The 56,456-nt window shown below is 62.8% G+C and carries 53 protein-coding genes (2 of these 53 running past the window's edge); 31 read left to right on the forward strand and 22 right to left on the reverse strand.

Annotated elements, in window-relative coordinates; translation table 11 throughout:
- The 10 genes from pepP to NOM55_RS10315 form a co-directional block, all read left to right on the forward strand.
- Positions 1-755, forward strand: partial view of a Xaa-Pro aminopeptidase gene (pepP, locus tag NOM55_RS10270; RefSeq protein WP_255908491.1) — the 3' portion only. The gene continues 541 nt to the left of window position 1, outside the view; the window shows 755 of its 1,296 coding nt (coding positions 542-1,296); the start codon falls outside the window, past its left edge; it ends in the stop codon at positions 753-755.
- 35 nt (positions 756-790) lie between these two features.
- Positions 791-1,957, forward strand: a complete 1,167-nt coding sequence (locus tag NOM55_RS10275; protein WP_255908492.1) for an FAD-dependent oxidoreductase — start codon at positions 791-793, stop codon at positions 1,955-1,957.
- A gap of 54 nt (positions 1,958-2,011) precedes the next feature.
- The gene (locus NOM55_RS10280; RefSeq protein WP_120811219.1) at positions 2,012-3,166 is read left to right on the forward strand and encodes a UbiH/UbiF family hydroxylase; all 1,155 of its coding nucleotides are present in this window, start codon (positions 2,012-2,014) and stop codon (positions 3,164-3,166) included.
- A gap of 18 nt (positions 3,167-3,184) precedes the next feature.
- Positions 3,185-3,937, forward strand: coding sequence for a DsbC family protein (locus NOM55_RS10285; protein WP_120811221.1), 753 nt, complete (start codon positions 3,185-3,187; stop codon positions 3,935-3,937).
- Positions 3,938-4,242: 305 nt separating this feature from the next.
- On the forward strand, positions 4,243-4,446 hold the full coding sequence (locus tag NOM55_RS10290; protein ID WP_255908493.1) for a hypothetical protein: 204 nt from the start codon (positions 4,243-4,245) through the stop codon (positions 4,444-4,446).
- Between the two features lie 17 nt (positions 4,447-4,463).
- Positions 4,464-4,862 carry a type IV pilin protein gene (locus NOM55_RS10295; protein ID WP_255908494.1) on the forward strand — a complete coding sequence of 133 codons (399 nt, stop codon included), beginning with the start codon at positions 4,464-4,466 and terminating at the stop codon, positions 4,860-4,862.
- Position 4,863: 1 nt separating this feature from the next.
- Entirely contained in the window at positions 4,864-5,424 is a 561-nt protein-coding gene (locus NOM55_RS10300) for a GspH/FimT family pseudopilin (protein WP_255908495.1), read from the forward strand.
- Positions 5,418-6,008, forward strand: coding sequence for a PilW family protein (locus NOM55_RS10305; protein ID WP_255908497.1), 591 nt, complete (start codon positions 5,418-5,420; stop codon positions 6,006-6,008). The genes NOM55_RS10300 and NOM55_RS10305 overlap by 7 nt, the downstream gene beginning before the upstream one ends.
- A gap of 10 nt (positions 6,009-6,018) precedes the next feature.
- Positions 6,019-7,119 (forward strand): hypothetical protein, encoded by a 1,101-nt coding sequence (locus NOM55_RS10310; RefSeq protein WP_255908498.1) that lies wholly within the window; start codon positions 6,019-6,021, stop codon positions 7,117-7,119.
- The gene (locus NOM55_RS10315) at positions 7,119-7,535 is read left to right on the forward strand and encodes a prepilin-type N-terminal cleavage/methylation domain-containing protein (protein WP_255908500.1); all 417 of its coding nucleotides are present in this window, start codon (positions 7,119-7,121) and stop codon (positions 7,533-7,535) included. The genes NOM55_RS10310 and NOM55_RS10315 overlap by 1 nt, the downstream gene beginning before the upstream one ends.
- A 173-nt stretch (positions 7,536-7,708) precedes the next feature.
- Here the strand turns inward: NOM55_RS10315 and NOM55_RS10320 are convergent, their stop codons facing one another.
- Positions 7,709-9,043: a nucleotide sugar dehydrogenase gene (locus NOM55_RS10320; protein ID WP_370687875.1), complete on the reverse strand. Its 1,335-nt coding sequence runs from the start codon at positions 9,041-9,043 to the stop codon at positions 7,709-7,711.
- A gap of 275 nt (positions 9,044-9,318) precedes the next feature.
- Entirely contained in the window at positions 9,319-9,576 is a 258-nt protein-coding gene (locus NOM55_RS10325) for an acyl-CoA-binding protein (RefSeq protein ID WP_047966011.1), read from the reverse strand.
- 394 nt (positions 9,577-9,970) lie between these two features.
- On the opposite strand from NOM55_RS10325, the gene NOM55_RS10330 reads away from it, so the two are divergent.
- On the forward strand, positions 9,971-10,909 hold the full coding sequence (locus tag NOM55_RS10330; RefSeq protein WP_255908502.1) for a diguanylate cyclase domain-containing protein: 939 nt from the start codon (positions 9,971-9,973) through the stop codon (positions 10,907-10,909).
- A 122-nt stretch (positions 10,910-11,031) separates the two neighbouring features.
- Here NOM55_RS10330 and NOM55_RS10335 read toward each other — a convergent pair whose 3' ends face one another.
- The 12 genes from NOM55_RS10335 to NOM55_RS10390 form a co-directional block, all read right to left on the reverse strand.
- Entirely contained in the window at positions 11,032-11,769 is a 738-nt protein-coding gene (locus tag NOM55_RS10335; protein ID WP_255908503.1) for a peptidylprolyl isomerase, read from the reverse strand.
- 320 nt (positions 11,770-12,089) lie between these two features.
- Positions 12,090-12,983 carry a histone deacetylase gene (locus NOM55_RS10340; RefSeq protein ID WP_255908504.1) on the reverse strand — a complete coding sequence of 298 codons (894 nt, stop codon included), beginning with the start codon at positions 12,981-12,983 and terminating at the stop codon, positions 12,090-12,092.
- Positions 12,983-13,204 (reverse strand): DUF1653 domain-containing protein, encoded by a 222-nt coding sequence (locus NOM55_RS10345; RefSeq protein ID WP_120811237.1) that lies wholly within the window; start codon positions 13,202-13,204, stop codon positions 12,983-12,985. Before NOM55_RS10345 ends, NOM55_RS10340 begins: the two co-directional genes overlap by 1 nt.
- Positions 13,205-13,274: 70 nt before the next feature.
- Positions 13,275-13,595, reverse strand: coding sequence for a hypothetical protein (locus NOM55_RS10350; RefSeq protein ID WP_255908506.1), 321 nt, complete (start codon positions 13,593-13,595; stop codon positions 13,275-13,277).
- 51 nt (positions 13,596-13,646) lie between these two features.
- A complete protein-coding gene (gene dnaE, locus NOM55_RS10355) occupies positions 13,647-17,096 on the reverse strand; it encodes a DNA polymerase III subunit alpha (protein ID WP_255908507.1) in 3,450 nt (1,149 codons plus the stop codon).
- Between the two features lie 98 nt (positions 17,097-17,194).
- Positions 17,195-17,485, reverse strand: coding sequence for a hypothetical protein (locus NOM55_RS10360; RefSeq protein WP_255908508.1), 291 nt, complete (start codon positions 17,483-17,485; stop codon positions 17,195-17,197).
- Between the two features lie 101 nt (positions 17,486-17,586).
- Complete coding sequence (locus NOM55_RS10365) at positions 17,587-18,675, reverse strand: TRAP transporter substrate-binding protein (protein WP_255908509.1); 1,089 nt, start codon at positions 18,673-18,675, stop codon at positions 17,587-17,589.
- Positions 18,676-18,805: 130 nt separating this feature from the next.
- On the reverse strand, positions 18,806-20,296 hold the full coding sequence (locus NOM55_RS10370) for a TRAP transporter large permease subunit (protein ID WP_047966019.1): 1,491 nt from the start codon (positions 20,294-20,296) through the stop codon (positions 18,806-18,808).
- Positions 20,293-20,844: a TRAP transporter small permease subunit gene (locus NOM55_RS10375; RefSeq protein ID WP_047966020.1), complete on the reverse strand. Its 552-nt coding sequence runs from the start codon at positions 20,842-20,844 to the stop codon at positions 20,293-20,295. The genes NOM55_RS10370 and NOM55_RS10375 overlap by 4 nt, the downstream gene beginning before the upstream one ends.
- A 136-nt stretch (positions 20,845-20,980) precedes the next feature.
- Complete coding sequence (locus NOM55_RS10380; RefSeq protein ID WP_255908510.1) at positions 20,981-21,553, reverse strand: hypothetical protein; 573 nt, start codon at positions 21,551-21,553, stop codon at positions 20,981-20,983.
- 5 nt (positions 21,554-21,558) lie between these two features.
- Positions 21,559-22,068: a C40 family peptidase gene (locus NOM55_RS10385; protein WP_120811247.1), complete on the reverse strand. Its 510-nt coding sequence runs from the start codon at positions 22,066-22,068 to the stop codon at positions 21,559-21,561.
- The gene (locus NOM55_RS10390) at positions 22,065-23,981 is read right to left on the reverse strand and encodes an ATP-binding cassette domain-containing protein (RefSeq protein ID WP_255908511.1); all 1,917 of its coding nucleotides are present in this window, start codon (positions 23,979-23,981) and stop codon (positions 22,065-22,067) included. Before NOM55_RS10390 ends, NOM55_RS10385 begins: the two co-directional genes overlap by 4 nt.
- A 144-nt stretch (positions 23,982-24,125) precedes the next feature.
- Between NOM55_RS10390 and NOM55_RS10395 the strand changes: the two genes are divergently transcribed.
- The 16 genes from NOM55_RS10395 (at position 24,126) to NOM55_RS10470 (ending at position 43,980) form a co-directional block, all read left to right on the forward strand.
- Positions 24,126-24,488, forward strand: a complete 363-nt coding sequence (locus NOM55_RS10395) for a hypothetical protein (protein WP_047966024.1) — start codon at positions 24,126-24,128, stop codon at positions 24,486-24,488.
- A gap of 11 nt (positions 24,489-24,499) precedes the next feature.
- A complete protein-coding gene (locus NOM55_RS10400; protein WP_255908512.1) occupies positions 24,500-24,949 on the forward strand; it encodes a protein YgfX in 450 nt (149 codons plus the stop codon).
- Positions 24,950-24,955: 6 nt separating this feature from the next.
- Positions 24,956-26,224, forward strand: a complete 1,269-nt coding sequence (gene folC, locus NOM55_RS10405; protein WP_255908513.1) for a bifunctional tetrahydrofolate synthase/dihydrofolate synthase — start codon at positions 24,956-24,958, stop codon at positions 26,222-26,224.
- A gap of 9 nt (positions 26,225-26,233) precedes the next feature.
- Complete coding sequence (locus tag NOM55_RS10410) at positions 26,234-26,989, forward strand: SPOR domain-containing protein (RefSeq protein WP_255908514.1); 756 nt, start codon at positions 26,234-26,236, stop codon at positions 26,987-26,989.
- Positions 26,986-27,477 carry a CvpA family protein gene (locus NOM55_RS10415; RefSeq protein ID WP_255908515.1) on the forward strand — a complete coding sequence of 164 codons (492 nt, stop codon included), beginning with the start codon at positions 26,986-26,988 and terminating at the stop codon, positions 27,475-27,477. The genes NOM55_RS10410 and NOM55_RS10415 overlap by 4 nt, the downstream gene beginning before the upstream one ends.
- Before the next feature lie 72 nt (positions 27,478-27,549).
- Positions 27,550-29,094: an amidophosphoribosyltransferase gene (purF, locus tag NOM55_RS10420; protein ID WP_255908516.1), complete on the forward strand. Its 1,545-nt coding sequence runs from the start codon at positions 27,550-27,552 to the stop codon at positions 29,092-29,094.
- Between the two features lie 89 nt (positions 29,095-29,183).
- Positions 29,184-30,365 carry an O-succinylhomoserine sulfhydrylase gene (locus NOM55_RS10425; RefSeq protein ID WP_255908517.1) on the forward strand — a complete coding sequence of 394 codons (1,182 nt, stop codon included), beginning with the start codon at positions 29,184-29,186 and terminating at the stop codon, positions 30,363-30,365.
- A 192-nt stretch (positions 30,366-30,557) separates the two neighbouring features.
- On the forward strand, positions 30,558-31,193 hold the full coding sequence (locus NOM55_RS10430; protein ID WP_047966096.1) for a TetR/AcrR family transcriptional regulator: 636 nt from the start codon (positions 30,558-30,560) through the stop codon (positions 31,191-31,193).
- A 34-nt stretch (positions 31,194-31,227) separates the two neighbouring features.
- Positions 31,228-33,681 carry an acyl-CoA dehydrogenase gene (locus NOM55_RS10435; RefSeq protein WP_255908518.1) on the forward strand — a complete coding sequence of 818 codons (2,454 nt, stop codon included), beginning with the start codon at positions 31,228-31,230 and terminating at the stop codon, positions 33,679-33,681.
- Positions 33,682-33,765: 84 nt separating this feature from the next.
- Positions 33,766-34,155 carry an acyl-CoA thioesterase gene (locus NOM55_RS10440; RefSeq protein WP_047966031.1) on the forward strand — a complete coding sequence of 130 codons (390 nt, stop codon included), beginning with the start codon at positions 33,766-33,768 and terminating at the stop codon, positions 34,153-34,155.
- A 155-nt stretch (positions 34,156-34,310) separates the two neighbouring features.
- Positions 34,311-35,726, forward strand: coding sequence for an OmpP1/FadL family transporter (locus NOM55_RS10445; protein ID WP_255908519.1), 1,416 nt, complete (start codon positions 34,311-34,313; stop codon positions 35,724-35,726).
- 198 nt (positions 35,727-35,924) lie between these two features.
- Entirely contained in the window at positions 35,925-38,300 is a 2,376-nt protein-coding gene (locus NOM55_RS10450; protein WP_255908520.1) for a 3-hydroxyacyl-CoA dehydrogenase/enoyl-CoA hydratase family protein, read from the forward strand.
- 67 nt (positions 38,301-38,367) lie between these two features.
- Positions 38,368-39,570 carry an acetyl-CoA C-acyltransferase gene (locus tag NOM55_RS10455; protein WP_255908521.1) on the forward strand — a complete coding sequence of 401 codons (1,203 nt, stop codon included), beginning with the start codon at positions 38,368-38,370 and terminating at the stop codon, positions 39,568-39,570.
- Positions 39,571-39,752: 182 nt separating this feature from the next.
- Positions 39,753-42,575 carry a valine--tRNA ligase gene (locus NOM55_RS10460; protein ID WP_255908522.1) on the forward strand — a complete coding sequence of 941 codons (2,823 nt, stop codon included), beginning with the start codon at positions 39,753-39,755 and terminating at the stop codon, positions 42,573-42,575.
- 45 nt (positions 42,576-42,620) lie between these two features.
- Positions 42,621-43,472, forward strand: coding sequence for an HAD family hydrolase (locus NOM55_RS10465; RefSeq protein ID WP_255908523.1), 852 nt, complete (start codon positions 42,621-42,623; stop codon positions 43,470-43,472).
- A 10-nt stretch (positions 43,473-43,482) separates the two neighbouring features.
- Complete coding sequence (locus NOM55_RS10470; RefSeq protein ID WP_255908524.1) at positions 43,483-43,980, forward strand: hypothetical protein; 498 nt, start codon at positions 43,483-43,485, stop codon at positions 43,978-43,980.
- Between the two features lie 560 nt (positions 43,981-44,540).
- Here NOM55_RS10470 and NOM55_RS10475 read toward each other — a convergent pair.
- On the reverse strand, positions 44,541-44,768 hold the full coding sequence (locus NOM55_RS10475; protein WP_047966036.1) for a hypothetical protein: 228 nt from the start codon (positions 44,766-44,768) through the stop codon (positions 44,541-44,543).
- 194 nt (positions 44,769-44,962) lie between these two features.
- Here NOM55_RS10475 and NOM55_RS10480 point away from each other — a divergent pair, with 194 nt between their 5' ends.
- Positions 44,963-46,024, forward strand: a complete 1,062-nt coding sequence (locus NOM55_RS10480) for a nuclease-related domain-containing protein (RefSeq protein ID WP_255908525.1) — start codon at positions 44,963-44,965, stop codon at positions 46,022-46,024.
- A 152-nt stretch (positions 46,025-46,176) separates the two neighbouring features.
- Here NOM55_RS10480 and NOM55_RS10485 read toward each other — a convergent pair whose 3' ends face one another.
- From NOM55_RS10485 to NOM55_RS10500, 4 genes are all read right to left on the reverse strand, one after another.
- Complete coding sequence (locus tag NOM55_RS10485) at positions 46,177-46,944, reverse strand: slipin family protein (protein WP_255908527.1); 768 nt, start codon at positions 46,942-46,944, stop codon at positions 46,177-46,179.
- Positions 46,941-48,299, reverse strand: a complete 1,359-nt coding sequence (locus NOM55_RS10490; RefSeq protein ID WP_255908528.1) for a nodulation protein NfeD — start codon at positions 48,297-48,299, stop codon at positions 46,941-46,943. The genes NOM55_RS10485 and NOM55_RS10490 overlap by 4 nt, the downstream gene beginning before the upstream one ends.
- 466 nt (positions 48,300-48,765) lie before the next feature.
- Positions 48,766-48,894, reverse strand: coding sequence for a hypothetical protein (locus tag NOM55_RS10495; protein WP_255348020.1), 129 nt, complete (start codon positions 48,892-48,894; stop codon positions 48,766-48,768).
- Positions 48,895-49,185: 291 nt separating this feature from the next.
- Positions 49,186-49,395 (reverse strand): glycine zipper 2TM domain-containing protein, encoded by a 210-nt coding sequence (locus NOM55_RS10500; RefSeq protein WP_047966040.1) that lies wholly within the window; start codon positions 49,393-49,395, stop codon positions 49,186-49,188.
- 225 nt (positions 49,396-49,620) lie between these two features.
- On the opposite strand from NOM55_RS10500, the gene NOM55_RS10505 reads away from it, so the two are divergent.
- Both NOM55_RS10505 and NOM55_RS10510 read left to right on the forward strand, forming a co-directional pair.
- Positions 49,621-50,649: an META domain-containing protein gene (locus tag NOM55_RS10505; protein ID WP_255908529.1), complete on the forward strand. Its 1,029-nt coding sequence runs from the start codon at positions 49,621-49,623 to the stop codon at positions 50,647-50,649.
- A 111-nt stretch (positions 50,650-50,760) separates the two neighbouring features.
- Positions 50,761-51,255 (forward strand): hypothetical protein, encoded by a 495-nt coding sequence (locus NOM55_RS10510; protein WP_255908530.1) that lies wholly within the window; start codon positions 50,761-50,763, stop codon positions 51,253-51,255.
- A 122-nt stretch (positions 51,256-51,377) separates the two neighbouring features.
- Here NOM55_RS10510 and NOM55_RS10515 read toward each other — a convergent pair whose 3' ends face one another.
- From NOM55_RS10515 to corA, 3 genes are all read right to left on the reverse strand, one after another.
- A complete protein-coding gene (locus NOM55_RS10515) occupies positions 51,378-51,797 on the reverse strand; it encodes a helix-hairpin-helix domain-containing protein (protein WP_255908531.1) in 420 nt (139 codons plus the stop codon).
- Positions 51,798-51,933: 136 nt separating this feature from the next.
- On the reverse strand, positions 51,934-54,093 hold the full coding sequence (locus NOM55_RS10520; RefSeq protein ID WP_255908532.1) for a malate synthase G: 2,160 nt from the start codon (positions 54,091-54,093) through the stop codon (positions 51,934-51,936).
- A gap of 133 nt (positions 54,094-54,226) precedes the next feature.
- A complete protein-coding gene (gene corA / locus NOM55_RS10525) occupies positions 54,227-55,198 on the reverse strand; it encodes a magnesium/cobalt transporter CorA (RefSeq protein ID WP_255908533.1) in 972 nt (323 codons plus the stop codon).
- Between the two features lie 140 nt (positions 55,199-55,338).
- Between corA and NOM55_RS10530 the strand changes: the two genes are divergently transcribed.
- Positions 55,339-56,456: the 5' portion of an ABC transporter transmembrane domain-containing protein gene (locus NOM55_RS10530; protein ID WP_255908534.1), read on the forward strand. The gene runs 646 nt beyond the window's last position; only the first 1,118 of its 1,764 coding nucleotides appear in the window; its start codon is at positions 55,339-55,341; its stop codon lies beyond the right edge, outside the window.

Consider the following 56,456-nt stretch of genomic DNA (forward strand, 5'->3'; position numbering starts at 1 on the left):
GCCGCATTTCTGCCGAAGCGCATGTCCGCGCGATGCAGGCCTGCCGCCCCGGCATGATGGAGTACCAGATCGAGGCCGAGCTGCTGCATCACTTCGTGCGCCACGGCGCGCGGCAGCCGGCGTACGAGAGCATCGTTGCCGGCGGTGCCAACGCCTGCACGCTGCACTATGCGGCCAACAATGCCCGCCTCAACGACGGCGATCTGTTATTGATCGATGCCGGCTGCGAGTTCAACGGCTACGCTGGAGACATCACCCGCACTTTCCCGGTCAACGGGCGTTTCAGCGGCGCGCAGCGCGACGTGTACGAGGTGGTGCTGGCGGCGCAGCTGGCGGCGATTGCCGCGGTGCAGCCCGGCGCGCGGCTGGATGCGCCGGCCGACGCCGCGCTACAGGTGCTGGTGCAGGGCATGCTGGACTTGAAACTGCTGGCCGGCAGCGTGGCCGGGGTGATCGAATCCGGCGACTACCGCCGCTTCTACATGCACGGCATCGGCCATTTCATCGGCCTGGACGTGCACGATGTCGGCGCCCGCCGCCCGGGCGGGCAGTGGCGTAGCTTCCAGAGCGGCATGTGCACCACCATCGAGCCAGGGCTGTACATCCGCCCGGACGATCGCGTGCCGGTGGCGTTCCACAACATCGGCATCCGCATTGAAGATAACGTACTGGTGACCGACGACGGCCACCAGGTGTACACCGACGACGTACCGAAGCGCATCGACGACATCGAAGCGCTGATGCAACCCCATTGACTCCGAACGAGGCCGCCGCGACAGGCGGAACGAGCATGCAAGGCGTACCCGAACATAGTGATATTGTCATCGTTGGCGGCGGACCGGTCGGCGCGCTGACGGCATTGCGGCTGGCGAAGGCCGGCCGTGACGTGACGCTGGTCGAGGCACGGGCCAAGGATTCACCGCTGCGCGATGCGCGCGCGCTGGCGCTGTCGTGGTACAGCCGCCAGCAGCTGGCTGCCGCCGGTGCCTGGCCGGACGAGCTGCCGGCGACGGTGATCGACAGCGTGCACGTGTCGCAGCAGGGAGGTTTCGGCCGCACCGTGCTGACGCAGCAGGATCTGGGCCTGCCGCATCTGGGCGCGGTGGTGGACTATCCGGCGCTGACCGCGGCGCTGGCGACGGCGCTGGAGCATGCCGGTGTGCGTGTGCTGTGGCAGGCGCGGGTGACCAAGGTTGCGTCGCTGGCGCGCTACGCCAGCGTGTCGCTGACCCTGCACGGGCAGCAGCACCTGCTGACCTGCCGGCTGCTGGTGCTGGCCGAGGGTGGTGCGCTGGCCGAATCGCTGCCCGGCATCCAGCGCCATGTGCACGATTATCAGCAAAGCGCGGTGCTGGCGATGGTCAATGCCAGCCAGCCGCACCGTAACATGGCCTACGAGCGTTTCGCGGCGCAGGGGCCGTTCGCGCTGCTGCCGCATGGCGAGCAGATGATGCTGGTGTGGACGCGCAGCCACGACGAGGCGGCACGACTGCACGCCGCCGACGGCAGCGTGCTGCTGGCCGAGCTGCAGCAGGCCTTCGGCGAGCGGCTGGGCAAGTTTGTCAGCGTCGGCGAACGCGCGGTGTTCCCGCTGGCGCTGCGCCAGCTCAACAGCGTGTACAGCGGCCGTGTGGTGATGATCGGCAATGCGGCGCAGACGATGCACCCGGTGGCGGCGCAGGGTTTCAACCTCGGCCTGCGCGATGCGGTGGGGTTGGTGGCGGCGCTGCAAGGCGCCACCGATCCGGGCGATGCAGCACTGCTGCGCCGTTACGGCGCCGCGCGCCGCGTCGACAGCCACGCGGTGGTCGGCTTCACCCATGGCCTGGTGCGGCTGTTCGACGGTCAGGGCACGGCGGTGAAGGCGCTGCGTGGCTTGGGCATGACGGCCATTGACGCGCTACCGCCGCTGCGCAAGGCGTTTGCCGGGCATCTGGTATTCGGTGTCGGCGTCTGATGCGGCCAACGTTGGCCGCAGGCATCGGCAGCCGGACACAATTGAAAGAGAAACATGTCGGACAAGTTTGACGTAATCGTGGTCGGTGGCGGGCTGGTTGGCGCCGCTCTGGCGTTGGCGCTGGATAAGCAGGGCAAGCGGGTGGCGCTGGTCGAAGGCCAGGCCGAACGCTTTGACGCGTTGGAGCAGGGCTGGGACGCGCGCATCTACGCGGTCAGCCCCGCCAACCGCGCCTTCTTGCAGCAGCTGGGCGCGTGGCCGGATGCCTCGCGGCTGGGCGTGATCGGCAGCATGGATGTCCGGGGCGACCAGGGCGGCCAGATCGCCTTTTCCGCCGCCGATGCCGGCGCCGAGGCGCTGGCGTGGATCGCGGAAAACCGCTGGATGCTGGCCACGATCTGGCAGCGGCTGCAGCAGGCCAGCGGCGTGACGCTGCTGAGCGGGGTGCGGCCGCAGCAGCTGCGCCACAGCGCGCGCGAGGCGGCGATCGTGCTCGACGACGGTCGCGAGCTGCAGGCGCAGCTGATCGTCGGCGCCGACGGTGCCAACTCCTGGGTGCGGCAGCAGAGCGGCATCGCCGCCAGCATCAAGCCCTACGGCCACAGCGGCGTGGTGGCCAACTTTGCCTGCGAACTGCCGCACGGCAATATCGCGCGGCAGTGGTTTCTCGGTGATGGCATCCTCGCCTGGTTGCCGATGCCGGGCAATCGTATCTCGATGGTGTGGTCGACCAGCCAGCCGGAGCCGCTGCTGGCGCTGGATGGTGCACGACTGGCGGCGGCGGTGGCCGCGGCCGGTGATCATGCACTGGGCGAACTGACGCTGCTGTCGCCGGCGGCGGCCTTTCCGCTGCGCCTGATTACGCCGGACAACGTGATCGCGGAGCGGGTTGCACTGGTCGGTGATGCTGCCCATACCGTGCATCCGTTGGCCGGGCAGGGCGTCAACCTCGGTTTCCAGGATGTGGCAAGGTTGGCCGCCGTGCTGGCCGGCGCCCGCGATTGCGGCGAATGGCTGACGCTGCGCCGCTACGAACGAACGCGCAAGGAAGCGGTCAGAACCATGCAGCTGACCTGCGACGCGCTGTTCCAGCTGTTCCATGCCAAGCAGGCACCCGGTCTTGCCTGGCTGCGCAACGCTGGCCTCAACCTGACCAACCGCCTGCCCCTGATCAAAAAACAACTGGCCCGCCACGCGGTGGGTTTTTAACCAGAAGAAAGCACAACCATGATTCTGCCTATGCGCCGTCTTGCCCTCGCCACCCTGATGATGCCCTTGCTGGCCTGCTCCGCCTCCGCCGAAACGCCGGATCAGGTGCGCGCCGCCTTCAAGAGCAAGTTCCCGCAGCACGAGGTCAGCAGCGTGCAGCCTGCGCCGGTGGCGGGGCTGTTCGAGGTGGTGGTGAAGATGAAACAGCAGGGGCGCGCGCAGTACAGCGTGGTGTATACCGACGCCAAGGTAGACCACCTGATCACCGGCGACCTGATCGACACCAAGACCCGCACCAGCGTCACCGAAGAGCGGCTGGCGGAGCTGAACAAGGTGACCGTGGAATGGGCGAAGCTGCCGCTGGACAAGGCAATCAAGGAAGTGCGTGGCAAGGGCGAGCGCAAGCTGGTGGTGTTCTCCGATCCGGATTGCCCGTTCTGCAAGAAGCTGGAGCGCGAATCGCTGAGCCAGCTGGACAACGTGACGGTGTACACCTTCCTCTACCCGCTGGCACAGCTGCACCCGGATGCTCCGCGCAAATCGCGCCAGATCTGGTGCAGCAGTGATCGTGCGGCAAGCTGGCTGGGCTTCATGCGCCAGGGCAAGGCGCTGAGCGGCAGCGACAAGTGCGCGACGCCGCTGGCTGAAATCGCGACGCTGGGCGAACGCCTCGGCATCAGCGGCACCCCGGCGCTGGTGTTCCCGAACGGCGAGCTGGTGGCCGGCGCCATTCCGCTGGCCGAGATCGAGCGTCATCTGGCGGCAAAATAAAGCACGCTAGCCGTGCGAGGACGGGAAAGTGTTTGCCGGCATCGTGATCGACTGTGCGGCAAGGCTTTCCCGTTTTGCTTGGGTGCTGTTTATTTCAAATGCATGGATTGCTGAATCAGGAAATGCCGCATTCTAATTTATGCATATTAATTATCCTGGCTGGCTTGTTGCTATTTGTAGCACCAGCACGGGTGCTTTTAAATCACCGTTGACAATGATGACGGGACAACTAGGCTGAAAACAGCGGCGGCAAGGGGCGAGGGCGGATTCCGGGCCGGCTGTTGCCGATAAACCCGCTGCGCGCTGTGGATGAAGCTACGCCCTGGTGGCCGGTTTTCGGCGGTGGCCACGCATTTTTGCTGCTGTTTTACGCTCAAGCTGGCAAAATTCATTACACTGCTGCAGTGAGAACATTGTTTTTAAAGCTGTTTTATAGAAATTTCAATTGCCGCTATGGCTTGTTGCGGCGTGATGCTTCGCATTCAACCGGAATTGAACGCAATTTATGACGTTTATAAAAAAATCGATGACGACAAGCAAAGGTTTTACCCTGATTGAATTGCTGCTGGTGGTGGCGGTCGTCGGCATCTTGGCGGCGATTGCCATGCCGGCCTATTCCGGCTACATCCAGAAAAGCCGGCGTACCGATGCGACGGTGGCAATTCGCGCGGTCCAGTTTGCGCAGGAGAAGTATCGCGGCAACAACACCAGCTACGGGTCGCTCACCGATATCGGCATGCCGGCGACGACCGAGAGCGGCTACTACACCATCGCCGTCAGCAGCGCCACCGCCACCGGCTATGTGGTGACGGCAACGGCGGTGTCCGGCAAATCGCAGGCCACAGATTCCGACTGCACCGCGATCCAGCTGCAGCAAGCGGCAGGCAGCATTACCACCACGCCTAGCGCGTGCTGGAGCAAGTGACATGAAGCGTCCGGCTTGTACGACAGCAGGTGTTGGCCGGGGCTTTACCCTGATCGAGCTGGTGGTGGTGCTGGCCATCACCGGCATCCTGATGGTGATGGCGGTGCCGGTGCTGAATGAGCAGATCGACAAGCGCCGCCTGGTGGCGGTGGCCGATGCCATTTATGGCGACATGCAGTATGCGCGCTCGGAAGCCATCCGCAACAACCAGAATGTGCAGATCAGCTTCAGCAGTGGTGCCAGCTGGTGCTACGGCATGGTATTGGGGGCGACGGCTTGTGACTGTTCGGTGGTGGCCAGTTCCAGTACCGGTTATTGCGCGCTGAAACGGGTGGATTACCTGGACTTCCAGAAGGTGTCGATCCCGGCTTCGGCGGGGATCAGTTTCAGCGGCAACAAGACCGGATTCGACCCGGTGCGCGGTGTGGCGCTGGGTACCGGTCACGTGATCATGGAGTCGGCGCAGGGCAAGCAGGCGCAGGTAAACCTGGCGCTGCTTGGTCGCATCAGTGTCTGCGCGCCGGCGGGCGTCGGGCTAACGGGGACTTATCCGGCATGTTGAAACCTACTCGGCAGCGCGGCTTCACCCTGATCGAGCTGATGGTGGCACTGGTCATTGGCCTGATACTGATGCTGGGGCTGACCACCTTCCTGATCAACAACATTCGCAGCAATAGCGACACGCTGAAGGCGATCCGCCTGAACCAGGAAATGCGCGCCACCATGATGCTGATGAGCCGCGAGCTGCGGCGTGCCGGGTACTGGGCCAGCACCGCGTCCGGCACCAACCCGTTCCAGACCATGACCACTTCGACCGCCGGCTGCGTGCTGTATAGCTATGACCGCAATGCCACGGCATCGGCCACGGTGCCCAGCGATGTGCAGTACGGCTTTTTGCGGGCGAGCGGCGCGGTGTACATGCGCAGCAGTGGTTCGAGTTACAGCTGCACCCCGGGGGCCAACAATGTCTGGGAGGCAGTGACCGATGATAATGTCACCAATATCAGTGCCCTGAGCTTTGTGCCCAGTAGCGCCTCCGGCACCATCGCCATCACTCTGGTGGGCGAGCTGAAAAATGCCAGCGAGGTCAGGCAGACGCTGACGGAAACGGTCAAGCTGGAAAATGGCCCGCTTACCTTCAATTGAGGGCTGCACTATGCGCAACGCAATCATGATTCTCGCATCACGGCGGCAGCAAGGTATGGCCACGCTGACCATGTCGCTGGTGGTGCTGTTTCTTGCCAGCCTGATGGTGTTTTATACCAGCTCTGGCATGCTGTTCGAGATCAAGACCGGCAACAACCAGCTGTACCAGTCGAAGGCGATGGAAGCGGCCCGCGGTAGCGTGGAGCACTCGATGGCGTGGCTGGTCAACAGCAGCAATACCAGCAGTCTGGCGTGGACTACTGATGCTGCCGGCCCGGCTGGCACCAACCAGAAAGCGACGGCGGCATCGTTCCCGTCTTCGGTCAGCAGCCAGACTATCGGTGGTTACACGGTGGCGGTATCGCTGTGGCGCAACTCAGCGACGCCGACGATTCTGGAGGTGAGTGCGGCTGCCAGCGGGGACGCCAATGCCACCATCCGCCAGCGTATCCGCCTTGGCACCACCACGGTGACAACGACTACACCGAATACGCTGAATATTGCCAGTGTCGCGCCGATTGTGATCAAGGGGCAATTGCTGGAAGTTACCGGTAATCCCGATGTTTATCCGAGTACGATCGGCGGTGTTGCCATTGCGACATCATCTACCAATTCCAGTGATATCCAGATTGGCCACTTGGATTTGAATGGCGGCACCATTAGTTATGGTGCGTTTGCTGGGGATGCATGGGATTTTGTATTCCCGAATACGACCAAGGCACAAATGAAGGCGGCAGCTGATTATCAAAAAATTTATTTTTATGATGGTACTGTAGCGCCCCCTGACCCATGGCATCAGAGTCTGGGTACGGCAAGTGACCCGGTTATTTTGATTTTTGATACAGGTGCTGGCTGCCCTAAAATAAATGGCCAAGTAGTAATCTATGGACTTGTTTATTTTGCCAATGCCTGTGTTGATAATGGCTGGGGTGGCGTTGAAATTCATGGCAGTATGGTTGCGGATGGTACTATTAGAAAATTAAATGCAAATGCGGAATTTACCGGTTGGTCAGTTAGTAGTGGTTCCGGTGTAATTACCCTGCCACCAACCACGACTACCAGTACTGCGCAAACCTTTGCCAAGTTGGCCGCATCATGGAGAGACTTCTGATGACCCGTGCTGGTCACCAAACCGGCTTCAGCTTGCTGGAGATGTTGATTACGATCATCGTGCTGGCCAGTGGCCTGCTCGCCATCGGCAGCATGTATGGCGCGATACTGAATGCCAATACCCTGTCCAAGCAGCGCAGCGAAGCGGTAGTGCTGGCGGAGAAGAAGCTGGAAGAATTAAGGGGACAAAGTTACGCCAGTCTGGTGTCGGCAACAGATACGGTTACTGCCGCCAGCTCCAGTGGTAGTAGCGCCAATTATCAGCGCAGCTGGTCGGTTGCTACCGCCAGTGGCGGTTTGGCTTACAAGGATGTCGGCGTGACCGTTACATGGACGGACAATAAAAACCAGTCGCAGAATATCGTGCTGTCAACCCGCATCAGTAATGTCAGTGCCACGCCGGTGACGATTCCATAAACAGGCGGCTGCTTTAATTCGTCTGCCAGTGCCGGCTATCGCAAAAAATTCGAGATATTGCCAATCATAAAAGCAGGGCGTAACGGTCAGTTACGCCCTGCTTTTATTTTGTTGCCTGCTTCTTGTGGCCGGAAGGCTGCAACAAGGAGCAAGCTGCGCTCCAATTTAGTGGCTTACGCCTTGACCACATTGGCAGCCGCCTGCAGGTACTTGCCACGGCTGTCGACGATCAGGTCGCCATGCTTGCTGATTAGCTCGTAGTCAAAGCGGTCGTGATCGGTGGCCAACAGGATGCAGTCGTATGCGGCCAACGTTGCGGCGCTCAGCGGCACGCTGGATAGCTCGAAATGATGCTCGCGCATTTTCGGGAACACCGGTACGTGCGGGTCGCTGTAGCTGATGTCGGCGCCCAGATCGCGCAGTTTTTCCATCAGGAACACCGACGGGCTTTCACGCATGTCGTCGACGTTCTTCTTGTAGGCGATACCCAGCACCAGGATCTTGCTGCCGTTGATCGCCTTCTTGCGCTGGTTCAGTGCTGCGGCGATCTTGCTGATCACGTAGTCCGGCATCGACGAGTTCACTTCGCCGGCCAGCTCGATGAAGCGGGTGTGCACACCGTATTCACGCGCCTTCCAGGTCAGGTAGAACGGGTCGATCGGGATGCAGTGACCACCCAGGCCCGGGCCGGGGTAGTAGGGCACGAAGCCGAACGGCTTGGTGGCGGCGGCGCGGATCACTTCGTGGATGTCGATGCCCATCTTGTCGGCGACGATCTTCATTTCGTTGACCAGGCCGATGTTGACCGCACGGTGGATGTTTTCCAGCAGCTTGGTCATCTCCGCGGCGCGGGTGGACGACACCGGCACCACCTTGTCGATCACCGCGCTGTACAGCGCCACGCCAACTTCCTGGCAGGCCTCAGTCACGCCGCCGCACACCTTGGGAATGGTGCGGGTGGTGAAGTCGGGATTGCCCGGATCTTCACGCTCCGGGGAGAACACCAGGAACGCATTCTCGCCAATCTTGAAACCGCGCGATTCGATGCGCGGCAGCAGCTCTTCGTCGGTGGTGCCGGGATAGGTGGTCGATTCCAGCGACACCAGGTGGCCTTCGCGCAGATAAGGCACCAGGCTGTCGATGGTGTTGAGGACGAAGGACAGGTCCGGCTCGCGGTACTTGTTCAGTGGCGTCGGCACACACAGGATCAGCGCGTCGGCTTCCGGGGCGCGGCTGAAATCGGTGGTGGCCTCGAAACCGCGCTCGCGTGCCAGCTGGATGCTGTCGGCACTGATATGCTCGATATAGCTTTTCCCTTGTTGCAGGCTGTCGACCTTGTTCTTGTCAATGTCAAAGCCGAGGACTTTGTAGCCGACTTCGGCAAAGCGCAGCATGAGCGGCAAACCGACATAACCCAGTCCGACGATGCCGATCACGGCAGACTTGTCCTGAATGCGAGAGAGGAAGTTCTGTTTCACCAAGAGTCCAATACACAAAGCAGTACCCATTACGGACACTGTCTAAAAGCGGAAAAAGTTAGTGCCGAATTGTGCTACCAGCCCCTGAAAAGAACAAGCTTGGCAACGCTTTCGCCGCGTATTTTCTGTGGCCGGGCATGGGGGCGGGACGGACTGTCCGTATTTGGCGGGCAAAACGGATCTGGGCGTTGGCGATATGCGGTAAAAGCGGACAAGGCCGGTCATGGTTAGCCCATGACCGGCCTTGTTGGCTTTGTGCTGGCTGCGGCCGCAGTTTGTCGTGCGGCGCGAGAGCTGGCGGTGTATCAGGCCATCAGCGATTTAACGACATTGATGTAGTTCTGCATCGCTTCCTCGGCGCTTTGGCCCTTCAGCTTTTCCCACGAGTCGTACTTGGCACGGTTGATGAAATCCATCATGCCCGGACGTTCGCCGGTGACATCGCCGGCAGTGGCTTGCTTGAACAGGGAGTACAGCTGCAGCATGGTCTGGTTGTCCGGGCGTTCGGCCAGGGTGGTGACATCTTTCTGTGCTTGTTCAAACTGGGTTTTCAGATCGGACATGTGGACTCCTTGTGAAAGTGAGCGGCACTCTATGGTGGCCGGCTTGTTGGTGTGTTGTTTGCCCTGCGCGGCAGCGACGTTGGGCTGCCAGGCTGCTCATAATCTACCATGAAACGATCGTTTTAAAATGGCCTGATTGCTTGTGCTGGCCTTGTTTTTGTTGTCGCCAAGCAGAGTGCTAAGCAGTTTCATTCTTGTTGAGTGGTAAGGGCGTCTTTTTTTGTTGAATCTTTCAATTCATATGTAATTTTTTGTTTCAAAGTATGGAATTTGTGCTGCTTGCCGGTTCGATCTCGGTTTACTGTAAGTAAATGGCTGTATCGTAGCGTGGCATGATCGTTGCTCGTTACCGCGGCTATCAGGCAATCGTACTGTTTCTGCTAAGGGAAGATGAATGACGGATGGCTCAACGCCCCCCGCCGACCAGATGCAGCAGCTGCAAGCGCAGCTGGCTGCGGCACTGGCTGAAGTTGCCCACCTCAAGGAAAAGCTGGATGCGGCGCTGGACGGCACCGGCATCTGTATCTGGCAGGGGCGTCCGCAAAGCGGCGATTTGACCGTATTCAACTACCAGAATTTCGAGATCGGCGACATGGCGCCGCACTTCGGCCTCTGGCTGGCCAAACTGCATCCGCACGACAAGCAGGCGGTGCTGGATAACTACTACGCACACCTTGCCGGCAAGACGCCCTGCTACGAGGCGGTGTACCGCACGTTGACCCCGGATGGGAGCGTGTGCTGGCTGTGGGATCGTGGCCGGGTGGTGGAACGGGATGACGCCGGCCAGCCGCTGCGCATTCTGGGCGCCCACCGCGACATTACCCTGGAGAAAGAGCACGAAGCGCAGCTGGCGATGCAGGCGCGGCTGGATCCGCTGACCGGGCTGGCGAACCGTCGCGGCCTGCTCGATTTCCTGAAGAGTATCGATCGGCGTGGCGGCAGTTACGCGCTGGCGATGGTGGATGTCGATCACTTCAAGCAGTTCAACGATCTGCACGGTCACGATATCGGTGACCGGGTGCTGATCGCCATTGCGCGCAGCCTGTCGGCGCCGTTATCCGATTACGACCTGTGCGGGCGCTGGGGCGGGGAGGAGTTCCTGCTGGTGCTCGGCAATGCCGACATGGCCGCCGCCAACGATGTCATCGTGCAACTGCACCAGGCGGTGCAACGCTTGACGGTCAGTTCCGGCGAGCAGGACTTGTCAACCACGGTTAGTATCGGCCTGACCGTGCACCAGCCGGGTGAAAACTTCGATGAGGTGCTATTGCGTGCCGATCGGGCGTTACTGAGCGCCAAGCGCAAGGGGCGCAACATGGTCTGCCGCCGTTAGCGGCGCTGGCCGGGTGCGGCAAGGGGTTTGGGAAGCGTGTTAGGCTTGCCGCGATGACACAGAAAAATGCCCCCGTTACGGCAAGCGCCGTAACGGGGGCATTCACGTTTGGATGACGCTGCTTAGTTCAGGCCTGGCATGGTGTAGCCTTCGATCTTGGCGGCGCTGACCAGCTTGGTCAGGTAGTCGTGCATCGCCTGACGGCCAGCCATTTCGTTCAGGTATTGCCCCAGGCGATCCTTGATGTCTTCAAAGGCGATCTGGCCACCTTCGCTGCGCTGGTTGACCTGGATGATGTGGTAGCCGAACTGGGTTTCCACCAGGTTCGGGGTGATCTGGCCTGCGTCGGTGCCGAATACCGCCTGTTCGAATTCCGGCACCATCTGGCCGCGGCCGAACTGGCCGAGATCGCCACCCTGCTTGCCGGACGGGCAGGTGGAGTGCTCGCGTGCCAGATCGGCAAAGCGCGACGGGTTGGCCTGGACTTCAGCCAGCACGCCTTCCGCCTTGGCGCGTGCCAGGGTGGCGGACAGCTCGTCGCCGCTACCCAGCGGGAACAGGATGTGGCTGGCCTTGGCGCTGTCGCCTTGCTTGAATTGCTGCTGGTTGGCTTCGTAGTAGGCGATGCAGGCGGCTTCGTCGGCCGGAACGAATTGCAGTTCCTTGTCGAGCAGGGCGCCGATGGCCTGACCTTCGTTGGCGGTATCAAAGCCGCTTTCCTGTGCCTTTTGCAGCAGCAGCTGGTGCAATACCAGTTGCTGGATCGCGGCGTCGCGCGGGCTAGGTGTATCGGCGTGGTTATCCAGCTCGGCTTGTACCATTGCGTCGGTAATTTCAACGCCGTTAACGATGATGGCCATGAGGTGTCCTGTCTGATGGTGGCACCGTGGTGCCGGTTTTGAAATAAGTGCAATGCAGGTGGGGCTGACGGCAGGAATCTCAATCCCGCGCCGCCGATTTCTCTGCCACCGCTTGCGGCCAACCTTGTGCCGGGTGTACGCGGCAAGACCGGGCGCGGTGTTTGGTCGTCGCCAGACGGCGGCCCCGTAAAACTGCGCGCTATCTTAGCACGCTCGGCTCGCCTTTCCTTGTTGCGTGCCACGCGGCAACGGCAGCAGCGGGGAGGGGCTTGCCAGAACCGTTCGCCGCGTTGGCGGTGGGCCTGGTTTGGCGCCGGCCGCTACTGTTGCTGGCAGGCCAGTACCGCGCGCACGGTATTGAGGTGGATGGCGACGGTGTCGCTGATCGGTTCCGCATAGCCACCCGCCATCACCACCGCCAGCGGCCACTGTCGTGCCTCGCACAGCGCCAGTACCTGCGCATCGCGCGCCTGCAGTCCGGCCATGCTCAGCTGCAGTCGTCCGAGGCGGTCGCCCTGGTACGGGTCGGCGCCGGCAAGGTAGAACACGATGTCCGGCACAAAGTTGGCCGCAAGCTGCGCCAGCGCCGGCGTCAGTGCCGCGAGGTAGGCCGCGTCGCCGCAGTCGTCGGCCAGCTCGATATCCAGCGTCGACGGGCTGCGGCGAAACGGGAAGTTTTTGGCGCCGTGCAGCGACAGCGTGAACACCGAGGCGTCGCCGGCGAAGATGGCGGCGGTGCCGTTGCCCTGGTGCACGTCCAGATCGATCACCGCCGCGCGGCGGATGCGGCCTTCCTGTTGCAGCACGCGGATGGCTACCGCGACATCGTTGAACACGCAAAAGCCGCTGCCCTGCTGGCGGTTGGCGTGATGGGTGCCACCGGCCAGATTGATGCCGTGGCCGTGCAGCAGTGCCGAACGCGCCGCGGCCAGGGTGGCGCCGGCGGAGCGGGCGCTACGCTCGACCAGCGCCACGCTCCACGGCAGGCCGATCTCGCGCATGATCGCCGGGGCGATGCTGCCGTCGAACATGGCCTGGATGTAGCCGGCATCGTGGGCCAGGGCCAGCTCCGCTGGCGTCGCCGCGGGTGCGGTGGCCATGTGTGCGGCGGCGATGGCCTCGACCGCGTGGGCCAGCAGCGCATACTTCTCTGCCGGAAAACGGTGGCCGGCGGGCAGCGGTAGCGGGAACTGGTCGGTGCGGTAGATCTGCATCAGTCGGCCTTGAGCAGGGCGAAGCGCGGCACGCTGTGGCCGTCGATGGTGACCGTTTCACAGAACATCGCCAGTGGCCGCACCCACAGCTTGCCTTCGCCGTACAACGGGCGGTACACCACCAGCTGCTCGCCGCTTTCGGAGTGGGTGGCGACATCGATGACCTGGTACAGCTGGTCCTTGTAGTGGCGGTAGGTGCCGGGTACGACGGTGGTGGGCATGGCGGCTCCGGTGACAGACGAATGAGATGAGGGGGCAAGGTTGGCCGCAATGGCAGCCGTCGCCGGCGGCTCAGTCCGGCAGGTGGCAGCTGCGCCCCTGCTCCAGGTGTTTGACCGCGCTGACGATCAGGTAGTCCCGGCCGTGGCGCGCATCGTACTTAGCAAACAGCGCGAGATAGGTCGGCCGCTGCGGATCGAGGCCGGCATTGAGCAGGCCCGGCAGCACCGGCTGGGGACTGCCCTCGGCATCGACCAGCAGGTAGCGGTTTTTGGCTGCATCGCAGCGGGTGAGTACCAGCTGCGTGTCGTGGCGGCTGACGGTGCCGATGAACAGGTCGTTGCCCAGCGCCGGCAGGCTGCACAGCAGCAACAGGGTGGCAATACGCAGCATGGCATGCTCCTTGGTGACGGCGTGCGGCCAACGTTGGGCGCGCGCGCCGGATTACCAGAGGACCTTGACGGTCTGTTCGCCCAGCCAGTCCTGCAGCGTCAGCAGCAGGCCGTCGTCGAGGCGCACTCCCCATTCCGGCGGCAGCATCAGGTCGCCGCGCGCCTGGCCGTTGTTGTAGCTGATGCGTACCGGGCAGCCGGCGTCCTCGCTGCGGTACGGCGTCAGGATGTTGCGCAGGGTGGTGACGTCGTGGCGCTTGTCCATCTGCACCGCCAGGCTGCGTGCATAGCGGCTGCGCGCCTCGCCCAGCTCGTAGACGTTGTCGGCGATGATGCGCAGGCCGCCGGAAAACTTGTCCTCGCTGACCTTGCCTTCCACCACCAGCACCACGTCGTCCTTCAGCCGGGTGCGGTTGGCGTCCACCGCCTCGGCAAACAGGCTGACCTCGATCTTCGCGGTGCCGTCGTCCAGCTGCACGAAGGCCATCTTGCCGCGGTTGCCGACCTTGGTGCGGATGCCGGTGACGAAGCCGGCCAGCAGCTGCGGTTCGCGCTTGGGGCTAAGGCGGTTCAGCGGTGTCTTGATGAAACCGCGGACCTCTTTTTCGTAGGCGGTGAACGGATGGCCGGACAGGTAGTAGCCGATGGCGATTTTTTCTTCCGACAGCTGTACCGCCGGCGTCCACGGCTTGCAGTCCACCATTTCCACGCCGGGGGCGATGTCGTCGTCGAACATGTCGAACAGCCCGCCCTGGTTGGCGTTGGCCGCTTCCTGGTCGGCAGCGGTCATCGCCAGGCCGACGTTGGCGAACAACTTGGCGCGGTTGGCGTCGATGCTGTCGAAGGCGCCGGCACGGATCAGCGATTCGATCACCCGCTTGTTGACCAGTTTCTTGTCGGTGCGCTGGCAGAAGTCGAACAGGCTGGTAAACGGCCCGCTGGCGTTGCGCACCGCGACGATGTGGTCGACGGCCGATTCGCCGGTGCCCTTGACCGCGCCCAGCGCGTAGCGGATGTGCTTGCGATCGACAGGTACAAAGCGGTAGAAGCTGTGGTTGACGTCGGGCGGCAGGAATTTGAGGCCGTTCTTGCCGTCGATACTGTCGTCGTAAAAGATCTTCAGCTGGTCGGTGTTGTCCAGTTCCGACGACATGGTGGCGGCCATGAAGGCAGCGGTATGGTGCGCCTTCAGCCAGGCGGTCTGGTACGACACCACCGCGTAGGCGGCGGTGTGCGACTTGTTGAAGCCGTACTCGGCAAACTTGGCCATCAGGTCGAACAGCATTTCCGCCAGCTTCGGGTCGTAGCCCTTGAGCTTGGCGCCCTCGGCGATCTTGCCGCGGTGTTCGGCCATTTCTTCCGGCTTCTTCTTGCCCATCGCGCGGCGCAGCATGTCGGCACCACCGAGGGTGTAGCCGCCGATGATCTGCGAGATCTGCATCACCTGTTCCTGGTACACGATCACGCCATAGGTCGGATCGAGACAGGCCTGCAGGTCGGGGTGGTAGTAGTCGACTTCCTGTTTGCCGGCCTTGCGCAGGATGAAGTCGTCGACCATGCCGGAGCCCAGCGGGCCGGGGCGGTACAGCGCCAGTACCGCAATGATGTCTTCGAAACGGTCCGGCTTCAGCTTTTCCAGCAGCCGCTTCATGCCGTCCGATTCAAGCTGGAACACGCCGGTGGTATTGGCCTGCTGCAGTACCTTGTAGGCGGCCGGGTCGGTGAATTCCAGCAGGTTGATGTCGGTGGTGAAGCTCGGGTCCAGCGCCTTGATGTAGCGCACCGCCAGGTCGATGATCGTCAGGTTGCGCAGGCCGAGGAAGTCGAACTTCACCAGCCCGATCTGCTCCACATCGTCCTTGTCGTACATCGATACCGGCACGGTGTCGTCGCCGGCCGCCTGGTACAGCGGGCAGAAGTCGGTCAGCTTGCCCGGCGCGATCAGCACACCACCGGCATGCATGCCGATGTTGCGGGTCATGCCTTCCAGCTTCTTCGCCAGCTCCCACAGCTCGCGCAGTTCTTCCTCGTTTTCCAGCCGCTGCTTCAGCACCGGCTCCATCTCCACCGCGTCGTCCAGCGAGTACTGCTTGCCGGGTGCCGCCGGGATCAGCTTGGACACGCCGTCGCAGAACATGTAGGGCAGGTCCAGTACGCGGCCAACGTCGCGCACCACCGCCTTGGCGGCCATGGTGCCGAAGGTGGCGATCTGCGATACCGCCTCGGCGCCGTAGGCCTGGCGCACGTACTCGATCACGCGGTAGCGGTTGTCCTGGCAGAAGTCGATGTCGAAGTCGGGCATCGATACCCGTTCCGGGTTGAGGAAGCGCTCGAACAGCAGTGCGTAGGCCAGCGGGTCGATGTCGGTGATGCCGAGGCTGTAGGCGACCAGCGAGCCGGCACCGGAGCCGCGGCCCGGCCCCACCGGGCAGCCGTTGTTCTTGGCCCAGATGATGAAGTCGGCCACGATCAGGAAGTAGCCGGGGAAGCCCATGTCGATGATGGTCTTGCACTCGATTTCCAGGCGGGCGTCGTATTCCGGGCGCCGGGCGGCGCGGACTTCCGGGTCGGGGAACAGTTTTTCCAGCCGCGTTTCCAGCCCTTCGCGCGACAGGTGCACCAGATAGTCGTCCAGCGTCATGCCTTCCGGCGTTGGGAAGTCCGGCAGGTAGTTCTTGCCCAGTTGTACGCTGATGTTGCAGCGTCGGGCGATCTCGACGCTGTTCGCCAGCGCCTCCGGAATGTCGGCAAAGCGCGCCAGCATCTCGTCGGTCGACAGGAAGTACTGGCACTCGGCAAAGCTCTTCGGCCGCCGCTTGTCGGATAGGGTGTAACCCTCGGCGATGCATACCCGCGCCTCGTGCGCCTTGAAGTCATCCGGCTCCATGAACTGGATCGGGTGGGTGGCCACCACCGGCAGCCCGGTTTCACCGGCCAGCCACAGCGTGGACTGCACGATGTTTTCGATCTGCTGGTTGTCCAGCCGCTGCAACTCAAGGTAGAAGCCGCCGGGGAACAGGCGCGCCCAGTACTCGGCGCGGGCGCGGGCTTCGTCGGGGTTGCCGTTGGTGAACGACACGCCGATATCGCCGAGATGAGCACCGGACAGGCACAGCAGGTTGCTGTTGTCGCCGTTCTCCAGCCATTCGCGCTTGATCTCGGCGCGTCCGCGGTACTGGTTGCCGGTGTAGGCGGCGGCCAGCAGTTCGGAAAGGCGGCCGTAGCCGGCGCGGTTTTTCACCATCAGCATCAGGCGGAACGGCTTGTCGCGATCGTCCTCGTTTTCCAGCCAGATGTCGCAGGACACGATGGGCTTGATGCCCTTGTTGCGGCAGGTCTTGTAAAACTTGACCATGCCGAAGATGTTCATCAGGTCCGACATGCCTAGCGCCGGCATGTCATCCTTGACGGCGCGCTTGACGGCGTCATCAAGGCGCACGATGCCGTCGCTGATGGAGAATTCGGAATGGAAGCGGAGGTGGACGAAGCGCGGTGAGTTCATCGCGCCATTGTAGCGGGGCAGGGCACGGGCGTCATGCCCTGTTGCCGCTGCGTGGCGCGCCGTACTGCGTCATCCGGCGCGGTACGGCGAGCGGCGACTCATGGCCGCAGCTGCGGTGGATCTTCGGGGTAGGTGTCGGGGTCTACCCGCGGTGGCTGGAAGCCGTTGATCTGGCGGGCGGATTTTTCCAGCAGCAGCACGATGCTGGTGTTGAGCGCGCCAAAGCCCCAGGCAATCAGGAAAAACACCGAGTAGGCGGACAGCTTGTCGGCAAACAGCTGCGCACCGTGCAGGGTCAGCTCCTGCGGGTCGAAGATCGAGAAGAACAGGCCGGTGGCGAGCGCGGCAATGATGAAGGACGGCCAGAACAGCAGGATGGCTTGGCGCATGATGGTGGTACCCCGGTGGTTGCCTCATTTCAGCCTAGCGGCCACCACCGCAAAAAGCAAAAACCGCGCATGACGCGCGGTTTTTGCGGCAGCTGGCAGCCTTATTTGACGCGGTTGGCGTACATGAAGTTTTCCATCTTGCTTTCGGCAAGGTTGGACCAGCCGTGCTGCAGGGTGCGGAATTTCTTCCACTCGGTATAGATCTTCCGGAAGTCCGGATTCTTGGCGGCCTCCTGCTCGTACAGTTCGAAGGCGGCCTTTTGTGCTGCCTTCATCACGTCGGCCGGGTACTGGTGCAGCTTGGTGCCTTTTTGCAGCAGGCTGACTAGGGCCACCGGGTTCTTGGCGTCGTACTCGGCCTGCATGCTGAGGTTGGCCTCGGCCGCGGCGGCTTCGAAGGCGGCCTTGTATTCGGCCGGCAGCTTGTCCCATTCTTTCTTGGAGACGTAGAAAGAGATGTTGGGACCCGGCTCCCAGAAGCCCGGGTAGTAGTAGTGCTGGGCCACCTTGTAGAAGCCGAGCTTCTCGTCGTCGTAGGGGCCGACCCATTCGGTGGCGTCGATGGTACCTTTTTCCAGCGCCGGGTAGATGTCGCCACCGGCCAGGGTCTGCGGTACCGCGCCCAGCTTGGCCATGATTTCGCCGCCGAAGCCCGGAATGCGCATCTTCAGGCCCTTGAGGTCGGCCAGCGACTTCACTTCCTTGCGGAACCAGCCACCCATCTGGGTGCCGGTGTTGCCGCCCGGGAAGTTGACGATGTTGTACTTGGCGTAGAATTCGCGCAGCAACTTCATGCCGCCGCCGTAGTACAGCCAAGCGTTCTGCTGGCGCGAGGTCAGGCCGAACGGCATGGTGGTGTCGAAGGCGAAGGTCTTGTTCTTGCCGACATAGTAGTAGCCGCAAGTGTGACCGCATTCGACGGTGCCGTTTTGCACCGCATCCAGCACCTGGGTGCCGGGCACGATTTCGCCGCCCGGGAAGGCGCGGATCTGGAACTTGCCGCCGGTCAGCTCTGCCACGCGCTTGGACAGCTGCTCGGCGCCGCCGTAGATGGTATCCAGGCTTTTCGGGAAGCTGGACGCGAGGCGCCAGCGGATGGTCGGGCTTTCGGCAGCCAGTACCGGTGCCGATACCCCGGCGCCTACCAGGCCGGCCGCGCCGGCTTTCTTCAGAAACGAACGTCTTTCCACCGTGATCTCCTTTGTGTTGTGCTTGCTGTGTGTCCCGGGCGATACATGCCGCCAAAGGATGTTATTGGTAATGCGGTTATGATTTTGCGAGCGAGGCATATTGCCATTGGCATCATGCCTCGCTTGCCGCTTATTGGCCAGTCAGTTCCTTGAGCAGCGCGTCCGACTGCTGGCTGTCGCTCTCGGCGGCGGAGGTCTCGCTGGCCGGGATTTCGATACCCTGCGGCAGGTCGCTGCTTGGTGCCGTCTCCATCTGTTGCATGATCGACGCCGCATCGTCGGCGTTGGTCTTCACCTCGGCGTGCAGCGAGCCGGTAACCAGCCCCGGGAAGGCGATCAGGGCGCCGACCATGATCAGCTGCATCACCACGTAAGGCACCGCGCCCCAGTAGATCTGCGTGCTGCGCACTTCCTTCGGTGCCACGCTGCGCAGGTAGAACAGCGCGAAGCCGAACGGCGGGTGCATGAAGGAGGTCTGCATGTTCACGGCCAGGATGACGCCGAACCACACCAGGTTGATGTCCAGGCTCTGTGCCACCGGCGCCAGCAACGGCACCAGGATGAAGGCGATCTCGAAGAAGTCGAGGAAGAAGGCGAGGAAGAACACCATGATGTTGACGGTGATCAGGAAGCCGGTAGCACCGCCGGGCAGGCTGGTGAGCAGGTGCTCGACCCATTTGTCGCCGTCAACGCCGAGGAAGGCGATGCGGAACACGCGGGCGCCGATCAGGATGAACACCACGAAGGTGGACAACTTGACGGTGGAATCCATCGCCTGTTTCAACAGCGACATGTCCAGACGGCGGTTCATCATCGCCAGGATGATGGCGCCGACCGCGCCCATGGCGCCGCCCTCGGTCGGGGTGGCAATACCGAGGAAGATGGTGCCCAGTACCAGGAAGATCAGCAGCAGCGGCGGGATCATCACCAGCACCACGCGCTTGCCCAGTGCCGCGCCGCGCAGGGTGCGGGCTTCCGGTGGCAGCGCCGGTACCCACTGCGGTTTCACCATCGACACCATGAAGATGAACACGGCGTAAAACACGCACAGCAACAGGCCGGGCAGCATGGCGCCGGTGTACATGTCACCGACCGACGTGCCCAGCTGGTCCGCCAGCACGATCAGCACCAGCGACGGCGGGATGATCTGTGCCAGCGTGCCGGAGGCGGCAATCACGCCGGTGGCGATGCGGGTGTCGTAGCCGTAGCGCAGCATGATCGGCAGCGAGATCAGTCCCATCGAGATCACCGAGGCGGCCACCACGCCGGTGGTGGCGGCCAGCAGCGCGCCGACGAAGATCACCGCGTAGGCGATGCCGCCGCGCATGGTGCCGAACAGCTGGCCGATGGTGTCCAGCATGTCTTCCGCCAGTCCGGAGCGTTCCAGAATCAGCCCCATGAAGGTGAAGAACGGGATTGCCAGCAGCGTGTCGTTGCGCATGATGTCGTAGACCTGATTGGGCAGGGCCTGCAACAGCTCGGGGCGCAACAGATCGAAGTGGATGCCGATCCAGCTGAACAACAGGCCGACGGCGGACAGGGCAAAGGCAACCGGGTAGCCGATCAGCAGGAAGAAGATCAGCGACACGAACATGATCGGGGCCATCAGATCGAGACTCATACCGGCTCCTTGTGCGGATCGTTGGACTTGATGGCCGGATTGGGAATCAGGCCCTGCAGGAAGGCAACGCGCTTGATCAGCTCGGACAGGCCTTGCGCCATCAGCAGCGCAAAACCGACCGGGATCAGCAGGAATACCGGCCAGCGCACCAGACCGCCGGCGTCGGACGACATCTCGCCGCTGTTCCAGGCGTCGATGAACATCGGCCAGCCGAAGCTGATCAGCAGGTAGCAGACCGGCATCAGGAACAGCAGGGTGCCGACAATGTCGACCACGGCCTGACCGCGCTCGGACAGCTTGCCGACCAGCAGGTCGATGCGGATGTGTTCGTTCTTTTGCAGGGTGTAGGCGGCTGCCAGCAGGAAGATGGCAGAAAACAGGTACCACTGGATTTCCAGCAAGCCGTTCGAACTGATGTTGAACAGTTTGCGCACCACAGCGTTACCCGCGCTGATAAGCACGACCACCAGGACAAGCCAAGACGCAGCCTGACCGATGCGTGCGTTGATCGCGTCGATAAGACGCGACAAGGCAAGCAGCAATTGCACTGTTTTCTCCTAATGTGTGTTGTGAGGCTCTATGGCCTTGTTTTTTTGTGGCGCTCTCCAACGCCGCCACCGTCTAGCGGTGTGTGCCTATAAGAGCATAGTCATTTGCCCTTGCAAAGCGGCATGACATAGGGGATTACCCTTGCTTGTGCCAGCCCAGGGTCAGGCGCAGGTGGTCAGGCGGGGTGGTGATGGACTTCAGTTGCAGGTGACGGGCGAGGGATTTGCCCGGGAAAGACTGTTCCTGCCAGCGGGTAAACGGTGGCAGTTGGTCGAGGTGGACAACGATGTGTTGCGGCTGGATGTCGAGGAAAGCCAGCTCTGCGGCCAACCTTTGCAGCAGGTGGCTGCCGAGGCCGGCGTCGAGTGCCGTCAGCAGCAGGGTGCCGAGCGCGCGCCGGATCAGGCCGCTGTCGTGCGGCGTGCCCTGCAGGCGGTAGTGGATCAGCAGGGTGCGCTTGGGCCAGTCGAGCTCGCCGAAGTGGAAGAATAATTGCAGGCGGGCGCGCAGCGGCTGTTGTATATCCAGTTCCAGCACGCTTTCCTCCGGCTGTAACTGCAGGGCGACGACCCGCAGTTGCGCGCTGTCGAGCTGTTGTTGCAGGCCGGCCAGCAGCAGCGCCACCGGCAGTGAGGCGCCGTCGCGGTGCAGTTTTGGCCGCAGCGACTGCCACTGTCGCCAGTGCTGCCGCCATGGCGCGGTGCTCATGGTGCTTAGCCGAACAGGGTGCGCGCACCCTCGAAGCGGCTGGCAAAGTAGCGGTTGTCCAGCCGGTCGACGCGGATCACGCTGTTGCTGCGCGGCGCGTGCACGAACTTGCCGTCGCCGATATAAAGCCCCATGTGCGAGAACGGCCGGTTCATGGTGTTGAAGAACACCAGGTCGCCGACCTGCAGCTGGTGGTTGCCGATCGGCCGCGCCAGTGCCGCGATCTGCGCCGCATTGTGCGGCAGCCTGATGCCGGCGGCGTGCTGGTAGATGTAGGCCACCATGCCGCTGCAGTCGAGGCCGGCCTCCGGGTTGCTGCCACCGAACTGGTAGTCGATGTCGAGCAGGCTTAAGGTGTAGAGCAGGATTTCGCGGCTGACGCCGTCGGCCTTGAGCGCCGACAGGTTGCTGGCCGCCGGCGGGCGCGGCTTGGGCTTGACGGCGGTTTTCGAGGGAGTGCTGGCGCAGCCCGCCAGCAGGACGAGTAGCAAGAGGGCGGGCCAGCGGCGGGTCATGACTGTTTGCTCTCCAGGGTTTCCCAGCGTTCGAGTTTTTCCAGCAACAGCAGTTCGATTTCCTCGATGCGCGCCTGCCACTGGCGCGCGTCCTGCGGTGCATCGCGGTACACGTTCGGGTCCAGCAGCTTCTGGTTCAGCTCGGCCTGCTCGCCTTCCAGTGCCGCGATTTCCGCCGGCAGCCGTTCCAGCTCGCGCTTTTCATTAAAGCTCAGTTTTTGCGTGCGGTTGCTGCGGTCGCGCTCGCTCTTGGCGGCCTCGACGTTGGCCGCAGCCTCCTTGCGCGGTGCCTCCTGCTTCAGCGCCGCCATGCGCGCCTTGGTATCGAGCCAGTCCTGATAGCCGCCTGGATACTCTTCCAGCTTGCCGTTGCCCTCGAAGGCGATCACCTGCGTCACCACGTTGTCGAGGAAGGCACGGTCGTGGCTGACCAGGAACACGGTACCGTTGTACTGCTCGATCAGTTCTTCCAGCAGCTCCAAAGTGTCGATGTCGAGGTCGTTGGTCGGTTCGTCCAGTACCAGCACGTTGGCCGGGCGGGTGAACAGGCGCGCCAGCAGCAGGCGGTTACGTTCGCCGCCGGACAGCGACTTCACCGGGCTGCGCGCGCGCTGCGGCGAGAACAGGAAGTCTTCCAGATAGCTCATCACGTGCTTTTTCTGGCCGCCGATTTCGACGAAGTCGTTGCCCTGGCTGATGATGTCGGCGACGCTGGTCTCTTCGTCCAGCTGGGTGCGGAACTGGTCGAAGTAGGCGACCTCCAGCTTGGTGCCACGCTTGATGCTGCCGCTGTCGGCTTCCAGCTCGCCCAGGATCAGCTTCAGCAGCGTGGTCTTGCCGGCGCCGTTGGGGCCGATCAGGCCGATCTTGTCGCCGCGCAGGATGCGGGTGGTGAAATCCTTGATCAGTTGCTTGCCGTCAAAACCCTTGCTGACGTGCTCCAGCTCGGCCACCAGTTTGCCGGAGCGTTCGCCGGCGTCGAGCTGGAAGTTGACCTGGCCGACACGCTCACGGCGCGAGGCGCGTTCGCGGCGGATCTGTTCCAGACGGCGCACGCGGCCCTCGTTGCGGGTGCGGCGCGCCTCGATGCCCTTGCGGATCCACACCTCTTCCTGCGCGTGGAACTTGTCGAACAAACGGTTCTGTTCTTCCTCGATCGCCAGCTCTTCCGCCTTGCGCACCTGGTAGGCGCTGAAGCTGCCGGGGTAGCTGCGCAGGATGCCGCGATCCAGCTCGATGATGCGGGTGGCGACGTTGTCGAGGAAGCGACGGTCGTGGGTGATCAGCAGCACGCTGCCGCTGAAGTTCTTCATCAGCCCTTCCAGCCACTCGATGGCGCTCATGTCCAGGTGGTTGGTCGGTTCGTCCAGCAGCAGCACGTCCGGGCGCGAGGCCAGTGCGCGCGCCAGCGCCACACGTTTTTTCCAGCCGCCGGACAGGTCGCTGACCAGCGTGTCCGGGTTGAGGTCGAGGTGCGACAGCGTGGTGCTGATCAGCGCGTCGAACTGCCAGCCGTCCCGTGCTTCCAGTTCCTGCTGGATGTGGGTCATGCGCGCCATCACCTGCTCATGGTTGGCCGCAGGGTCGGACAGCTGCTGGGTGATGTGGTGGTAGTCGGTGAGCAGCTGCTGCAGCTCGCCCAGCCCCTCGGCCACCGCCTCGAACACGGTGTGGCCCTCGCTGAATAGCGGCTCCTGCGGCACGTTGGCGACCTTGAGGTCGCCCTGCTGGTTGATGCGGCCGTCGTCGAGCTTGATGCTGCCGGCAATCGCCTTCAGCAGCGACGACTTGCCGGCGCCATTGCGGCCGATCAGGCCGACGACTTCGCCGGGCTCCAGCGAGAAATCCACTTTGTCGAGCAGGGCGTGGTGACCAAAGGCGAGGCAGGCTTTTTCTACGGTAATCAGGGCCATGATGGTATGCGGGAGGCTGTCTTCTTATTGCAATGGAGCGGATTGTAGCATGTGGCTGCATCGCCCTTCGCCTCGGGGGCGGTCGCTGTTACAATGCGCGCCAACCGAAGACCTGCGCTGCAGGTCAATGCGAAAGGATTTGCCATGTACTTTGTTGATCGCTCCGTTGCCGTTATCAAGCCCAAGGCCCCGTTTCTGGCGTGGCTGAATGCCGTACCGGACAACGACATGATCGAATTGTCGCTGGACGCGCTGCGTGCCGACTGCACGGTGATCCTTTTGCCCGAATTCGACGAGCCGGAAGAGGCGATCAGCCACATCGACGAAATGTACGACAAGCTGTTCCGCATCGAGCTGTCGTCGTGGTACGAGGACGAGGCGCTGTGGCCGCAGGACCGCTCGCTGAAAGCCTTCTGGGAGTGGTTCGATGTCGAGGTGCACTCCACGCTGCTGGACACCGTCGACGCCGACATCATGAATTCCCCGGTCGACGTTGACGAAGACTGACCGCCGCCGCGATGCACGCTAGCCGCGTCAGCCCCATTGCCGCCACGCTGGCGCCGTCACGCCTCGCCGTCGCACTGCTGAGCGTGGCGCTGCTGATGCTGCTGGCGGCACTGTCCTTTCTGGAGCGAGACCTCGCGCTGCTGGTGTTGCTGGCGGCTGTGGGCTGTGGCTGTCAGGTGCTGCGCCAGAGCGGCATGTTGCGGCCAACCTTTGACGGCTTTGCCGTCGACATGCGCGGCGTGCTGCAGCTGCAGCAGGGCGGCCGGGCCTGCCGGGTCCGACTGCTGCCGGCGAGTGTCGCCTTGCCGCTGCTGGTGGTGCTCAGCGTGAGCGACGACAACGGTCGCCGCCACCGGCTGCTGGTATGGCCGGACGCGGTGCCGGCCGACACCCACCGCGCATTGCGCGTCTATGTGCGCTGGTGCCGCGGCGCCGCCAACCCTGAAACTGAACGGATGTAATCAAGCATGGCAAGTTTTGACACCCTGAACGACTGGCTCTCCCATCTGGAATCGATCCACCCCGCCACCATCGACATGGGCCTGGCGCGGGTCAGCGCGGTGCGCGATGCGATGGGCTTGCGGCCAACGTTCCCGGTGGTGCTGGTTGGCGGCACCAACGGCAAGGGCTCGGTCTGCGCCATGCTGTCCACCATGCTGGAGCGTGCCGGCTTCAAGGTCGGCACCTACTCCTCGCCGCACATCCTGCGCTACAACGAGCGCGTTGCCATCAATATGCAGCCGGTCAGCGACGAACGCATCGTGCACAGCTTCGCCGCCATCGAGGCGGCCCGGGGCGATACCACGCTGACCTATTTCGAGTTTGGCACCCTGGCGGCGATGCACACCTTCATCGACGAACAGGTCGATGTCGCGGTGCTGGAAGTCGGCCTCGGCGGCCGTCTCGACGCGGTCAACATCTTCGAGCCGGAAGTGTCGGTGGTGGTCAGTGTCGATCTCGACCACCAGAGCTATCTTGGCGACACCCGCGAGCTGGTCGGCTTCGAGAAGGCCGGCATCTTCCGCGCCGGCAAGCTGGCGATCTGTGCCGACCCCAACCCACCGCAAAGCCTGCTGCAGCATGCGGCCAACCTTGGCGCCGACCTCAGGCTGGTGGGCAAGGATTTCGGCATCACCCGCCTCGATCACCAGTGGTCGTTCCACATGGGCGAGGTGCACCGCCACGCCCTGCCGGTGCCGGCGCTGCGCGGCGAGTACCAGATGATCAACGCCGCGGCGGCACTGGCGGCGCTGGAAGGGCTGCGGCCGCTGCTGCCGGTCGGCATCGGCGCCATCAAGCGTGGCCTGCTGGAAGTCGACTGGCCGGGCCGCTTCCAGGTGTTGCCGGGGCGGCCGCTGACCATACTCGACGTCGGCCACAATCCGCACGCTGCCCGTGCGCTGGCGGACAGCCTGAAGCGCATGGCCTACGCGCAGAACCGCTTTGCGGTGTTCTCGATGCTGTCGGACAAGGATCTGCCGGCGGTGGTGGCGGCGCTGAAGGACGAGTTCGACGAGTGGTTCGTCGGCGGTCTGGATATGCCGCGTGGCCAAACCGCCGCGGCATTGACAAGCCAGCTGCATGCACAGGGCGTGGCCAAGGTGAAACCGTTTGCCAGCGTCGCCGATGCGTGGCACGCGGCTTTATCGGCGGCAGGGGAGAATGATAGAATCGTGGTCTTTGGATCCTTCCATACCGTCGCCGAAGTGATGGCCGCGAAATCCACTCACGCCTGAGGACGCCAGATGTCTCTTTCCGCACACGATGAATTGCTGATGCTGCGCAAACGGGCGCGTCGCCGCCTGGTCGGCGCCATCGTGCTGGTGCTGGTGGCCACCACCGTGTTGTGGAATGTGCTGGACGCGCTGCCGGAGCAGGAAATGAAGCCGGAACAGGTCGAGATCTCCGGCCTGCCGGCCTCTGCTCCGACGCCGATCCCGGTCGCGCTGCCGCCAGTGGTGGCCTCGGCGCCGCAGGAAACCGACATCCTCGCCACGCTGCCGCCGGAAGACAGCGTGCTGGCACCGCCGCCCGCCGCCGAGGCCAGCCGTCCGCCGGCTGTCGCACCGGTTACCCCGGCTGTCGCTCCGGTCGCGGTGGTGACACCGCCTCCGGCACCGAAGCCGGCCGAGCCGAAACCGGTGACGCCGAAAGTGGCCGACAAGAAAGCCGAGCCGGCAGTCGCGGAGAAAAAGGCGGCGCCGGATCCGGCGGCGATTCTGGAAGGACGCGAGGCGGAAGCGCCGCGCGCGGCCACTACCGCGGCGACTGCCGAAAAATACCAGGTGCAGCTGGCTGCGCTGTCCGATGCGGACAAGATCAGCGCGCTGAAGCAGCGCCTGTCCGCCGTCGGCGTGGCCGCCCGATTCAGCAAGGTGCAGACCAGCAAGGGCGAGGTGACACGGGTGCGTGTCGGCCCGTTCGGCAGCCGTGCCGAAGCCGATGCCGCGTTGCGTAAACTGGAACGGGCCGGCGTGTCGGGCATTATCGTCACCAAATGATGCTGACGGCTCTTGACTGGCTGATTCTTGCCATCATCTTAGGTTCCATGGCCGTGGCGCTGTTCCGCGGCCTGGCTGCCGAGCTGCTGTCGCTGTGTTCGTGGCTGCTGGCATTCTGGGTGGCGCGCAGTTTCGCCCCGGAAGTGGCCGGTTTCATGCCCTTGGGCGGTCAGGGTATACAGCTGATTGCCGCCTTCATCGTACTGTTGCTGCTGACGTGGCTGGCAACGGCGCTGTTTCGCGTGACCTTGACCGCGCTGATCGATGCGGTCGGTCTGGGTGGCGTCAACCGTTTTCTTGGCGTCGTGTTCGGCTTGGCCCGTGGCCTGCTGCTGGTCACGGTGCTGGTGATGCTGGGTGGGATGAGTACCATGCCGCAACAGAGTTTTTGGCACGACGCCTTGCTGGTGCAGCCTTTCGAGACGGTGGCGATGGCTGCCCGACCGTGGCTGCCGGATACGCTGGCGCAAGCGGTGCACTTTTTTTAGCAGTACCAAGAGGGGTGATGGCGCGATCCGCTGTCACCCCTTGTTTTTACTCGTGTAGTCTGGGGATGAGCTATGTGTGGAATTTTGGGGGTGGTGGGTCAGTCACCCGTAAACCAGCTGTTGTATGACGGTTTGCAATTGTTGCAGCACCGTGGTCAGGACGCAGCCGGGATTGTTACGGCCAATGGCAAGACCTTTCACATGCACAAGGGCAGCGGCCTGGTGCGGGACGTGTTCCGCACCCGCAACATGCGGTCGCTGTTCGGTAATGCAGGCATTGGTCATGTGCGCTACCCCACAGCCGGCTCGGCATCCAGCCTGGCCGAGGCGCAGCCGTTCTATGTCAACTCGCCGTTCGGTATCGTGCTGGCGCACAACGGCAACCTGACCAATACCGACGAACTGAAGCAGGACATGTACCGTAATGACCTGCGCCATATCAACACCAACTCCGACTCGGAAGTGCTGCTCAACGTGTTCGCGCACGAGATCGCCGCCCGTGTCGAGAACGCGACGCTGACTGCGGATGCCGTGTTCGGGGCGGTGGAGGCGGTGCATCGCCGCGTCAAGGGTGCCTATGCCGTGGTGGCGATGATCGCCGGTTACGGTCTGGTGGCGTTCCGCGATCCGCACGGCATCCGCCCGATGGTGATGGGTGCCACCGAGGTCGACGGCAAGGCCGAGTACATGTTCGCCTCCGAATCGGTGGCGCTGGACTGTTCCGGCTTCAAGGTGCTGCGCGACGTGCAGCCGGGCGAGTGCGTGTACGTCACCTTCGACGGCGACATGCAGGCGCGCATCTGCGCCGAGAACACCCAGCTGGCACCGTGCTTGTTCGAGTACGTGTACTTTGCGCGTCCGGATTCGGTGATCGACGGCGTGTCGGTCTACCAGTCGCGTCTGGTGATGGGCGAGATGCTGGCCGAGAAGATCCGCCGCCAGTACGCGGACATCGACATCGACGTGGTGATCCCGATTCCGGATTCCAGCCGCCAGAGCGCGATGCAACTGGCCAACGCACTGGGTCTGCCGTACCGCGAAGGCTTCATCAAGAACCGCTATATCGGCCGTACCTTCATCATGCCGGGGCAGGCGGTCCGCAAGAAGTCGGTACGTCAGAAGCTGAACCCGGTGCCGCTGGAATTCGCCGGCCGCAACGTGCTGCTGGTGGACGACTCCATCGTGCGCGGCACTACCTCCAAGGAAATCGTGCAGATGGCACGCGATTCCGGCGCCAAGAAGGTGTACTTCGCCTCGGCCGCGCCGGCGGTACGCTTCCCCAACGTGTACGGCATCGACATGCCGACCCGTGCCGAGTTGCTGGCCACCGGGCGCAACGACGCGCAGATCGCCGCCGAAATTGGCGCCGATGCGGTGATCTACCAGGAGCTGGAAGCGCTGGAGCAGGCGGTGCAGAGCCTGAACGGCGAACTGAACGTGTTCGAGGCTTCCTGCTTCAGCGGTTGCTACATCACCGGTGACATCAACGAAGCCTATCTCGATGCCATCGAGGCGGCACGCAAGAAGGGCAAGGCGGCCAGCGAGCAGAAAGAGGAAGACAGCAGCAACCAGATGGTCGATCTCAACCTGAATGTTGCCGAACAAAACCTGATCTGAATTTCTATATAACGACAAGGGTTGGCTGTTGCGGCCAACCCTTGTTATTGTTGAAAGTCTTTCAGCCATACGCCGTACGAGAGCCCACCATGTCGCGCGAAGACACCTGTCCCCCCTTGCATCCCGAGACGCTGGCCATCCGCGCCGGCCGCGAAACCAGCGAATACCGCGAACACAGCCAGAGCCTGCACCTGACCTCCAGCTTTACCTTTGATACGGCCGCACAAGCCGCCGCCATGTTCATGGGCGAGATCGAAGGCTACACCTATTCCCGTTTTACCAATCCGACCGTCAGCGCTTTCCAGCAAAGGTTGGCCGCAATGGAAGGCGGCGAGCGCGCGATTGCCACCGCCAGCGGCATGGCCGCGATCCAGGCCACCATGCTGACCCTGCTCAAGGCCGGTGACCACGTGGTGTCGTCGCAGAGCCTGTTCGGCTCCACCATCAACCTGTTCAACGGCATTCTCGGCAAGTTCAATATCGAGACCACTTATGTCGACGCCTCCGATCCGGCGGCGTGGCGGGCGGCGGTGAAGCCCAATACCAAGCTGTTCTTCCTGGAAACGCCGTCCAACCCGCTCACCGAGCTGGCCGACATCGCCGCCGTCGCCGACATCGCGCATAAAGCCGGTGCCTTGCTGGTGGTCGACAACTGCTTCTGTTCGCCGGCACTGCAGCAGCCGCTGCAACTGGGCGCCGATCTGGTGGTGCACTCCGCCACCAAGTACCTCGATGGCCACGGCCGGGTGCTGGGCGGGGCGGTGGTCGGTAACGACAAGCTGATCGAACAGATCTACCTGCACGTGCGCACCGCCGGCCCGACCCTGGCCGCATTCAATGCCTGGGTGCTGCTGTCTGGTCTGGAAACGCTGCACCTGCGTATGGAAAAACACTCCGCCAATGCGCTGCAGCTGGCACGCTGGCTGGAACAGCAGCCGTCGGTGGCGCGCGTGTTCTACCCGGGGCTGGAAAGCCATCCGCAATTCGCGCTGGCGCAAAAGCAGCAGCGCAGCGGCGGGGCGGTGGTGTCGTTCGAGGTCAAGGGCGGGCGCGAGGCGGCCTGGCGAGTGGTGGACGCGGTGCAGGTCATTTCGCGCACCGCCAACCTCGGCGACGTCAAGACCACGCTGACCCATCCGGCATCGACCACCCACGCACGCATCACGCCGGAGGCGCGAGCGCGGGCCGGCATCAGTGAGGGACTGTTGCGGGTTGCCGTCGGTCTGGAGCATGTCGACGACCTGCAGGCGGATCTCGCTAGAGGCTTGTAATAAAAAACGTTTGTTTCAATCGAACGGCAGTCTAGACTAAGGGCTGCCGTTTTACTTGTGTTTACCGCGGGAGGCTTCAGGAATGCATTTCTTGACAGGCATCAAATTAAAACGTAAGTTTCAAACGCTTGTTCTAAAATCATGATGGACAAGGCGACGCAATTACTCAATCCGATGAAAGTGCAAGACGACATGGAAGTGAACAAACCCGATACCGCAACTCGGATTCTCGATGTTGCCGAGCGGCTGTTTGTCGAACATGGCTTCGAGGCCACCTCACTTCGCATGATCACACAGCAGGCTGAAGTCAACCTGGCCGCTGTGAACTACCACTTCGGTTCAAAGGATGCGCTGTTCGAATCGGTATTCATGCGCAGGATCGGCCCGTTTGTGGCTGCTTGTCTGGCCGAACTCGACGCGCTGGAACAATCCGGACAAGCCCTGACCGCCGAGGCGTTGGTACTGACCTTCATCAAGCCCTGCCTGATGTTGTCAAAAGACCCGACCAAGGGCGGGGCGCTGTTTGTCCGCTTGATGTCGCGCACGCTGGTGGAAAACCACCGTCTGCTGCGCGAGGCACTGAACCAGCAGTACAGCGTGTTTGTACAGCGCTATACCAGTGCCTTCCAGGCAGCTTTGCCGCAGTTTGAAACCGAAGACATTGCCTGGCGCATGCATTTTGCCTTTGGCGTGATGTTCAATGCCTTCGCCGGTAATGATGTGCTGAAGATCTTTGTCCGCAGTCAGGTGGTCTCCGCCCGCGACCCGGACATGGTGGTCAAGCACCTGGTGCCTTTCGTCGTAGCGGGGTTGACGGCGCCCGTCTGATTGACTCCACGAGGTCAACACGAGGGTAACCATAATGACATCTGCTATTGTTCTGATCCTGCTGCTCGGGGCGCTCGCGTATTTCCGCGCTCCCGTGCTGGCGTGGACTGTCGTGATCGCAGGCTGGCTTGCCAGCCTGCAGCCAGTCTGGGGCTGCCAGGTCCCGCTTGCGGTGTGGGCGCTGTTTGCCGTCATCGCGCTGGTGCTGAATCTGGTGCCGCTGCGCCGCGCCGTGTTCACCGGCCCGGTGTTCTCCGTCTTCAAGAAAATCACCCCTGCCATGTCGCAAACCGAGCAGGAAGCGATCAACGCCGGTACCGTGTGGTGGGATCGCGACCTGTTTTCCGGCAAGCCGGACTGGAACCGCCTGCTGTCCTTCCCGGATCCGAAACTGACTGCCGAAGAGCAGGCGTTTCTGGATGGCCCGACCGAGCAGTTGTGCAAGATGGTCGACGACTGGAAAATCACCCACGAGCTGAAGGACCTGCCGCCGGAAGTATGGCAGTTCATCAAGGACAACGGCTTCCTGGGCATGATCGTCAAGAAGAAGTACGGCGGTCTGGAATTCTCCAATTACGCCCACGCCAAGGTGGTAACCAAGATCGCCACCCGCGGCGGCACCGCGGCGGTGTCGGTGATGGTGCCGAACTCGCTCGGCCCCGGCGAACTGCTGCAGCACTACGGTACCGAAGCACAGAAAGACTACTATCTGCCGCGCCTGGCCAAGGGCGTGGAAGTGCCGTGCTTCGCACTGACCAGCCCCTACGCCGGCTCGGACGCCGGGGCGATTCCAGACTATGGCATCGTTTGCCGTGGCAGCTACACTGACCCGCGCAGCGGCCAACGTTTTGACGACGTGCTCGGCCTGCGCGTGAGCTGGGAGAAGCGCTGGATCACGCTGGCGCCGGTAGCCACCATTCTCGGCCTCGCATTCAAGATGTACGACCCGGATCATCTGCTGGGCGACAAGGAAGAACTGGGCATCACCTGCGCGCTGGTGCCGACCGAGCACGAGGGCGTCTGCATCGGCCGCCGCCACTTCCCTGGCGGTGCCGCGTTCATGAACGGCCCGACCTGGGGCAAGGACGTGTTCATTCCGCTGGAGTGGATCATCGGCGGCCGCGACTACGCCGGCCAGGGCTGGCGCATGCTGGTGGAGTGTCTGTCGGTAGGCCGCTGCATTTCGCTGCCGGCGATGTCGGTTGCCTCCGGCAAGGTGGCGTCCTACACCACCGGCGCCTACGCCCGTATCCGTGACCAGTTTGGCCTGTCGATCGGCAAGTTCGAAGGTGTGGACGAGGCGATGGCGCGTATCGGTGGCTTTACCTACCAGATGGAAGCGTCGCAGGATCTAGCGCTGACTGGCCTCGATATCGGCGAAAAACCGTCGGTACTGTCCGCGGTGCTGAAGTATCACAACACCGAGCGCATGCGCAAAACGCTGAACGATGCGATGGACATCCATGGCGGCAAGGCGGTGGTGCTGGGGCCGCGCAACTATCTGGCGCGGGCCTACCAGGCGATCCCGATTGCAATCACGGTGGAAGGCGCCAACATCCTGACCCGCTCGATGATCATCTATGGTCAGGGCGCCATCCGCTGCCATCCCTTCGTGCTGCGCGAGATGAAGGCGGCGATGAGCAATGACGCCGCCGAGTTCGACAAGGCCATCACCGGCCACATCAACTTCGTGATCAGCAATGTGTTCCGTTCGCTGTGGATGGGCCTGACCGGTGCCAAGCTGGTCGGCAGCCCGAAAGGTGGCGAAGTGGCCGCCTACTACAAGCAGCTGACGCGTTTCTCCAGCGCCTTTGCGCTGCTGTCCGACATGGCGATGTTCAGCCTCGGCGGTTCGCTGAAGTTCCGCGAAAAACTGTCGGCACGGCTGGGTGACATGCTGTCCAATCTGTATATCGCCTCTGCCTGCCTGAAGCGTTTCGAGCGTGATGGCGCGCCGAAGGAAGACCTGCCGGTGCTGCAGTGGGCGGTGGAAAATGCGCTGTACGACCTGCAGCAGGCGATGGATGGCTTCCTTGCCAACCTGCCAAGCCGCATGTTGGCCGCAATCCTGCGCAAGGTGATCTTCCCGTGGGGGCTGACCATGAAGCCGGCCAGCGACCACACCGGCACCAAGGTGGCACGGCTGCTGATGGAGCTGGGCCCGACACGCGAGCGCCTGACCCGCGGCATCTTCGCGCCGAGCGACGAATCGGATCCGGTCGGCGTGTTGGAGCCGGCACTGAAGGCGATGCTGGAGACCGAGCCGCTGGAACAGAAGTTGCGCAAACTGGGGCGTGATGGCAAGTTCAAGGCTGTCACCGCGCGTGAGCGGCTGGCGGAAGCGTTGCAGTCCGGCCAGATTACGCAGCAGGAGTTTGACGCCGTGACGCGTGCGCGCAAACTGAAGCGCGACGTGATCATGGTCGATGATTTCGACATGAAGCTTGAGCAGCATGATGACAAAATGCTGCAGCGGCTGATCTTCTGATCGGCTAAACAATAAGGAGTCGGGCGGCAACGCCCGTCTCTGTCGATGGCACTCTGTCGACAGAGCGCCATCGAGAGAGACAACATGACCCCATCCCCACAGCAACAACCCGAAGTCGTCCGCGTGCCGGTGCTGCGCCTGCGCGCCGAGCCGCGCAGCACCAATGCCCATGGCCGTGTCCACGCCGGCTGGCTGATGTTCCAGATCGATACCGCTGGCGCCATCTGCGCCGAAAGGCTGGCCAAGGGGCCGGTGACGACGGTCGCGGTCAATGCCTTCCAGCTGACCAGTCCCATCCATGTCGGTGACGTGGTGTCACTGTATGCCGAGTGCTTCCGTCTCGGACAGAAATCGGTCACGCTGAAAGTGACGGTGGAGGCGGAGCGCCTTGGTGGCGAAGTGGTGCCGATTACCGAGGTGATTGCCACCTACGTCGCCATCGATGCTGATGGCAAATCCAGAATCATTTCCTGAGTGCATTTGATGTGTTGTTTCATTGAAACGAATGTTTGGAACGAATGCTCGAAAAAGCTGGATAACAGCTTCGTCTCTAGGTAGTATCGGGCCAGATCGTCAATCAAACAGGCGTTCGGAACAGCATGAATAACAATGCACAGAGGGAATAACACATGAAACTGAAACACGTCAGCTTGTCCGTCATGATGATGGGTGCAACCACTGTTGCCATGGCTTCCGGTTACCACTTCGGTACCCAGTCGGTCAGTGCCCAATCCACCGCCAATGCGAGTGCCGCCGAAGCGGCCAATGCATCCACTATCTTCTACAACGCGGCGGGCATGACCAAGCTGGAGGGGACCAACTTTTCCGGTGCCTTGAACTTGGTGGCGCCGAGTGCCAAATACAACGGTGCAACCGGTAACTACACCGCGCCAGCAGCCCCCGGCGCCGTGCGCCCGATTGCCGGTCCGATCGCAGGGCAGAGCAGCGGCAAAATCACCGATGACCTGATCGCTGTGCCGCAGATGTACCTGACCCACCAGTTGAACGAAAAAGTCACTGTAGGCCTGGGTATCTACGTGCCGTTCGCATCGGAAACCGAATACCAGCGTGACTCGGTGCTGCGTTACAACCTGAATGCCACCTCGCTCAAAACCATGGATATCAATCCGACCGTGGCGCTGAAGCTGAACGAGCAACACTCGGTAGCGGTCGGCGTGCTTGCCCAGCATGCGGAAGCGACTCTGCGCCAGTATGCCAACCATGGTGCCGCAGTTCCAGGTGGCTTGGGCGGCGGTAACGGCACGTTTGACGGCTATGCGGAAGTTGATGGTGATGACTGGGGCTTTGGCTACAACCTGGCCTGGCTGTGGGATGTCAATGACAGCACCCGCGTTGGCGTGAACTACCGTTCCAAAATCGAGCATGACCTCAAGGGGTCGGCCAAGTGGACTCGCTCTACCGATGCGCTCGCCGGTGGACCGGGAAATGCGGTTGCGGTCTTGGTCAAGGGGCTATTCCCCGACTCCGAGGATGCGAGTGTAAAGATTACGACACCGGAGTCCTTGTCCCTGCATGCAATGCACAAGTTGGACCGTAAGGTCACCGTGTTTGGCGACCTGACCTGGACCAAGCACTCGCGGTTCGATACCGCGCAACTGAAATATGCGACGCCAAAAGTGGCTTTGCCGGCGGTGAACCAGGGCGACACCACCTATCTGAATCCTCAGTGGAAAGACACCTACAAGATCTCGCTGGGTGGCGCTTACCAGTACTCCGAGCCGCTGCAACTGCGTGCCGGTATTGCCTACGACAAATCGCCGGTGCCGGATGACAACCACCGTCTGGCCACCATCCCGGACAACGACCGTTACTGGTTCTCGCTGGGCGGCAAGTACGACCTGAACAAACAATCGTCCATCGACTTTGCCTACAGCTACATCCATATCAAGGATGCCAAGGCCAATGTCGATAGTCGTTGCACCACACTGGGCCAGACCACTTGCGTCTCCAGCCAGACCGTAGGTACCGCCAACTACAAGTCCAGCGCCCAGATCCTGGGGGTGCAGTACAACCACCGTTTCTAAGCCGCGAGGCTTTGCGGCCAACGTTTGACGTTGGCCGCAACAGGCACGGCGACCCTGTTGCCGTGTTTTTTTCGGGAAGTGCTGAACCATTATTCAGATACTGTGATTCAGCCGATCTTTCCCGTTGGATGGCTTACCCGGAATCTATAATCCGTGAAGCCGCAACCATGTTTGTTCGTTAAGACAACCGAGGAAACCATGTCTCAGACCAAGTTTATCGTACGCAAGGTCGCCGTTCTCGGCGCCGGCGTGATGGGGGCGCAGATCGCCGCCCATCTGGTTAATGCCAAGGTGCCGACCGTGCTGTTCGACCTGCCGGCAAAAGACGGCAACAAGAACGGGATCGCACTGAAAGCCATCGACGGCCTGAAAAAGCTGAAGCCGTCGCCACTGTCCAACAAGGATGCGGTCAACTACATCCAGCCGGCCAACTACGAAGACCATCTGCACCTGCTGAAAGAGTGCGACCTGGTGATCGAGGCCATCGCCGAGCGCATGGACTGGAAAACCGACCTCTACGCCAAGGTGGCGCCGCATCTGGGCGAGCACACCATCTTCGCGACCAACACCTCCGGGCTGTCGATCAACCAGCTGGCCGCCGGCGTGCCGGCCGAGCTGGCGCCACGCTTCTGCGGCGTGCACTTCTTCAACCCGCCGCGCTACATGCACCTGGTCGAGATCATCCCGTGCACCGGCTCCGATGCCAGCATGCTGGACAACCTGGAGCGCTTCCTGGTGACCACGCTGGGCAAGGGCGTGATCCGTGCCAAGGACACCCCGAACTTCGTCGCCAACCGCATCGGCGTGTTCTCGATGCTGGCCACCATCGCCAACGCCGAAAAATTCGGTATCCGCTTCGATGTGGTCGACGACCTGACCGGCCCGCGCCTCGGTCGTCCGAAGTCCGCCACCTTCCGCACCGCCGACGTGGTCGGGCTGGACACCTTCGCGCACGTGGTGAAAACCATGGACGACACGCTGCCGAACGACCCGTGGCACGCCTACTTCAAGTCGCCGCAGTGGCTGCAGCAGCTGATCGCCGACGGTAGCCTGGGTGCCAAGACCAAGCGCGGCATCTACAAGAAGGAAGGCAAGCAGATGTTTGTCTTCGACGCTGCCAAGGGCGAGTACGTGGGCGCCGGCGAGAAGGGCGACGAAGCGGTCAAGGACATCCTCAAAATCGAGAACCCGGCCGAGAAGTTCAAGCAGCTGCGCGCCAGCAGCCATCCGCAGGCGCAGTTCCTGTGGGCCTGCTTCCGTGACGTGTTCCACTACATTTCCTACCATTTGGGCGATATCGCCAACTGCGCCCGTGATGTCGATTTCGCCATTCGCTGGGGCTTCGGCTGGTCGGTCGGCCCGTTCGAAACCTGGCAGGCTGCCGGCTGGCAGCAAGTTGCCGGCTGGATCGATGAAGACATCAAGGCCGGCAAAACGTTGGCCGCAGCGGCGCTGCCGGCTTGGGCGCTGGAAGCAGACCGTGCCGGCGTGCATTTTGCCGATGGCTCCTTCGACGCCACCGCCGGCAAGCTGGTCGGCCGCTCCACGCTGGACGTGTACCAGCGTCAGCTGGCGCCGGCCAAGGTGCTGGGTGAAGTGTCTGGCCTGCTGGGCGAGACCGTGTTCGAGAACGAGGGCGTGCGCGCCTTCACCACCGGTGATGACGTGCTGGTGGTGTCGTTCAAGTCCAAGGCCCACGCCATCGGCCCGGACGTGATCGACGGCGTCAACACCGCCATCGATATCGCCGAAGCCCGCTTCAAGGGCCTGGTGATCTGGCAGACCGAAGAGCCGTTCTCGGTCGGCGCCGACCTGCAGTCGATGCTGCCGGCGTTCATGATGGGCGACTGGGATGCGATCGACACCATGGTGCGCCGCTTCCAGACCACCTCGATGCGCCTGCGTTACAGCCACATCCCGACCGTCGCCGCGACGCAGGGTTATGTGTTCGGCGGTGGCTGCGAGTTTGCGATGCACTGCGACAAGGTCGTCGCCGCGCTGGAATCCTACGTCGGTCTGGTCGAGGTCGGTGTCGGCCTGCTGCCGGGCGGCGGCGGTTGCAAGGAGTTCGCGCTGCGTGCGGCGCAGAATGCGCAGGGCGACGTACTGGCGGCACTGAAGGATTACTTCATGGCCATCGCCACCGCCAAGGTCGCTACCAGCGGCCACGAGGCGCAGGAAATCGGCTTCTTCCGTAACAGCGACAGTGTGGTGTTCAACGCCTACGAGCTGCTGTACGTCGCCAAGCAGCAAGCGCTGGCGCTGTATGAAACCGGCTACCGTCCGCCGCTCAAGGTCGCCGGCTTCCCGGTCGCCGGTCGCGCCGGTGCCGCCTCGATCAAGGGCCAGCTGGTGAACATGCTGGAAGGCCACTTCATCAGCCAGCACGACTTCACCATCGCCGCGCTGATCGCCGACGTGATGACCGGTGGCGACGTGGAGCAGGGCACGCTGGTCAACGAGCAGTGGATTCTGGATCTGGAACGCAAGGCGTTCATGACCCTGCTCAAGTCCAGCAAGACCCAGGACCGTATCGCCAACATGCTCACTACCGGCAAGCCGCTGCGTAACTGATACCGCCGAACAGCGGCCGGAGGGCGGCGTGCGCGCTGCCGCTCCGGCCTGAAGGAGATTGCAAAAAATGGTTAAACAAGTACAGGAAGCTTACATCGTTGCCGTGACCCGCACGCCGGTAGGCAAGGCGCCGCGCGGCATGATGCGCAACGTGCGTCCGGACGACATGCTGGCGCACGTGATCAGCGGCGCGCTGGCACAGGTGCCGACGCTGGACCCGAAACTGATTTCCGACTGCGTGGTCGGCTGCGCCTTCCCCGAGGCGGAACAGGGCCTGAACATGGCGCGTATCGGCGTGCTGCTGGCCGGCCTGCCGAACACCGTCAGCGGCATCACCATCAACCGCTACTGCTCCTCCGGCATCAACGCGGTGCAGATGGCCGCCGACCGCATCCGTCTGGGCGAGGCCGACGTGGTGATCGCCGCCGGTTCCGAATCGATGTCCATGGTGCCGATGATGGGCAACAAGGTGTCGCTGAACCCGGCGATCTTCGCCAAGGACGAGAACTACGCCATCGCCTACGGCATGGGCCTGACAGCCGAGAAGGTCGCGCAGCAGTGGGGCGTGTCGCGTGAAGACCAGGATGCGTTCGCGGTCGAGTCGCACCGCCGCGCCATCGCCGCCATCGACGGCGGCAAGTTCAAGAGCGAGATCACGCCGCTGGAAGTGACCTACCGCACGCCGAACCTGGAAACAGGCGAAGTGATCAGCACCACCCGCGTACTGGACACCGACGAAGGCCCGCGCCGCGAGACCACGCTGGAAGGCCTGGCCAAGCTGAAGACGGTGTTCGATGCCAAGGGCAGCGTCACCGCCGGCAACTCGTCGCAGATGTCCGACGGCGCCGGTGCCGTGATCCTGGTGTCCGAGAAGATCCTGAAGCAGTTCAACCTGACGCCGCTGGCCCGCTACGTGACCTTCGCGGTGAAGGGTGTGCCGCCGGAAATCATGGGTATCGGCCCGAAGGAAGCGATTCCGGAAGCCTGCCGCAACGCCGGCATCACCCAGGATCAGCTGAAGTGGATCGAGCTGAACGAAGCCTTCGCCGCGCAGGGTCTGGCGGTAGCGCGTGATCTGGAGCTGGACCTGAGCCTGGTCAACCCGCACGGCGGCGCTATCGCGCTGGGTCATCCGCTGGGCGCCACCGGCGCCATCCGTACCGCCACGCTGGTGCACGGCATGCGCAATGCCGGCATGCAGGGCTACGGCATGGTGACGATGTGCATCGGTACCGGCATGGGTGCCGCCGGCATCATCGAAGTGCTGTAAGCGTAGCGTTGTGGCCAACGTTGGCCGCAACACCGTGAATGCCCCGCCTTGGTGGGGCATTTTTCATTGGTGTGGTAACCGGCTTGTCACCCGGCCGGCACAACGGATGCTGACGACGCTGTAGCCGATTCGGTTTATAATCGACGTCATTTTTCTGCATCGATAAAGACCGAATTCACACCATGACCACTGAACTTGCCAAAAGCTACGAGCCGGGCGACATCGAACGTCGCTGGTACGATCAATGGGAACAGTCCGGCTACTTCAAGCCGCACATGGACACCAGCAAACCCGCCTTCTGCATCCAGCTGCCGCCGCCCAACGTGACCGGCACCCTGCACATGGGCCACGCCTTCAACCAGACCATCATGGATGGCCTGACCCGCTACTACCGCATGAAGGGCGACAACACGGTGTGGATTCCGGGCACCGACCACGCCGGTATCGCGACCCAGATCGTGGTCGAGCGCCAGCTGGCCGAGCAGGGCATCAACCGCCACGACCTCGGCCGTGAAGCCTTCACCAGCAAGGTGTGGGAGTGGAAGGAGCAGTCCGGCGGCACCATCACCAGCCAGATGCGCCGCGTCGGCTGCTCGGTGGACTGGGACCGTGAATACTTCACCATGGACGACGTGCGCGCCGATACCGTCACCGAAGTCTTCGTGCGCCTGTTCGAACAGGGCCTGATCTACCGTGGCAAGCGCCTGTCCAACTGGGACCCGAAACTGGGTACCGCCATCTCCGACCTCGAAGTGGTCTCCGAGGAAGAAGACGGCTTCATGTGGCACATCAAGTACCCGGTAGTGGGCAGCGACGAGTTTGTGACCGTCGCCACCACCCGTCCGGAAACCCTGCTCGGCGACGTGGCCGTGGCCATCAACCCGACCGACGAGCGCTACCAGCACCTGCTGGGCAAGCTGCTGGCGCTGCCGCTGACCGGCCGCCAGATTCCGGTGATCGCCGACGACTACGTCGATGCCGCCTTCGGTACCGGCTTCGTCAAGATCACCCCGGCGCACGACTTCAACGACTACCAGGTCGGCAAGCGCCACGACACCCAGCTGATCAACGTGATGTCGCTGCAGGCCACCATCCTCGCCAAGGCGCAGCTGTTCGGCTTCGACGGCACCGCGCAGGGTACCATCGACCTGCCGGCCGCCTACGCCGGCCTGTCCACCGCCGACGCACGCAAGGCGATGCTGGCCGACCTCACCGCGCAGGGCCTGCTGCTGGAAGCCAAGCCGCACAAGCTGATGGTGCCGCGCGGCGACCGTACCGGCTCGGTGATCGAGCCGCTCTTGACCGACCAGTGGTTCGTGGCGATGAGCAAGGTCGGCGACGGGGATGCCACCGGCAAATCCATCGCCCAGAAAGCCATCGACGCCGTCGAATCCGGCGAAGTGCGCTTCATCCCGGAAAACTGGGTCAACACCTACAACCAGTGGATGAACAACATCCAGGACTGGTGCATCAGCCGCCAGCTGTGGTGGGGCCACCAGATCCCGGCCTGGTACGACGAAGACGGCAACATCTACGTTGGCCGCACCGAAGCCGAGGCGCAGGCCAAGGCGCCGGGCAAGCTGCTCCGCCGCGAACAGGACGTGCTGGACACCTGGTTCAGCTCCGCGCTGGTGCCGTTCTCCACCATGGGCTGGCCGGAAGACACCCCGGAACTGCGCGCCTTCATCCCGTCGCAGGTGCTGGTCACCGGCTACGAGATCATCTTCTTCTGGGTTGCCCGGATGATCATGATGACCACCCACTTCACCGGCAAGGTGCCGTTCAAGGACGTGTACATCCACGGCATGGTGCGCGACCACGAAGGCAAGAAGATGTCGAAGTCGGAAGGCAACGTCATCGACCCGGTCGACCTGATCGACGGCATCGCGCTGGCACCGCTGGTCGACAAGCGCACCACCGGCCTGCGTCGCCCGGAAAAGGCGCCGCAGATCGCCAAGGCCACCGAAAAGCTGTTCCCGGACGGCATCCCTGCCTACGGCACTGATGCACTGCGCTTCACCATGGCCAGCTACGCGACGCTGGGCCGCTCCGTCAACTTCGACTTCAAGCGCGCCGAAGGCTACCGCAACTTCTGCAACAAGCTGTGGAACGCCACCCGCTTCGTGATGATGAACGTGGAAGGCAAGGACTGCGGCCAGGACGAGAGCCTGCCGCTGGAATTCAGCTTCGTTGACAAGTGGATCATCGGCCGCCTGCAACAGGCCGAGCTGGACGTCACCGAAGCGCTGGAAACCTACCGCTTCGACCTCGCCGCGCAGACCGTGTACGAGTTCATCTGGAACGAATACTGCGACTGGTACGTCGAGCTGGCCAAGGTGCAACTGCAGACCGGCAACGAGGCACAGCAACGCGCCACCCGCCGCACCATCGTGCGCGTGCTGGAAGTCGCGCTGCGCCTGACCCATCCGCTGATGCCGTTCATCACCGAAGAACTGTGGCAGACCGTCGCCCCGCTGGCCAACGCCAAGCACACCGACTCCATCATGGTCGCCGCCTGGCCGGTGGCCGTGCCGGAGAAGATCGACGCCGCCGCCAACGCGCGCATGGACGCGTTCAAGGACCTGGTCAACGCGGTGCGTAACCTGCGCGGTGAAATGGGCATCGGCCCGGCGGTGAAGGCGCCGCTGTTCATCGAAACCGCCGACGCCTCCATCGCCGAGTTCATCCCCTACCTGAAGCTGCTGGCACGCCTGACCGAAGGCAGCATCGTGTCCGCCTTGCCGGAAGACGACTCCCCGGTCGCCATCAGTGGTGATGCCCGCCTGATGCTGAAGGTGGAAGTGGACAAGGCCGCCGAAACCGCACGCCTGACCAAGGAAATCGGCAAGGTCAGTGCCGAGCTGGAGAAGCTGACGGCGAAACTGGAGAAGCCGGGCTACGTCGACAAGGCGCCGGCGCATCTGGTGGAGCGCGACAAGGCGCAGCTGGCGGAGCTGAATGACAAGTTGGAGAAGGTGAAGGGGCAGCTGGCGAAGCTGGCCTGAATATTCTAAGGGTGAGTTTTCACCCTTTTTTTATTTTATAAATATATGAAAAAAGTACTAATTACAGATTTAGATAACACTCTTTTTGATTGGTTTTCTTTTTGGCATTCTGCTTTTGGGGCAATGGTAAAGAAGGTCTCGGAAATATCAGGGGTTTCACTTGACGAGCTGATTCCAGAGATTAGACTTATCCATCAGGAGCATGGCACTTCAGAATATGCTTTCTTGTTGGAGGAGATGCCGTCTTTGCAGAGGATTTTTTTGAGTAGTTCTAGAGTGAGGGAGCAAATGATTCCAGCGATTGAGGCTTATAGGGCTGGGAGAAGTGAAAGTTTGAGGTTGTATCCAAAAGTAAAAGAAACTTTGCAGGAATTGAAGCGCCGAAAAATTATTCTAATTGGTTATACGGAGTCTAGATATTATTATTCTGCTTATAGGATTAAAGCTCTCGGGTTAGATGGCTTGTTAGATTCTATATATTTGCCAGAGGATCATCATATTCCGAATGAACGGGTGGATGATCTGAAGCCTATTCCACTTGCTTCCAGAGTGCACTTTACTCCGGAGGGGGAGGTAAAACCTAATCCTAAAATTTTACTGGGCATTTTGAAGGATGTAAAAATTGATCCTTGGGAGGCTGTTTATATAGGTGACAGCGAGATGAAGGATATTGCAATGGCTCAAGATGCTGGGATATTTGATGTACATGCCAAATATGGTGCTACACATTTCATAGATAGGGCTGATGACTATAAGTTGTTGCAGAAAGTTTCACATTGGACTTCACAAGATGTTCAGAGGGAGGTTGAAGTTAAAAGAAGAGGAAAAATAGTGCCCTCTTGTAGTGTGGATAGTTTCGATAAAATTTTGGATTTTTTTAAAGCTGAAGAAAATTAATCGAGGCGATATGGAGAAAAAAGATTTTTTCCAAATGAACATTGATATCTGGAAGAAAATTATTGATGTTCAAATGCATTTTAATGATATGCAGATGAGGGTCAGGAATTATGCGGTTTTGCTTCTTTCTGCGATAATAGGCGTGGCCGGTGTTTCCATGAAAGATAATATGATTTCGCATCTTCCGTTTTTCGGTGATGTGCCTTTGGCCTCTGTTATTCTGTTTCTTGGGGCTGGCATATGGTTGCTTTTTTTCTTTATGGATTATTTTTGGTATCACAAACTTCTGTACGGGGCTGTCAAAAAAGGAGTTGCCATGGAAAAATTCCTTAAACAGAATTTTTCTCATATTGATCTCACTGGTGAGATTGGGAGAAGTAGTCCTGTGAAGATTGCTTTTTTTGAATTGCATAGCAGTATGAAAATGATAATTTTCTATTGTCTTGGTTTTGTGATTTTATTCTGTCTAGCTTTTGCAACTTACTTCAGCTACGGAAGAACTCATTAACAAACTGGGTAAGTTGGGCTTAATGAGCTGAGGCCTAGCGCTCACGGTGCAAGACCAAGGTTGGCCGCAAACCTTTACGGCTTGCGGCCAACCTTGTTTTTGGATGTGGTATCCGCTGCGCGGATGTTTTTTATCTGCCGCTTTCCGCGCGGCTGCGGCTTACTTTCTTTTGCTTCGCCAAAAAGAAAGTAAGCAAAGAAAAGGAGACCCGAAGGGGCAAGAATTCCCGTGCAAACTGCCGTCATCCCGGCGCCGCCCATACGCTGCGCTCAAAAGAGGGCGGCTTGATTCCGGGCTGGCGGCAGTTTGCCCGGCTTGCCCCAACGGGGTGGGGGCGACGGTTCGGTTTTGGCTGCCGTTTGACGGTGCCGGTCGGGTAGGTTGGCGCTGAACTTGCGAAGCTCAACGGTTCACCGCGTCAATCATAAGGTTGGCCGCAAGTGGGTAAAAGGTAGCCCAACGCCCGCGACGCGCGCACCGTTGATGCTCAAAGGTTGGCCGCAAGCCGTTTCCGGTTTGCGGCCAACGTTGTTTTGCGCTTGGTTACGCCGCAGCAATGGTCAGGCCAGCAGGCGGCAATGCCATTGCTTCAGATCGGCGGGGATGCCGAGGTCGCGCGGGTTGCCGAAGGGAGGCCAAGGGCTGTGGCCTTCGGCCAGCGCCTTGGCTGCTTCTTCCGGGGTCGGGTAGGCGGCCAGCGCCTCGCCCTCGTGCATGATGTGGTAGCTGCCATCGAGCGGCACGATCTCGAAGGGGCCGTAGCGGGTGTCGTAGGTCCAGCATTTCATGATGATGCCTCCTTACTTTTAATGGTAGTCGACATGGCGCGGCGCGGCAGATTGAGCTACATAAAATGCGGTTCGATACTTATTGGCCCCGAAAGTTGGCCGCAAGATGGCTTGTGGTGCTTGCCGACACGACAACGATGACTGCATGACGAGGTTATAATGCGACTTCCTGTCCAAAAAACTGCACCTCATCCATGATCCTGAAAGAAAAGACTTTTACCGAAGCCCGTGACTGGAAGCAGGCGGCGGGTGACGCGGCTGAAAAAGAGATGGCGTTTTATCTGCGCCGCTATTTCGGTGACGACAGCGAGGTGTATGTGCTGAACGATATCCGGCTGGAGATGGATGGCGATGCTGCGCAGATGGACCATGTGCTGATTCATCCCGCCGGGTTGACCATCATCGAGAGCAAGAGCGTGGCCGGCAAGCTGCAGATGAAGGCCGATGGCGAGTGGCTGCGCTGGTATGACGACCGCTCGTCCGGCATGGCGTCGCCGATTGTGCAGGCCAAGCTGCAGGCGGAGTTCTTGCGCAAGTTTTTGCGCCGCATGGCCAAGCAGCCGCAGGTCATTGATGCGCTGGCTATCGACTTCATGATCGCCATTTCCAGCAAGGGTCAGTTCATCGCCCCCAAGGGCGAGACGGTGGCCGAGGTATGCAAGGCCGACTTGGTGGGGGAGCGTATTCGCGCCAAGGTGGCCGGGGCGGTGGCATTTCCGGCGCCGTACCGCAAGATTCTGGGCGAGTACATGAGCCGGATGCATACGCCCAAGGCGCAGCCGGCGCCAGTTGCGCCTGCACCTGTAGCGGAAGCGCCGGTGGCGCGGGAACCGGCTCGTGAGTATGCGGCAACGCTGGTCGAGGTGGTGATGGCCGCGCCGGCCACTCCGCTAAAGCCGGCCGCAACGCCGCCGGTCGCGGCGCCGGTGTATCGTCATCTGGATTACATTGGCGACAAACTGCGCCAGGCCAGCTTCTGGGAACGGCTGCTGCGTGACGAGGGGCCGCAAAAGGAATATGTGACGTATTGCAAGGCGTGTGCCTCGCAGCAGCTGGAATTTCGCTATGGCAAATATGGCTACTATCTGAAGTGCCTGGCGTGTGGCGAGAATACCGGCATCAAGCTGGACTGCCGTTTGTGTGGTCGTCAGGCCCGGCTGCGCAAGGAGAGCGAGTTGCTGTATGTCGAGTGCGAGGCCTGCAAGCTGAGCGAGGTGCTGCACCGCAATGACCGGCCGCTGCCGAATCTGCCCTGAAGTAGCCCGTGTGCCGCCAGTCGCGGTAATGGTCTGTACCTGAAGGTTGGCCGCAAGCGAAAAACGCTTGCGGCCAACCTTTTTGCATCTGCGCGGTCGTTGCGCGCTGTCGCTGCGTGATGGGGCAGCGCTTGCCGCCGCCGCGCCTCGCTTCATTCCGGCGGGGTTTTGCCGCCGCGCAGCGCCTGCAGGATGTCCATCGGGAACACGATGGTGGAGCTCTTGTCGCCGGCGATCTGCGTCAGCGTCTGCATGTAGCGCAGCTGCATCGCTTCCGGTTGCTGCGCCAGCATGCGCGCCGCGCCCAGTAGCTTTTCCGATGCCTGCAGCTCGCCCTCGGCGTGGATGATCTTGGCGCGCCGCTCGCGCTCGGCCTCGGCCTGGCGGGCGATGGCGCGGATCATCGATTCGTTGAGGTCGACGTGCTTGATCTCGACATTGGACACCTTGATGCCCCAGCCGTCGGTCTGCACGTCGAGCGCCTTCTGGATGTCCAGATTCAGCCGTTCGCGCTCGGCCAGCATTTCGTCCAGCTCGTGCTTGCCCAGCACCGAGCGCAGTGTGGTCTGCGCCAGCTGGCTGGTGGCCTCCAGGAAGTTGGCGACCTGGATGATGGCGCGTTCCGGATCGACCACGCGGAAGTAGAGCACGGCGTTGACCTTCACCGACACGTTGTCGTGCGAGATCACGTCCTGCGACGGCACGTCCATCACCACCGTGCGCAGGTCGACGCGCACCATCTGCTGCACGCCGGGGATGACCAGGACCAGCCCCGGCCCCTTCACCCGCCAGAAGCGGCCGAGCATGAACACCACGCCGCGCTGGTATTCGCGCAGGATGCGGAACGACGACGCGATCAGCAGCAGTACCAGCAGCGCCAGGATCAGCATTAACAAGCCACCGCCCATTTCGTAACTCATGGTGATTCTCCTTTGTCGGGGTCGCTGCTTGGCGTCACCTCCAGCAGCAGCCCTTGCCGCGCGGTGACCCGCACCGGCTGGCCGCGTTTCAGTGGCGTCGCGCTGTGCACGCGCCAGCATTCGCCGCGGATGCTGGCCCAGCCTTCGCCGTCCAGATCGTCGAGCATTTCGCCGTGGCTGCCGATCAGCGCCACTTCGCCGCCGACCTGTGGCTGGCGGCGGGCCTTGAGCGCCATGCCGCTGACCAGGAACACGAACAGGCCGGAGATGGCCGCCAGCGCCACGATCAGCCCCAGTGGCACGCCGAGGCCGGGCTGTTCGGTATCGACCAGCATCACCCCGCCGATGACGAAGGCGACGATGCCGCCCAGCCCCAGCGTGCCGAAGCTGGGCAGGAAGGCCTCGGCGATCATGCAGCCCAGCCCCAGCAGCACCAGCGCCAGCCCGGCGTAGTTGACCGGCAGCATTTGCAGCGCGTACAGCCCCAGCAGCAGGCAGGTGGCACCGACCACGCCGGGCAGCACGAAGCCGGGATTGGAAAACTCGAACAGCAGGCCGTAGATGCCCAGCAGCATCAGGATCATCGCCACGCTGGGGTCGGTGATCACGCCGAGGAAGCGGCTGCGCCAGTCCGGCGGCAGGGTGATGACTGCGGCACCGGCGGTGTGCAGCACCCGTGTGCCGCTGGCCATCGGCACGCTGCGGCCGTCCAGCCGCTGCAGCAGGTCGGGGATGTCGCGCGCGGTGAGATCCACCACCCGCAGCGCCAGCGCGTCGCCGGCCGACAGGCTGACGGCCTCGCGCACCGCGCGCTCGGCCCATTCCACGTTGCGGCCACGCAGCTGCGCCAGGCCGCGGATGTAGGCGGCGGCGTCGTTCACCTGTTTGCGGCTCAGTGCATCCTGGTTGCTGCTGGCCGGGGCGCTGCTGTCGGGCTTGCCGGCCTTGTCCGGCGGGCCGGTCATGCCGATCTGCACCGGGGTGGCGGCGCCGAGGTTGGTGCCGGGGGCCATCGCGGCGATGTGGCTGGCGTACAGGATGTAGGTGCCGGCGCTGGCGGCGCGGGCGCCGCTGGGGGCGACGAAGCTGGCCACCGGCACCGGCGAGGCGAGGATGGCCTTGATGATCTGCCGCATCGAGGTATCCAGCCCGCCGGGGGTGTCCATCTGCAGCACCGCCAGCTGCGCGCCCTCGCGCTGCGCGCGCGCCAGGCTGCGGCCAACGTGGTCGGCGCTGGCCGGGCCGATGGCACCGCTGAGCGGGATGATGACGACCGGTGCCGGCGTGGCTGCCGCCGTCAGGCCAGGCAGCAGGGCCAGCCAGACCACGGCGATGAACTGCCACAGCTTGCTCATTGCAGGACTCCGCGCCATGGGGGCGCTGCTTTCAGTCTAGACCATGGCGCCGCTCGCCATGCGCGGGCGCGCGCGGTCTGCCGCGTGGCCCTGCGGCCGGGGCTGGGCCAGTTCGGGAGCGGAGTTGCGGTCGGGATGATGAGTTCGTGCTTGCCGGTTGAGCAGGCGCACAGCGCCCGTTGGCTGGCGGCGTGATCTGCATGGCGGGGTGTGTGACGGGCGCGCGCGGTCTGCTGCGTGGCCCTGCGGCCGGGGCAGTGTCAGTTTGCGATGCTGGATTGCGGTTTGCGCGATGCGTGGGCGGCCGCCGGCTGGAGCACAGGCGCTCTGCACCCGTTGGCTGTCGGGGTGAGCTTCATGACGAGGTGAGGGGCGAGTGGCTCGCCTGTTGCTGCCTGGCGCGGGAGTCGTGACCAGGCAGCGTAAGGGGCTCGTTACTGGTGGACGGGGTAAAAGCGGGCGGGGTTCAGTGCGGGGGTAGCAGAGGAGGGGTGTCGCCAGCGTGTTTCTTCAGCTGTTTGGCGGCGCGTTTCTCCTTCGGCGTGTGCTGTGCCTGCTTTTTCGCTTCCTTGGTACTGTGTCGGATTTTGCCCATGATGCTGCTCCTTGGCGAAGTCGCGGCGGGAGGTCGCGGCTCATACCGCAGTATAGCCGCTGATCGCCGGCTGACCATGTGCCGATGCGGCGGTCTGGCGTGCCGGTGCTGTCGTTAATGGTCTGTTCTGTAACGGTTTTCCGGTGCGGTGTCTGTGTGCTGCTTGTTGCTTGCCGCGCCGTCTGCGGCCAACGTTGGCCGCCACAAACAAAACCGCCGTCACGGCAGCGTGACGGCGGTGGTGTGGTCGGGCGCGCAGTGCGCGCCCGGTGCTTGTAACGGCGAGGCGGCTTACTTGATGCCGCCGTTGCCGATGACGCCGCCGACGGCCGCGCCACCAAGGGTGCCGAGGGTGTCTCCGCCGGTCAGGACCGAGCCGGCCACGCCGCCGATGGCAGCACCGATGGCGGCGTTACGCTGGTTCTGGGTCATGCCGGCGCAGCCGGTCAGTGCCGCGATGGCGGCCAGCAGGATCAGCGAACGGGTCAGGGTTTGTTGCATGGTGTACTCCTTGGATGGGGCTGGTGGGGAATGGACCAGCTGATGCTGTTCACCGCGCTTAGAAGGCATACTGGCGGGCAAGTTCCGTACCGCTGGCGGATGGCGGCGCATTCCGCCGCTAATCAGCCGCCGCCGGCCGTTTGCGCGTGGCCGGCCAGCGCTGCGGAACGCTCCGGCACCGGGCCGGTCCCAGCCTGTCCCTTACTGTCCACCAAGGAGTCTGCGTTGCTGAAATCCTCACTCATGCGCGGCCTGCTGCTGTTGCTGCCGCTCACGCCGCTGCCGGCGCCGGCGCAGTCGCTGCCCGACTATCCGGCCACCTATCGCGGCGAGCTGCCGTGTGCCGATTGCGCCGGCGTCAGCTGGCAGCTGGATCTGTGGGACGAGCGCTATTACACCCTGCGCCAGGTTTATCGCGGCAAGCCGCAGCCGCTGCAGCACGACCAGATGGGCGTCTGGCGCATGGAGGACGGCCGGCTGCATCTCAGTGCTGCCAACGAGGCGCCGTTGCTGTTTGCGGTGCGCAATAAGCGGCTGACCAAGCTCGACAGCGACGGCCGCCTGATCGTGTCGCGCCTTAACTATTCGCTGCGCCGCGCGCGCCAGTTTGCGCCGATCGAACCGCGGCTGCAGCTGAGCGGCCTGTACCAGTACATGGCCGATGCCGGCACCATCGAACTGTGCGAGCTGGGCATGCGCCTGCCGGTGGTGGCGGAGGGCGACAACGTTGCGCTGGAACGCGCCTATCTGGCCACGCGGCAGCGGCCCGGCGAGCGCCTGCTGGTGCGGATGGAAGCGACGCTGGCGCCACGCCACGACGAGGCCGGCTACCGGCTGAGCGTGATTCCGCAGCGCTTTGGCAGCATCAGCCAGCGCCAGCGCTGTGATGGCACCGTCCCGGACACCACCTTGCAACGGCTGCAGCAGGAGCGCTGGCACTTGCGCACGCTGGCGGGCAAGCCGATCGCCGCCAATGTGGCGCGACCTTATTTCGAGCTGGATGCCGCCACGCAGCGGGTGAGCGGCGTGGCCGGTTGCAACCGCTTCGGCGGCAGCTACCGCCTGTCGCCGGCCAAGCTGCGCTTCCGCCAGCTGACCAGCACGCGGCAGGCCTGCCCGCAGCCGCAGGAGATCGAGCCGGCCTTCCTTGCCGCACTGAAATCGGTACGGCGCTGGCAATGGCAGGGTGGCGACTTGCTGTTGCTGGACGAGCACGGCCAGCAGCTGGCGAGCCTGATGCCGCTGCTGCACTAGGGTCGGGCACGGTGGCTGACGCAGGTCATTTCACTGGCATGGTGCTGATGGTATGTTGAGTGGTCACGCACTGCGGCCGAGCGGCGCGTGCTTTGCACAAGGGGAGAGAAGATGAGATACCGCTCAACGCTGCTGCTGGCCTTACTGGCACCGCTGCTGGCACAGGCCGGCGAGCCCAGCCCGGTGGACAATGCCGTGGATGCCAAGATCAAGACCTGCATGGCACCACTGAAGAAGGTGGCCAGTTTTATCGTCAAGGACGGCGGCCATGCCTCGCACGATATCTGGAATGACAAAGACGCCGACCGCCGGCCGTTTTCCAGCCTGATCGCCAAGAAGTATTCGGATGGCGACAGCCACGTGTCGATGAGCGTCGGCCCGGACAAGTCGGGCCGGTGTTCGGCGGAATACAACGAAACGGCGTACTGGCCGAAGGCCTGCACCGTGCTGCGCGAGGAAATCTACGGCGAGTTCAAGTATCACGCATCGCTGAACGAGAGCACCACCATCCTGCGCAACGACGACAAGTCGGTGTACGTGTACCTGACGCCGCAGATGCAGGGCAACGGCTGCCTCAGCACCCGCCGCGAGGTGATTTACTACTGAGCGACCGTTGCCAGGGTTGGCCGCAGCGTTGCGGCCAACCTTGGGCACACCCCAAAAAAACGCGCCATCCGTGGATGGCGCGTTGTCGTTGGCGGAGGCTGTATCGCAGGTGACCGGCCGGCTCAGTTGCCCTTGCCCTTGCCGCCACCGTTACCGCCACCACCGCCGTTACCGCCGCGCTGGCTGTCGCCACTCTTGCCCTTGCTGCCGGGGCTGCCCAGATCAACGCTGCTGCTCTTGCTGGCCGGGATGGCGGGCCGGACGCCGGGAATGGCCGGCGCGGTGCCGGAACGGGTGGTGACTGGCTCGCCGTTGATGGTCAGCGACGCGCGCACGCGGTTGAGATCGCCCTGGGTGATGCCCTTGATCGCCAGCAGGTCACGGCTGTTGGTGAAGGTGGTGGTCAGCTGCGCGTCGACGATGCGCTGCGCATCGGCGGTGCTGAAACCGGCGGCCACCAGCTCGTCGTAGCTGGCGTCGTTGATGTCCAGCGCCATGGCCGGCGCCGCCAGCAGGCTGAGCAGGATGATCAGTTGCTTCATGGTGTCCTCCCGGATAAGCGACAGTGCAGTATAGTTCGCGCCGCCGCGGGCGCCGGCCTTGTTGCGTCGGCGTGTCCGGCATGAAAAAACGCGCCATCGGCGATGGCGCGTTTGCGGGGCGATGGGGCGGCGGCGCTTACTGCGCCTTGGCCACGAGACGCCAGGCGTGCAGCAGCGGCTCGGTGTAGCCGGATGGCTGTGCGCAGCCCTTGAACACCAGATCGCAGGCAGCCTTGAAGGCAACGGAGGTATCGAAATTGCCGGCCATGTTCTGGTACAGCGGGTCGCCGGCGTTCTGGGCGTCGACCACCGCCGCCATGCGCTTGAGCGTTTCCATCACCTGCGCCTCGCTGGTGATGCCGTGGCGCAGCCAGTTGGCGATGTGCTGGCTGGAGATGCGCAGCGTGGCGCGGTCTTCCATCAGGCCGACGTTGTGGATGTCCGGCACCTTGGAGCAGCCGACACCCTGGTCGATCCAGCGCACCACGTAGCCGAGGATGCCCTGCGCGTTGTTGTCCAGCTCCTGCTGGATTTCGGCGGCGCTCCACTGCGGGTTGGCCGCAACCGGAATGGTCAGCAGCTCGTCCAGTACGTCGATGGTTTGGCCTTCCAGCCCCTGTTGTACCTGCTGCACGTTTACCTGGTGGTAGTGCAGTGCGTGCAGCACGGCGGCGGTCGGTGACGGCACCCAGGCGGTGTTGGCGCCGGCTTTCGGGTGGCCGATCTTCTGCTTCAGCATTTCTGCCATCAGGTCCGGCATCGCCCACATGCCCTTGCCGATCTGGGCGTGGCCGCGCAGGCCGCAATCGAGGCCGACCTGCACATTGCTGCGCTCGTAGGCGGTGATCCACTTGCTGGTCTTCATGTCGCCCTTGCGGATCATCGGGCCGGCTTCCATCGCGGTGTGCATCTCGTCACCGGTACGGTCGAGGAAGCCGGTGTTGATGAAGGCGACGCGGTGGCGGGCGGCGGCGATGCAGGCCTTGAGGTTGACGCTGGTGCGGCGCTCCTCGTCCATGATGCCCAGCTTCACGGTGTACTGCGGCAGGCCGAGCAGGCTTTCCACCGCGCCGAACAGCTCGTTGGCGAATGCCACCTCGTCCGGGCCGTGCATCTTCGGCTTCACGATGTAGATCGAGCCGGCGCGCGAGTTGCCGCGGCGCTGCTGGTCGTGCAGCGCGATCAGGGTGGTGACCACCGCGTCCATGATGCCTTCCGGAATCTCGCGGCCGTCGCCGTCGAGGATGGCCGGGTTGCTCATCAGGTGGCCGACGTTGCGGATGAACATCAGGCTGCGGCCGTGCAGGCTCAGCGTGTCGCCAGCCGGCGTCAGGTACTGGCGGTCGGCATTCAGGCGGCGGGTGATGGTTTTATCGCCCTTGCTGACTTCCTCGACCAGATCGCCCTTCATCAGCCCCAGCCAGTTGCGATAAACGACCACCTTGTCGTCGGCATCGACGGCGGCGACGGAATCCTCGCAGTCCATGATGGTGCTGATCGCCGCTTCCATCACGATGTCCTTGACCCCGGCGCCGTCCTGCGCGCCGATGGCGCTGGCCTTGTCGATCTGGATCTCGAAGTGCAGGCCGTTCTGTTTCAGCAGGATGGCGCTCGGCGCGGTGGCGTCGCCGTTGAAGCCGATGAACTGGCCAGGCTGCTTCAGGCCACTGCGGTTGCCGTCGTTCAGTTGTACCTGCAGCTGGCCGGCCACCACGGTATAGGCGGTGGCGTCAAAGTGCGAGCCGTTCTCCAGCGTTGCCGCCTGGTCGAGGAAATCGCGACCGAAGGCGATCACCTTGCCGCCGCGTACCGCGTTGTAGCCGCCGGCACGGCTGGCGCCGCCGTCTTCGCTGATGGCGTCGGTGCCGTACAGCGCATCGTACAGGCTGCCCCAGCGCGCGTTGGCCGCGTTCAGCGCGTAGCGGGCGTTCATCACCGGCACCACCAGCTGCGGGCCGGCCTGTTCCGCGATTTCGCTGTCGATGTTGCTGGTGCTGATCTGCGCGTCGGCCGGAACCGGTTTCAGGTAGCCGATGCCGGCGAGAAAGGCCTTGTAGGCGGCCATGTCGGCGATCGGGCCGGGGTGGGCGCGGTGCCAGGCGTCGATCTCGCTTTGCAGGCGGTCGCGTTCGGCCAGCAGCGCGCGGTTCTTCGGCGCCAGCGTGTGCACCAGCGCATCGAAACCCTGCCAGAAGGCGGCGGCATCGACGCCGGTGCCGGGCAGCGCTTCCTGTTCGATGAAGTGGTAAAGGTTGGCCGCAACGTGCAGGCGGTGGTTCTGGATGCGCGTAGTCATGAAGTTTCTCTCTTTGTCGTCGTGCGCCGGATGAGGGCGCTTTGCTTTAGCGAATGAATCGAGTGTACCGATGTCATGGTGGGGGTAAAAGCGCCAATAATCGATAACATCTTTTACTTTTAGTGGGGTAATGCTACAGCCAGCCGGCGCGACGGAAGCGGCGCCACAGCAGCACATCCAGCACCACCATGCTCAGCAGCGACAGCGGGTAGCCCAGCGGCGTGCGCAGCTCCGGCATGTAGTCGAAGTTCATGCCGTAGATGCCGGCGATCATGGTCGGCACCGCGAACAGCGCGGCGTAGGCGGCCAGCTTCTTGCTGATGCTGCTTTCGTCCAGCGAGATCATCGCGATATTGACCTGGATGGCGGTGGCCAGCAGGTCGCGCTGCGATTCCACGGTGTGCAGGATGCGCGACAGGTGGTCGTCCACGTCACGGAAATACTCCGGCAGCTCGTGGCAGGGCGGCGGCACGCGGCCGCCGTACAGCCGCGCAGTGGCCTCGTGCAGCGGCGCGGCGGCGTGGTGGACGGTGATCAATTTGCGCTTGAGCGCGTACAGCGCCGCAATATTGCGTCGCGCCGAGCTACCCTTGAGAAACAGCCGGCCTTCGATGCTGTCCAGCTCGTCTTCCAGCTGGTGGATCACGGCCAGGTAGCGGTCGACCACCGCATCCATCAGCGCGTACAGCACAAAGCCGCTGCCGTGCGCCAGCAGGTGCGGCTCGCGTTCGCAGCGTGCGCGCACGTCCTGGAAGCCCTTGCGCGTCTGGTTGCGGATCGACAGCAGGAAGTTGCGGCCAACGAACAGGTCGACCTCACCGACGTGGATGCCGTTCTCGCGGTCCGGCTCCAGCGTCTTCATCACCAGAAACAGGGTGTCGCCGTATTCGTCCAGCTTCGGGCGCTGGTGGCCGTGCAGCGCGTCCTCCACCGCCAGCGGGTGCAGCGCGAACTGGTGGCCGAAGTGGCTGATTTCGTCCGGGGTCGGGTCTTGCAGCGCGACCCACACCAGGCAGTCCGGCTTGGCCAGGTGTTCGGGGATGGCGTTTACCGGGATGTCGCCGAGTTTTTGGCCGTTGTGGTAGGCAACGCAGTTGATCAGCATGACGGGCCTTGTGGTGGTCGGCGCGGCCGCCGGCAGGGCAGGCGGCGCCGGATGGGGATGGCAATTGCGGTGCCGCTCTTGAAAAAAGCGTACCGTTGCGGCACTTGTTACGCATCGTATGCTAATTGTGGAGTGCTGCCGTGGCTAGCCCAGGTTTATTGCAACGTCTTACCCCGCTGTCCGGGCTGTGGCCGTTTTTGCGGCCGTATCGCGGTCGTGCGCTGCTGGCCGCGCTGGCGCTGCTGGTGGCGGCCATGGCCACGCTGCTGCTGCCGGTGGCGTTCCGCTACCTGATCGACCACGCCTTCGTGCAGCGCGAGGCGGTCGACGGCTACTTTCTGGCGCTGTTGGCGCTGGCGCTGGTCCTGGCGCTGTTCACCGCGCTGCGTTTCTATCTGGTGTCGTGGCTGGGCGAGCGCGTCACCGCCGACGTGCGCAGCGCGGTGTACCGCCACGTGATCCGCATGAGCCCGGAATACTTCGAGACGCTGCAAACCGGCGAGGTGCTGTCGCGGCTGACCACCGACACCACGCTGGTGCAGACCGTGATCGGCACCAGCCTGTCGATGGGGCTGCGCAACATCCTGCTGATGCTGGGCGGGCTGGTGATGCTGGCGGTGACCAGCCCCAGCCTGACCGGCTACATCCTGGTGACGCTGTTGCTGGTGATCCTGCCCATCCTGGTCTTCGGCCGCCGCGTGCGCACGCTGTCGCGCGCCAGCCAGGACCGCATCGCCGATTCCAGCGCCATGGCCGGCGAGACGCTGAACGCGGTGCAGACGGTGCAGGCCTTCGCGCAGGAGGCGCGCGAAACCGTGCGTTTCGACGGCTCGGTGGCGCTCAGCTTCGACACCGCGCTGGCGCGCATCCGCGCCCGTTCGCAGCTGACGGCGGTGGTGATCATGCTGGTGTTCGGCGCGGTGGTGTTCGTGCTGTGGCTGGGCGCGCGCGCGGTGCTGGCCGGCGAGATGAGCAGCGGCCTCTTGGCGCAGTTCATCCTCTACGCGGTGGTGACCGCCGGCGCCATCGGCGCGGTGGCCGAGGTGTGGGGCGACCTGCAGCGCGCCGCCGGCGCCACCGAACGGCTGATGGCACTGCTGGCACAGCGCTCGCCGGTACAGCCGCCGGCGCAGCCGCTGCCCTTGCCGGCAACGGGCGATGGCCTGCAACTGCAAGACGTCGGCTTCGCCTACCCGTCGCGACCCGGGCAGCCGTCGCTGTCCGGCATCACCCTCGCCATCCGCCCCGGCGAGCAGGT

Source organism: Vogesella sp. AC12, from assembly GCF_024437575.1.
Classification (GTDB): Bacteria; Pseudomonadota; Gammaproteobacteria; order Burkholderiales; family Chromobacteriaceae; genus Vogesella; species Vogesella indigofera.

Excerpts from the sequence above, each read along its gene's own strand:
- NOM55_RS10310 (WP_255908498.1), top strand. The coding sequence starts at position 6,019 with ATGCGCAACGCAATCATGATTCTCGCATCACGGCGGCAGCAAGGTATG.
- dnaE (WP_255908507.1), bottom strand. The coding sequence starts at position 17,096 with ATGAACTCACCGCGCTTCGTCCACCTCCGCTTCCATTCCGAATTCTCC.
- NOM55_RS10280 (WP_120811219.1), top strand. The coding sequence starts at position 2,012 with ATGTCGGACAAGTTTGACGTAATCGTGGTCGGTGGCGGGCTGGTTGGC.
- NOM55_RS10390 (WP_255908511.1), bottom strand. The coding sequence starts at position 23,981 with ATGGCCCTGATTACCGTAGAAAAAGCCTGCCTCGCCTTTGGTCACCAC.
- NOM55_RS10380 (WP_255908510.1), bottom strand. The coding sequence starts at position 21,553 with ATGAGCACCGCGCCATGGCGGCAGCACTGGCGACAGTGGCAGTCGCTG.
- NOM55_RS10350 (WP_255908506.1), bottom strand. The coding sequence starts at position 13,595 with ATGCTGCGTATTGCCACCCTGTTGCTGCTGTGCAGCCTGCCGGCGCTG.
- NOM55_RS10275 (WP_255908492.1), top strand. The coding sequence starts at position 791 with ATGCAAGGCGTACCCGAACATAGTGATATTGTCATCGTTGGCGGCGGA.
- NOM55_RS10345 (WP_120811237.1), bottom strand. The coding sequence starts at position 13,204 with ATGCCCACCACCGTCGTACCCGGCACCTACCGCCACTACAAGGACCAG.
- NOM55_RS10340 (WP_255908504.1), bottom strand. The coding sequence starts at position 12,983 with ATGCAGATCTACCGCACCGACCAGTTCCCGCTACCGCTGCCCGCCGGC.
- NOM55_RS10295 (WP_255908494.1), top strand. The coding sequence starts at position 4,464 with ATGACGACAAGCAAAGGTTTTACCCTGATTGAATTGCTGCTGGTGGTG.
- NOM55_RS10520 (WP_255908532.1), bottom strand. The coding sequence starts at position 54,093 with ATGACTACGCGCATCCAGAACCACCGCCTGCACGTTGCGGCCAACCTT.
- NOM55_RS10425 (WP_255908517.1), top strand. The coding sequence starts at position 29,184 with ATGTCGCGCGAAGACACCTGTCCCCCCTTGCATCCCGAGACGCTGGCC.
- NOM55_RS10410 (WP_255908514.1), top strand. The coding sequence starts at position 26,234 with ATGTCTCTTTCCGCACACGATGAATTGCTGATGCTGCGCAAACGGGCG.
- NOM55_RS10305 (WP_255908497.1), top strand. The coding sequence starts at position 5,418 with ATGTTGAAACCTACTCGGCAGCGCGGCTTCACCCTGATCGAGCTGATG.
- NOM55_RS10330 (WP_255908502.1), top strand. The coding sequence starts at position 9,971 with ATGACGGATGGCTCAACGCCCCCCGCCGACCAGATGCAGCAGCTGCAA.
- NOM55_RS10445 (WP_255908519.1), top strand. The coding sequence starts at position 34,311 with ATGAAACTGAAACACGTCAGCTTGTCCGTCATGATGATGGGTGCAACC.
- NOM55_RS10470 (WP_255908524.1), top strand. The coding sequence starts at position 43,483 with ATGGAGAAAAAAGATTTTTTCCAAATGAACATTGATATCTGGAAGAAA.
- NOM55_RS10315 (WP_255908500.1), top strand. The coding sequence starts at position 7,119 with ATGACCCGTGCTGGTCACCAAACCGGCTTCAGCTTGCTGGAGATGTTG.
- NOM55_RS10385 (WP_120811247.1), bottom strand. The coding sequence starts at position 22,068 with ATGACCCGCCGCTGGCCCGCCCTCTTGCTACTCGTCCTGCTGGCGGGC.
- NOM55_RS10335 (WP_255908503.1), bottom strand. The coding sequence starts at position 11,769 with ATGGCCATCATCGTTAACGGCGTTGAAATTACCGACGCAATGGTACAA.
- NOM55_RS10360 (WP_255908508.1), bottom strand. The coding sequence starts at position 17,485 with ATGCGCCAAGCCATCCTGCTGTTCTGGCCGTCCTTCATCATTGCCGCG.
- NOM55_RS10500 (WP_047966040.1), bottom strand. The coding sequence starts at position 49,395 with ATGCAACAAACCCTGACCCGTTCGCTGATCCTGCTGGCCGCCATCGCG.
- NOM55_RS10395 (WP_047966024.1), top strand. The coding sequence starts at position 24,126 with ATGTACTTTGTTGATCGCTCCGTTGCCGTTATCAAGCCCAAGGCCCCG.
- NOM55_RS10465 (WP_255908523.1), top strand. The coding sequence starts at position 42,621 with ATGAAAAAAGTACTAATTACAGATTTAGATAACACTCTTTTTGATTGG.
- NOM55_RS10430 (WP_047966096.1), top strand. The coding sequence starts at position 30,558 with ATGGAAGTGAACAAACCCGATACCGCAACTCGGATTCTCGATGTTGCC.
- NOM55_RS10415 (WP_255908515.1), top strand. The coding sequence starts at position 26,986 with ATGATGCTGACGGCTCTTGACTGGCTGATTCTTGCCATCATCTTAGGT.
- NOM55_RS10495 (WP_255348020.1), bottom strand. The coding sequence starts at position 48,894 with ATGGGCAAAATCCGACACAGTACCAAGGAAGCGAAAAAGCAGGCACAG.
- NOM55_RS10370 (WP_047966019.1), bottom strand. The coding sequence starts at position 20,296 with ATGAGTCTCGATCTGATGGCCCCGATCATGTTCGTGTCGCTGATCTTC.
- NOM55_RS10480 (WP_255908525.1), top strand. The coding sequence starts at position 44,963 with ATGATCCTGAAAGAAAAGACTTTTACCGAAGCCCGTGACTGGAAGCAG.
- NOM55_RS10285 (WP_120811221.1), top strand. The coding sequence starts at position 3,185 with ATGATTCTGCCTATGCGCCGTCTTGCCCTCGCCACCCTGATGATGCCC.
- NOM55_RS10400 (WP_255908512.1), top strand. The coding sequence starts at position 24,500 with ATGCACGCTAGCCGCGTCAGCCCCATTGCCGCCACGCTGGCGCCGTCA.
- NOM55_RS10440 (WP_047966031.1), top strand. The coding sequence starts at position 33,766 with ATGACCCCATCCCCACAGCAACAACCCGAAGTCGTCCGCGTGCCGGTG.
- NOM55_RS10460 (WP_255908522.1), top strand. The coding sequence starts at position 39,753 with ATGACCACTGAACTTGCCAAAAGCTACGAGCCGGGCGACATCGAACGT.
- NOM55_RS10325 (WP_047966011.1), bottom strand. The coding sequence starts at position 9,576 with ATGTCCGATCTGAAAACCCAGTTTGAACAAGCACAGAAAGATGTCACC.
- NOM55_RS10485 (WP_255908527.1), bottom strand. The coding sequence starts at position 46,944 with ATGAGTTACGAAATGGGCGGTGGCTTGTTAATGCTGATCCTGGCGCTG.
- corA (WP_255908533.1), bottom strand. The coding sequence starts at position 55,198 with ATGCTGATCAACTGCGTTGCCTACCACAACGGCCAAAAACTCGGCGAC.
- NOM55_RS10515 (WP_255908531.1), bottom strand. The coding sequence starts at position 51,797 with ATGAAGCAACTGATCATCCTGCTCAGCCTGCTGGCGGCGCCGGCCATG.
- purF (WP_255908516.1), top strand. The coding sequence starts at position 27,550 with ATGTGTGGAATTTTGGGGGTGGTGGGTCAGTCACCCGTAAACCAGCTG.
- folC (WP_255908513.1), top strand. The coding sequence starts at position 24,956 with ATGGCAAGTTTTGACACCCTGAACGACTGGCTCTCCCATCTGGAATCG.
- NOM55_RS10435 (WP_255908518.1), top strand. The coding sequence starts at position 31,228 with ATGACATCTGCTATTGTTCTGATCCTGCTGCTCGGGGCGCTCGCGTAT.
- NOM55_RS10490 (WP_255908528.1), bottom strand. The coding sequence starts at position 48,299 with ATGAGCAAGCTGTGGCAGTTCATCGCCGTGGTCTGGCTGGCCCTGCTG.
- NOM55_RS10510 (WP_255908530.1), top strand. The coding sequence starts at position 50,761 with ATGAGATACCGCTCAACGCTGCTGCTGGCCTTACTGGCACCGCTGCTG.
- NOM55_RS10300 (WP_255908495.1), top strand. The coding sequence starts at position 4,864 with ATGAAGCGTCCGGCTTGTACGACAGCAGGTGTTGGCCGGGGCTTTACC.
- NOM55_RS10320 (WP_370687875.1), bottom strand. The coding sequence starts at position 9,043 with ATGGGTACTGCTTTGTGTATTGGACTCTTGGTGAAACAGAACTTCCTC.
- NOM55_RS10475 (WP_047966036.1), bottom strand. The coding sequence starts at position 44,768 with ATGAAATGCTGGACCTACGACACCCGCTACGGCCCCTTCGAGATCGTG.
- NOM55_RS10450 (WP_255908520.1), top strand. The coding sequence starts at position 35,925 with ATGTCTCAGACCAAGTTTATCGTACGCAAGGTCGCCGTTCTCGGCGCC.
- NOM55_RS10455 (WP_255908521.1), top strand. The coding sequence starts at position 38,368 with ATGGTTAAACAAGTACAGGAAGCTTACATCGTTGCCGTGACCCGCACG.